Origin of the sequence: Fibrobacter sp. (genome assembly GCF_017551775.1) — a bacterium.
Taxonomy (GTDB): Bacteria; Fibrobacterota; Fibrobacteria; order Fibrobacterales; family Fibrobacteraceae; genus Fibrobacter.
Genome location: NZ_JAFZKX010000051.1, coordinates 1 through 50,498 on the forward strand (window position 1 = coordinate 1; position 50,498 = coordinate 50,498).

At 53.0% G+C, this 50,498-nt stretch carries 42 protein-coding genes, 1 other RNA gene and 2 pseudogenes; 20 read left to right on the plus strand and 25 right to left on the minus strand.

Annotation, left to right across the window (positions count from 1 at the left end):
* Nucleotides 1-241, minus strand: a pseudogene (locus tag IK012_RS05965) (N-acetyltransferase); the annotation flags it as partial.
* Nucleotides 242-369: 128 nt separating this feature from the next.
* Nucleotides 370-2,253 (minus strand): S8 family serine peptidase, encoded by a 1,884-nt coding sequence (locus IK012_RS05970; protein WP_290951866.1) that lies wholly within the window; start codon nt 2,251-2,253, stop codon nt 370-372.
* A gap of 323 nt (nt 2,254-2,576) precedes the next feature.
* On the opposite strand from IK012_RS05970, the gene IK012_RS05975 reads away from it, so the two are divergent.
* Entirely contained in the window at nt 2,577-2,774 is a 198-nt protein-coding gene (locus IK012_RS05975; RefSeq protein WP_290951868.1) for a type II toxin-antitoxin system RelB/DinJ family antitoxin, read from the plus strand.
* 82 nt (nt 2,775-2,856) lie between these two features.
* Here the strand turns inward: IK012_RS05975 and IK012_RS05980 are convergent, their stop codons facing one another.
* Nucleotides 2,857-3,378, minus strand: coding sequence for a nitroreductase family protein (locus IK012_RS05980; RefSeq protein WP_290951871.1), 522 nt, complete (start codon nt 3,376-3,378; stop codon nt 2,857-2,859).
* Nucleotides 3,379-3,428: 50 nt separating this feature from the next.
* On the opposite strand from IK012_RS05980, the gene metG reads away from it, so the two are divergent.
* The gene (gene metG / locus IK012_RS05985; protein WP_290951874.1) at nt 3,429-5,498 is read left to right on the plus strand and encodes a methionine--tRNA ligase; all 2,070 of its coding nucleotides are present in this window, start codon (nt 3,429-3,431) and stop codon (nt 5,496-5,498) included.
* Nucleotides 5,499-5,682: 184 nt separating this feature from the next.
* Nucleotides 5,683-6,438, plus strand: a complete 756-nt coding sequence (locus tag IK012_RS05990; protein WP_290951876.1) for a hypothetical protein — start codon at nt 5,683-5,685, stop codon at nt 6,436-6,438.
* A gap of 21 nt (nt 6,439-6,459) precedes the next feature.
* Here IK012_RS05990 and IK012_RS05995 read toward each other — a convergent pair whose 3' ends face one another.
* Nucleotides 6,460-7,197, minus strand: a complete 738-nt coding sequence (locus IK012_RS05995) for a glutaminyl-peptide cyclotransferase (RefSeq protein WP_290951879.1) — start codon at nt 7,195-7,197, stop codon at nt 6,460-6,462.
* Nucleotides 7,198-7,223: 26 nt separating this feature from the next.
* On the opposite strand from IK012_RS05995, the gene IK012_RS06000 reads away from it, so the two are divergent.
* The 3 genes from IK012_RS06000 (at nt 7,224) to IK012_RS06010 (ending at nt 9,186) form a co-directional block, all read left to right on the plus strand.
* The gene (locus IK012_RS06000; protein ID WP_290951882.1) at nt 7,224-7,793 is read left to right on the plus strand and encodes a DUF4416 family protein; all 570 of its coding nucleotides are present in this window, start codon (nt 7,224-7,226) and stop codon (nt 7,791-7,793) included.
* A 107-nt stretch (nt 7,794-7,900) separates the two neighbouring features.
* Nucleotides 7,901-8,272 (plus strand): DMT family protein, encoded by a 372-nt coding sequence (locus tag IK012_RS06005; RefSeq protein WP_173343803.1) that lies wholly within the window; start codon nt 7,901-7,903, stop codon nt 8,270-8,272.
* Nucleotides 8,269-9,186: a M23 family metallopeptidase gene (locus IK012_RS06010; protein WP_290951889.1), complete on the plus strand. Its 918-nt coding sequence runs from the start codon at nt 8,269-8,271 to the stop codon at nt 9,184-9,186. Before IK012_RS06005 ends, IK012_RS06010 begins: the two co-directional genes overlap by 4 nt.
* A 45-nt stretch (nt 9,187-9,231) precedes the next feature.
* Here IK012_RS06010 and thiE read toward each other — a convergent pair whose 3' ends face one another.
* Nucleotides 9,232-9,861: a thiamine phosphate synthase gene (gene thiE, locus IK012_RS06015; protein ID WP_290951892.1), complete on the minus strand. Its 630-nt coding sequence runs from the start codon at nt 9,859-9,861 to the stop codon at nt 9,232-9,234.
* Between the two features lie 133 nt (nt 9,862-9,994).
* On the opposite strand from thiE, the gene IK012_RS06020 reads away from it, so the two are divergent.
* Nucleotides 9,995-10,798, plus strand: a complete 804-nt coding sequence (locus tag IK012_RS06020; RefSeq protein WP_290951895.1) for a type II secretion system protein — start codon at nt 9,995-9,997, stop codon at nt 10,796-10,798.
* Nucleotides 10,799-10,801: 3 nt separating this feature from the next.
* Here IK012_RS06020 and thiH read toward each other — a convergent pair whose 3' ends face one another.
* The 4 genes from thiH to thiS all read right to left on the minus strand — a co-directional run bounded on the left by thiH (nt 10,802) and on the right by thiS (nt 13,817).
* Complete coding sequence (gene thiH / locus IK012_RS06025) at nt 10,802-12,067, minus strand: 2-iminoacetate synthase ThiH (RefSeq protein WP_290951898.1); 1,266 nt, start codon at nt 12,065-12,067, stop codon at nt 10,802-10,804.
* Nucleotides 12,068-12,117: 50 nt separating this feature from the next.
* On the minus strand, nt 12,118-12,885 hold the full coding sequence (locus IK012_RS06030; RefSeq protein ID WP_173343808.1) for a thiazole synthase: 768 nt from the start codon (nt 12,883-12,885) through the stop codon (nt 12,118-12,120).
* Nucleotides 12,886-12,984: 99 nt separating this feature from the next.
* Nucleotides 12,985-13,623, minus strand: coding sequence for a thiamine biosynthesis protein ThiF (gene thiF, locus IK012_RS06035; RefSeq protein WP_290951901.1), 639 nt, complete (start codon nt 13,621-13,623; stop codon nt 12,985-12,987).
* Entirely contained in the window at nt 13,623-13,817 is a 195-nt protein-coding gene (gene thiS / locus IK012_RS06040) for a sulfur carrier protein ThiS (RefSeq protein ID WP_290951904.1), read from the minus strand. Before thiS ends, thiF begins: the two co-directional genes overlap by 1 nt.
* A gap of 413 nt (nt 13,818-14,230) precedes the next feature.
* Between thiS and IK012_RS06045 the strand changes: the two genes are divergently transcribed.
* Complete coding sequence (locus IK012_RS06045) at nt 14,231-15,271, plus strand: FlgD immunoglobulin-like domain containing protein (RefSeq protein WP_290951907.1); 1,041 nt, start codon at nt 14,231-14,233, stop codon at nt 15,269-15,271.
* Nucleotides 15,272-15,348: 77 nt separating this feature from the next.
* On the opposite strand, the gene IK012_RS06050 is transcribed toward IK012_RS06045, so the two are convergent.
* From IK012_RS06050 to rpsF, 9 genes are all read right to left on the minus strand, one after another.
* Nucleotides 15,349-17,238, minus strand: a complete 1,890-nt coding sequence (locus IK012_RS06050; RefSeq protein WP_290951911.1) for a family 43 glycosylhydrolase — start codon at nt 17,236-17,238, stop codon at nt 15,349-15,351.
* Between the two features lie 110 nt (nt 17,239-17,348).
* Nucleotides 17,349-20,408, minus strand: a complete 3,060-nt coding sequence (locus IK012_RS06055; RefSeq protein WP_290951914.1) for an efflux RND transporter permease subunit — start codon at nt 20,406-20,408, stop codon at nt 17,349-17,351.
* 6 nt (nt 20,409-20,414) lie between these two features.
* Nucleotides 20,415-21,563: an efflux RND transporter periplasmic adaptor subunit gene (locus tag IK012_RS06060; RefSeq protein WP_290951917.1), complete on the minus strand. Its 1,149-nt coding sequence runs from the start codon at nt 21,561-21,563 to the stop codon at nt 20,415-20,417.
* Between the two features lie 43 nt (nt 21,564-21,606).
* Entirely contained in the window at nt 21,607-22,749 is a 1,143-nt protein-coding gene (locus IK012_RS06065) for an SGNH/GDSL hydrolase family protein (RefSeq protein WP_290951919.1), read from the minus strand.
* Between the two features lie 16 nt (nt 22,750-22,765).
* Entirely contained in the window at nt 22,766-23,476 is a 711-nt protein-coding gene (locus IK012_RS06070; protein WP_290951922.1) for a hypothetical protein, read from the minus strand.
* Nucleotides 23,476-24,864 (minus strand): hypothetical protein, encoded by a 1,389-nt coding sequence (locus IK012_RS06075; RefSeq protein WP_290951924.1) that lies wholly within the window; start codon nt 24,862-24,864, stop codon nt 23,476-23,478. Before IK012_RS06075 ends, IK012_RS06070 begins: the two co-directional genes overlap by 1 nt.
* Before the next feature lie 147 nt (nt 24,865-25,011).
* Nucleotides 25,012-25,458 carry a 50S ribosomal protein L9 gene (rplI, locus tag IK012_RS06080; protein WP_290951927.1) on the minus strand — a complete coding sequence of 149 codons (447 nt, stop codon included), beginning with the start codon at nt 25,456-25,458 and terminating at the stop codon, nt 25,012-25,014.
* A gap of 14 nt (nt 25,459-25,472) precedes the next feature.
* Complete coding sequence (gene rpsR, locus IK012_RS06085; protein ID WP_072810056.1) at nt 25,473-25,724, minus strand: 30S ribosomal protein S18; 252 nt, start codon at nt 25,722-25,724, stop codon at nt 25,473-25,475.
* Complete coding sequence (gene rpsF / locus IK012_RS06090; RefSeq protein WP_173379259.1) at nt 25,724-26,095, minus strand: 30S ribosomal protein S6; 372 nt, start codon at nt 26,093-26,095, stop codon at nt 25,724-25,726. Before rpsF ends, rpsR begins: the two co-directional genes overlap by 1 nt.
* Before the next feature lie 167 nt (nt 26,096-26,262).
* Here rpsF and IK012_RS06095 point away from each other — a divergent pair, with 167 nt between their 5' ends.
* Together IK012_RS06095 and IK012_RS06100 are read left to right on the plus strand one after the other, a co-directional pair.
* Entirely contained in the window at nt 26,263-27,336 is a 1,074-nt protein-coding gene (locus IK012_RS06095) for an MlaD family protein (protein WP_290951932.1), read from the plus strand.
* A gap of 36 nt (nt 27,337-27,372) precedes the next feature.
* Nucleotides 27,373-29,481, plus strand: coding sequence for an ATP-dependent DNA helicase RecG (locus IK012_RS06100; RefSeq protein ID WP_290951934.1), 2,109 nt, complete (start codon nt 27,373-27,375; stop codon nt 29,479-29,481).
* Nucleotides 29,482-29,541: 60 nt separating this feature from the next.
* Here IK012_RS06100 and IK012_RS06105 read toward each other — a convergent pair whose 3' ends face one another.
* Both IK012_RS06105 and IK012_RS06110 read right to left on the minus strand, forming a co-directional pair.
* On the minus strand, nt 29,542-29,874 hold the full coding sequence (locus IK012_RS06105; protein ID WP_290951937.1) for a hypothetical protein: 333 nt from the start codon (nt 29,872-29,874) through the stop codon (nt 29,542-29,544).
* Nucleotides 29,875-29,905: 31 nt separating this feature from the next.
* A complete protein-coding gene (locus tag IK012_RS06110) occupies nt 29,906-31,639 on the minus strand; it encodes a hypothetical protein (protein ID WP_173345173.1) in 1,734 nt (577 codons plus the stop codon).
* Between the two features lie 114 nt (nt 31,640-31,753).
* Here IK012_RS06110 and rnpB point away from each other — a divergent pair.
* An RNA gene (gene rnpB / locus IK012_RS06115) (RNase P RNA component class A) lies at nt 31,754-32,148 on the plus strand.
* Between the two features lie 60 nt (nt 32,149-32,208).
* Here the strand turns inward: rnpB and IK012_RS06120 are convergent.
* A complete protein-coding gene (locus tag IK012_RS06120; protein WP_290951944.1) occupies nt 32,209-32,586 on the minus strand; it encodes a hypothetical protein in 378 nt (125 codons plus the stop codon).
* A 114-nt stretch (nt 32,587-32,700) separates the two neighbouring features.
* Here IK012_RS06120 and dnaX point away from each other — a divergent pair, with 114 nt between their 5' ends.
* From dnaX to IK012_RS06150, 6 genes are all read left to right on the plus strand, one after another.
* Nucleotides 32,701-34,434 carry a DNA polymerase III subunit gamma/tau gene (gene dnaX, locus IK012_RS06125; protein ID WP_290951946.1) on the plus strand — a complete coding sequence of 578 codons (1,734 nt, stop codon included), beginning with the start codon at nt 32,701-32,703 and terminating at the stop codon, nt 34,432-34,434.
* 15 nt (nt 34,435-34,449) lie between these two features.
* A complete protein-coding gene (locus IK012_RS06130) occupies nt 34,450-34,758 on the plus strand; it encodes a YbaB/EbfC family nucleoid-associated protein (RefSeq protein ID WP_173345178.1) in 309 nt (102 codons plus the stop codon).
* Between the two features lie 181 nt (nt 34,759-34,939).
* Nucleotides 34,940-36,358, plus strand: coding sequence for a TolC family protein (locus tag IK012_RS06135; protein WP_290951949.1), 1,419 nt, complete (start codon nt 34,940-34,942; stop codon nt 36,356-36,358).
* 9 nt (nt 36,359-36,367) lie between these two features.
* Nucleotides 36,368-37,483, plus strand: coding sequence for an efflux RND transporter periplasmic adaptor subunit (locus tag IK012_RS06140; RefSeq protein ID WP_290951951.1), 1,116 nt, complete (start codon nt 36,368-36,370; stop codon nt 37,481-37,483).
* On the plus strand, nt 37,483-40,629 hold the full coding sequence (locus tag IK012_RS06145; protein WP_290951954.1) for an efflux RND transporter permease subunit: 3,147 nt from the start codon (nt 37,483-37,485) through the stop codon (nt 40,627-40,629). Before IK012_RS06140 ends, IK012_RS06145 begins: the two co-directional genes overlap by 1 nt.
* An 85-nt stretch (nt 40,630-40,714) precedes the next feature.
* Complete coding sequence (locus tag IK012_RS06150; protein WP_290951956.1) at nt 40,715-41,947, plus strand: GspE/PulE family protein; 1,233 nt, start codon at nt 40,715-40,717, stop codon at nt 41,945-41,947.
* Nucleotides 41,948-41,954: 7 nt separating this feature from the next.
* On the opposite strand, the gene mtgA is transcribed toward IK012_RS06150, so the two are convergent.
* Together mtgA and IK012_RS06160 are read right to left on the minus strand one after the other, a co-directional pair.
* Nucleotides 41,955-42,686: a monofunctional biosynthetic peptidoglycan transglycosylase gene (mtgA, locus tag IK012_RS06155; protein ID WP_173379834.1), complete on the minus strand. Its 732-nt coding sequence runs from the start codon at nt 42,684-42,686 to the stop codon at nt 41,955-41,957.
* Between the two features lie 19 nt (nt 42,687-42,705).
* On the minus strand, nt 42,706-43,845 hold the full coding sequence (locus IK012_RS06160; protein WP_290951959.1) for a CHC2 zinc finger domain-containing protein: 1,140 nt from the start codon (nt 43,843-43,845) through the stop codon (nt 42,706-42,708).
* A gap of 141 nt (nt 43,846-43,986) precedes the next feature.
* Here IK012_RS06160 and murB point away from each other — a divergent pair, with 141 nt between their 5' ends.
* The gene (gene murB, locus IK012_RS06165) at nt 43,987-44,925 is read left to right on the plus strand and encodes a UDP-N-acetylmuramate dehydrogenase (protein ID WP_290951961.1); all 939 of its coding nucleotides are present in this window, start codon (nt 43,987-43,989) and stop codon (nt 44,923-44,925) included.
* 56 nt (nt 44,926-44,981) lie between these two features.
* On the opposite strand, the gene IK012_RS06170 is transcribed toward murB, so the two are convergent.
* On the minus strand, nt 44,982-46,820 hold the full coding sequence (locus IK012_RS06170) for a hypothetical protein (protein ID WP_290951964.1): 1,839 nt from the start codon (nt 46,818-46,820) through the stop codon (nt 44,982-44,984).
* 286 nt (nt 46,821-47,106) lie between these two features.
* A complete protein-coding gene (locus tag IK012_RS06175) occupies nt 47,107-49,074 on the minus strand; it encodes a hypothetical protein (protein WP_290951967.1) in 1,968 nt (655 codons plus the stop codon).
* 304 nt (nt 49,075-49,378) lie between these two features.
* Here IK012_RS06175 and IK012_RS06180 point away from each other — a divergent pair, with 304 nt between their 5' ends.
* Both IK012_RS06180 and IK012_RS06185 read left to right on the plus strand, forming a co-directional pair.
* Entirely contained in the window at nt 49,379-50,047 is a 669-nt protein-coding gene (locus IK012_RS06180; RefSeq protein ID WP_290951970.1) for a hypothetical protein, read from the plus strand.
* Nucleotides 50,048-50,086: 39 nt separating this feature from the next.
* Nucleotides 50,087-50,498, plus strand: a pseudogene (locus IK012_RS06185) (glutamine-hydrolyzing GMP synthase); the annotation flags it as partial.

Genomic DNA, 50,498 nt, shown 5'->3' on the forward strand with positions numbered 1-50,498 from the left:
CCACCCGCCCGAGCGTCACATGCCCGGGAGCAGTCTCAAAGAACCTGCACGTCGCCACCGGGTACCCGGCATCGAGCAGCACGATGTACTTCGTGCCGTCGCCATCGTGCTCGTCAAATTCCTCCCGCAGCGAAATATGGTGCTGTCGGTTCATGCCCTGAATGCGGACAGAATACGTCCCTGCGCGCTGCCATTCCTCTTCCGCCCGCAGGACTTCGATGCTATCGGTATCAAAATGCATATGCGATTCACAAAAAAAAACAAGTCTAATATAATTTATTAAAGAGACTCTCGCACGGAGAACCAACAAAAAAAAGGCATGCGGCCCCTAAAGACCGCATACCTAACAAACAAGATTTTAAATCAAGATTAGTGCACTTCGGAGAGGTTGTAACCCAGGTGCACACGGCCACCGTTGTTATTGTATCTCCTAATCTCAATTTTCAGCCTACCCGTATTGCTCTTCGTCGTAAAATCGACCAGTTCGAACGCATTCGGAGTCGACATGGACGAAGCCACCTGAGTCCAGGAATTGCTGCCAGCAGGAGCTTCATAGACAATCAAGTCAAGATCAAACGGAAGCCTACCGTTTGCAAGAACAAAGGAACCACTAACCAGCCAAGAAATGGCAGAACGATACCTCTGATTCGGCTTGACGCCTTCTTCATAGAATTCAATCTTATTAGAATTGAAGAAGTCTCCGTTATTGCCGGCCCAGTAACGAGAACGGTTGTAGTTATGCATTGCTCTTGCATCAGGAACAGCATTAGCAACAGCAGCCCCAACATGGTCTACAGCATCAACCTTATTATCTGGATCATGCGTTGCAGCATCGGTAATCGGAGTAATACTAGAGGTCAGCAACAACGCCTTGACAACTTCCGGATGCCACTTGTAGAACGGGAATGTTTTCATAAGCAATGCTACAGAACCAGCAGTGTACGCCGCAGCAGAAGCCGTTTGCATAGCATATGGCTTAAGAACTTCTGTTCGGTTATCCTTTTGTATTGATTTGACAGCCGCATTCGGGAAAAGCAAATCAGAGTAATTCGCGATTTCCGGCTTTATCATTTTGAAGGATGTAACAGGCAGCTTGGGATTCGTTACACTAGACGAATAATGATACGTCAAGTTGTTATGCACAGCACCAACAGTAATTACGTTTGCCGCCATGCCAGCATAATTAATCGAAGATCCCGTACGATAATTAAGATCACCTGCGGAAGCAATTTCGACAGTTCTTGTATCATAGACGAAATCATCAATATACGCACTAGTTTGGTTGTAAGTGGTCTTGTAGTCATCACCCACAGCGAAACTCACCGTACCAACATAGATTTGAGGATTCTCAGTATATCCACTGACTGGGAGAGCCAAATTCACGTTAGACGTATTATCGCACCATCTATCATAGACATAGATTTTCGACTTCGAGGCCAGCGCATTAATAGTCCGAATCGTCTTCGAAGTATTAACAACCTGTGCCGCTGTCGGAGCATGACAGCTAGCCTTAATCACATACTGAGCCGCAGGAACGACATTCACCTTCGTGTTAAGACCAACGCCATTTTCCGTAACGGCAATACCAATATCCTTGCCCGGGTTACCCGGCCTGATAAAGTAATTATACAGGTTCGAATTGATGGCGACATTCGTATATTTCCAGTAATTAATCATCTCATACTTAGGATCAAGATAACCATGTGAATTACGATAATTCGCATCAACAACATCGTTCACTTGGCAGGTTTCCTGCCCAGAGCATGCATTAGAAGCATTAGCCACATTATATAGGTTTTCGTTCACGGTATTGTTATACGCCACATTGTGTGCATTTATGTACGCTCCTCTAGGGCCATACCAGAAATCTTCATTTTCAGCAGCATTTGCTAAAGCAATATACTGGCTTTCTGTATTTACAACTGCACCATCATAAGTATACTTTTTCTGCATCGTGACGCCGCCGTTGCTATTGGCGTAGCCCCAATATTCAAAAGAACCGGTATGAGGAGTAACTGTTGCCGGATTTCCGTCTGCTTGTCTCATCAAAGCATTAGGCCCATAGCTCTTTTCACTCTTCAGATCAGCCTTCTGGCTAACCTGCTTCTTAACGTCCTTCACATAAGCCTTCGGCGTATTGCGCACGGAGGAAATATGACGGCCGAGAACGTCTGCTTTTGCAGTTTCTTCAGCAGCCTGGGCGCCAACAGCAAATGCAGCGCAAAGGAGTAAGGTGGAATATTTCTTTTTCATTTTTTCTCCTATTTGGATACATACAATCTTTAGAATCAACACATTCGTGAACTAACTCAAGATTGCCACTCAAATTTATCCAAATTTTTTTAATTTATCAACAAAACATTAAATAAATTAATCTTACAAAATAATTAAAAAACGGGTGTGTATAAACAACATTCAAACATATGCCATACAAATTTCATACAAATTTGTGTGTATTACAAGGTAATTATCTTTTCACTATTTGTGATAAAAAAGTATCGCGAACCACTTGTTTTTTTCTTGTTTTTTATGCATATTTAAGACGTAAAACAATCATTTTTCACAGGAGAAAATTCATGGCCAATTTAACGATTTCTTTAGACGACGAAGACAAAAAAAGCATCACAAAATTCTGCGATAGAATCGGGATTACAGTATCAGGTCTTTACAACGTTTTTACCAAGCAAGTACTTCGCGAAGGGCGCATTCCATTCGAAATTGGAGTAGAAGTTCACAACCATATTGCCGTAAACGAGCTAAACGAAAGACCATAAAAAAACATCAAAAAGAGCATATAGCAAAACGCTCCAGCGACTAACCGCTGAAGCGTTTTTTCTTTTAAAAATTTGGATTTCTTTATACTTCGCAGGCGAATTCTTCCATGCTCTTGCGCACCGGGTGCCTCGGCGAGGGGCCGCCGTCCGTCGGGTCGGCATAGCCGATATCCAAGAGACATGCGAGTTTCAAGTTATCCGGAAAATCAAACGCACTCTCGATGTAGGAGGCGTTGAATCCGCGTGCCCAAAGAGTCGCAAGCCCGAGGTCAGTCGCCTGCATCATCATCGAAGTGGTGACGATGCTAGCATCCATCACGCCACTATTGAAGTTGTCATTGTACTTTTCGGCGGTATAGCAGTTGGGCTCGTCGTAGCAGACCATGAGCACCACCGGGGCGTTGTAAGCCATGCGGGTAATGCCGCGGATCTTTTCGAGCGCTTCGGGCGACTTGATGACCTTCACGGTCACGGGCTGCGCATTGATGGCGGTCGGCGAAATGCGGCCAGCCTCGAGTACCTGCGCGAGTTTTTCGGGTTCTACCGCCTTATCAGTGAAGGCTCGGCAGCTGTAGCGGTTTTTCGCAAGTTCTATAAACGACATGGATACTCCTTGATTTGCCTTCTTAATATAAATTTTCTAGATTTGCGCGCATGAAGAATTTTTACGTTACAACCCCTATTTACTACGTTAACGACGCCCCGCATATCGGGCACTCCTACACGACAGTCCTCGCGGACATCCTCACCCGCTTCCACAAAATTCTCGGTTACCAGACGTTCTTCTTGACCGGTACCGACGAACATGGCCAGAAGGTGCAGCGTGCCGCCGCCAAGCGCGGTGTCGACCCGCAGGAACACGTGGACGAGTACTACCACCGCTTCGAAGACCTGTGGAAGAAGATGGGCATTTGCAATGACTTCTTTATCCGCACCACGATGCCGGAACACAAGGCCTTTGTGCAGGAATGCCTCCAGAAACTCTGGGACAAGGGCGAAATCTACTCGAAGGAATACGAGGGCTGGTACTCCGTCGGCGAAGAACGCTTCTTCGGCGAAGACGAACTCGACGAGAACAAGTGCGACCCCATCAGCCACCGCCCGGTGGAATGGCTCAAGGAAAAGAACTACTTCTTCAAGATGGGTTCTTACCAGCAGAAGCTGATTGACTTCCTCGAAAGCCACAAGGACTGGATTGTTCCGGACTACCGCTGGAACGAAATCCGCGGGTTCCTCCGCCAGCCGCTGAACGACCTTTGCATCAGCCGCCCGAAGATCCGCCTCAGCTGGGGCATTCCGCTCCCGTTCGACCAGGATTACGTGACTTACGTGTGGTTCGACGCGCTGCTCAACTACGTGAGCGCTTCCACCGCCTTCCACAAAACTTATGCCGACGGCACGCCGATCTGGCCCGCCACCTACCACCTCATCGGTAAGGACATCCTCACCACGCACAGCGTGTACTGGCCGACCATGCTCATGGCGCTCGACATTCCGCTCCCGCAGCACATCCTCGCCCACGGCTGGTGGCTCGTGAACGGCGGCGAAAAGATGAGCAAGTCCGCAGGCAACGTCGTGAACCCGATGGACTACATGGAAAAGTACGGCATCGACGCGTTCCGTTACTTCCTCGCCCGCGAAATGGTCGTCGGTCAGGACGCGAACTTCACGCACGACGGCTTTGTCCGCCGCATCAACAGCGACCTCGCGAACGACCTCGGCAACGTGCTGAACCGCGTGCACCGCCTGGTGCTCAACAACTTTGAAGGCAAGCTTCCCGCCCCCACCGCCATCGGTGACGCCGAGAAGGAAGTCATCGACCTCGCGAACAAGGTCATCGAAGAAATCAAGGAAGGCCTGCCGCAGGCCCGCCTCTCCCAGTCTATCGAGACCATCATGCAATTGGTGCGTAGCATCAACCGCTACCTCGAAGTCAAGGCCCCGTGGAAGCTTGCGAAGGACCCCGCCCTCAAGGACGAACTCGCAACCGTGCTCTACGTTTCTGCCGAAGCCGTGCGCCTCTCGCTCTCCCTGCTGTGGCCGGTAATTCCGGGCAAGGCCGAAGAAGGCCTCGCCATGATCGGTTGCAAGTTCCAGAGTGCCGACGACCTCGCCTGGGGTATCCTCAAGGGTGGTGAAGCATTCGGCGAAGGCAAGCCGCTCTTCCCGCGCATTGAAGAAGAAGTCAAGAAGCAGGAAGCCCAGCCGAAGCCCAAGCAGAACAAGCCGCTGATGGCTGCCGACGTGCCCGCCGCCATGGACATGCGCGTGGCCCAGATCAAGGAAGTAGCCGACCATCCGGATGCCACGAGCCTCTACGTGCTCAAGGTGGACGCCGGCGAAGGCGAACTCCGCACCATCTGCAGCGGCCTCAAGAACAGCTACAAGGCCGAAGAACTCCAGAACCGCAAGATTTTGCTGTTCGCAAACCTCAAGCCGAGCGCTCTCCGCGGCATCATGAGCCAGGGCATGCTCTTTGCCGGCGACCTCGACAACGAAGCGCACACCTGCAGGCTCGTCTCCGTGCCCGAAGACGCCAAGCCGGGTGACCGCGCCCTGTTCAAGGGAGTCGCCCCGAGCGAACCGCGTGAACTCAAGGTGAAGGACTTCGAGAAGATTGCGCTTTCCGTGAAGGGCGGCGCGGTGTTCTGCGATGCGCTTGCGCTCGAAGTGAACGGCAAGGCCGTGACCTGCGACGTGCAGGATGGTAATGGGGTCCACTAGTTATATAGAGACCGCCAGTTCAACCAACAACCACTTGTTTTAAATGCGAGTATTCCTTCTTGGAATACCGCATTTTTTGTTAGCAGCGTCACAAACAAGTGCATTTTATCTCCATTCCATTCACTTTCGTCAAAAACTCAGCGGACAAATTTCCTTTTTTTATTTTTAGCGGTATATTAGGGTTATGAGATTCTTCTACCTGACACTTATCGCGGTTCTTATCACGCTCAGCGGATGCACCATGCACCCGCCTTCAGCATCTGGCTTCATGGAAGCGATGGAACGCACGATTGACGGACCGGACAAGTACGGCGTCATCTCCGCTACGGCAAAGAAGAACAACTTCAGCATGTCGGCCGACGAATGGGAAATTCCTGTCGGCATCGAATACGTAAGCTCGACAAACAACGGTTTCGTCTCGGGCTTCGGACTCCTCCCCTCCCCGTATTTCGTCGCAGGTTTCGGCAACAAATACCTAGCTTCGCGAATCTGGGCTTCCGCCATATGGGTCGGCGTCACGGTAGCCATCATCTGCGCACCGGGATACTGCACTGACGACGAGGACGGCGACGACGCCAGTTACTCCTACGATTACGACAGCGACGACGATATCGTACTAGACAGTTGGTTAGCCGCGTGGACGGAACTATTCAGCGGAGGGTTTTCGCTCATACAGCAAATCCCCATCGGGAATGCATTGCGCATCGGCGTAGAAGAATACATCTGCCGCAACCTCTGGCTCAACTTCAGCAACTTCGGTGAACAGGAAGACTTCGGAAACGTCGAACTCGGTGTCGGAGGCTATGTCAGCTTCAGGCTCGGGATTCACAGGCTCTCGCTCGAAGCGCGCTACGCCATGCTCGATTTCAACCCGTCCAAGCCGCGCCTGACAGTAAGCCTCACCTACAACAACGCAATCAAGCTTTCGAGAACGCCTTAGGCAAAATACAGAAAGAAGCCGTCACGGCACGGCAATCTTGTAAATCTGCGGCCAGAACTTGCCCGTAACCCACAGGTACTTGCCATCGTAGGCAATCCCGTTCAGAACATCAATATTGCGGAAGTTCTTGTAGATTTCTCGCCCCTTCGAAGAAAAATCCAGATATTTCACGACCTTCCCGCTCGGAAGATCTATTACCGCAATAAGCGAAGACTGCCATATATTTGCATACAAAGTATTCCCGACAATTTCAAGTTCGTTCAGGTTCGTCACCGGCTTGCCGTCGTCGGTCACACGGATTGAGCCCACCACGTTGAAGGCCCCGAGCGCAATCTGCAGAAGTTCATCGCTGCCGTTGCTCATCAAGAGAGCGCTTTTCCAGTAAGTAAGCCCCCACCCCTCGGTCGGAATGCGGAACTCGCCCTTCGCACGGAAAGGTTTGCGGTTGTAGATAAAGGCCTTTCTGGATTTCCAGGTGAGGTAGAAGATGTCGTCGCCCACAGCGATGGAACCTTCCCCGAAATAGCGTTCCGCAAGTCGTGCGGAATCGAGAATCTTGCCCTCGGGAGTACGGCGGTACAGGCCGGATTCACCATACTGCCCTGTAGTTTCAATCAAGTCCTTGCCGTCAAAGAAAAGTCCCTGCGTAAAATGGGAAATTTCGTGCGGAATAGAATCAAGAATTTCAGGAACGACGCGCGGAGCACCGGCATAGGCCATAGACGCGAGAACAATGAGGGCAAGCAGATAAGAACGCATAAGCAAAAATTACTAATTTATGATATATGGGCGAACTCAGGACACCGGCCAAAGTCAAGATTATCGTGGGAATCCTCGCGAAGGATGCCCAATCAGTCGAGGCTGTCCGAGCCACGCTCCGCGAAAAATTTGGCGAAGAAGACCTGAACCTGGAGCCGTTCCCCTTCACGTTCACCAACTACTACATCGACGAAATCGGATGCGCCCCAGTCCGTGCTTTTTTCAGCTACGAGACGCTCGTGGAACGCGAAACCATCGTCGACATCAAGCTGTGGACAAACGATATCGAACTTGAAATCGCGAAGCAAAACGGCACTCCGGGACTAAGGCCGGTAAACCTTGACCCGGGCTACATGACCCTCGGGCAGTTCTTCCTCGCGACCACTAAGGACCAGCGCCAGCGCGTGTACATGCAGCGCGGCATATTCGTAGAACCGACGCTGTACTTCCAGGATGGGCATTTCCATGCCTTCGACTGGACCTATCGCGATTACCAGAGCGAAAAATACATTCAGTACCTGGAACAAGTTCGCGCCCGCCTCGCCTACCAGATGAGCACGGGCAAACCCTATAGACTTAGACGAGAATCAAAATGAATAAAAGGTCAATAGTCATCAGTCTGTGGTCATTGGCTTTTTATAACCGCGGCTTCGTCGCACAACTTTAAACTAACGACAAACAACTAATGACCAAGAACTAGATTATGAAAGCAGGAATATTCACAGTCATCCTTCTCATCATCAGCAACGTGTTCATGACCGCAGCCTGGTACGGGAACCTCAAGCTCAAGGAAATGCACATTTCGACCGACTGGCCGCTTATACTCGTGATTTTGGCCTCGTGGGGTGTCGCCCTCATCGAATACTTCTTCATGATTCCCGCGAACAATATCGGGAGCAAAATCAACGGCGGGCCCTTCAACCTGATGCAGCTCAAGGTCATCCAGGAAGCCATCTCCATCACGGTATTCACAGTCATCGCGACAACGGTCTTCAACAACGAAGCCCTCCAGTGGAACCACATCGTCGCCTTCGTCCTCATCATCGGAGCCGTTTTCTTCGCCTTCCTGAAATGAGTCTTTTGCGCACAAAAATCCGCGGCACATTCATTGTCACGCTAGTCCTCGCGATGGCGTGTCTCTACTCGAACGCGGATGCGGCAAAGGCAAAGAAGAAGAGCAAGCCCAAGGCGAGCAAACCGAAGCCCGCCCTGGCAGACACAAACAAAGTAATCATCGAAGCGAACGACCCCAAGGCATTTACCAAGGCCATACTTCTCGACAAGAAGGGGGTTGATTTCAAGGTCGTCGGTGAGCAGAAGAACAGTTCCCCGAAGCTCGTCGTCAAGGACAACAAGAACAAAGACTACCTCGACTTTTCGCAGATGCTCATCCCGATTACGCACAAGGCGCCTCTCGGCTCCAGGTACGGCGTCCGCGACCACAGGCTACACCGCGGTGTCGATGTCAGCGTCATCAAGGACGAGCCCGTAGTGGCGGCATTTCCGGGAACGGTCACCATATCGAAATACAACGAAGGCGGTTACGGGCATTACGTGCTTGTCGAACACGCAAACGGATTGTCAACGCTATACGGCCACCTTTCGGAACGGCTCGTGAAGGTCGGCGAAAAAGTTTTACCGGGCGATATCGTCGGGCTGGCCGGCAATACGGGAAGGTCTTCCGGAGCGCACCTGCATTTCGAAATCCGCTATGGCGATATCAATATCGATCCCGAAACAATCGTAGACTTCCCGAATTGGGAGCTCAAGCCCGGCGTCAATCGGGTTTCGAAAAAGAAAATCACGAGCGCGCACAACAACATGCAGCGCAAGCTCAACAAAGAGAACCGCTACACCGTCAAGAAGGGCGACACGCAGTGGAAAGTCGCCAAATGGTTCAACATCTCGGTCGAGGCGCTGTGCCGCCTCAACAACCTGAAGCCGGGAGCCCCGCTAAAAGTCGGTCAAAAACTGGTCGGAAGCAAGTGACGCGAAACGTGATGCCGAAGCCCGTTAGGGCAAGGGCATTACAGATTAACGAAGACCAAAAAACGCTTGCTTGAGTTCGCTTGTCGCAGTCTCCGGATCGGCCGCCTTCATAATTGCAGAAACGACGCAAATACCAGCGATTCCAGAATCTTTCAGAACGAAAATATTGTCCTTGTTGAGCCCGCCAATCGCATTCACGGGTATAGGGACAGCCTTCACGACGTCCTTGAGCGTTGCCACAGGAGTAATGACTGTATTCACATGAGTTGTCGTAGGGTAAATCGCACCGCAGCCCAAGTAATCTGCGCCCTGTTCATAGGCTTCGAGCGCCTGCGGCACGGTCTTGGTCGTTGCGCCGACAATTTTATCTGCACCCATCAGCTTGCGCGCCAGGTGCACCGGCATGTCGGACTGGCCCACATGAACTCCCTCGGCACCGATAGCGAGCGCCACGTCCACGCGGTCGTCGATAATCAACGGGATTCCGTAGCGTGCCGTAATCTCGTGAGTCGCTGCGGCAAGTTTCAGATACTCGCGGGTCGACTTGTCTTTTTCGCGCAACTGGATGATGGTCGCCCCGCCCTTGCAGGCCGCCTCCACCACTGGCAAAAAGCGTTCCTCGGGAACGCACGTGCTGTCAGTAATAAAATAAAGTGTCGTATCGAGGGATTTCATGCGCCAAAAAATAGCAAAAAGGGCCTAAAAAGTGCGATTTTCGAAAAAAAGCACAATATTTTTGAAAATAAAAGGCGCTTTAGCCACAAAAAAAAATTATTTTCTTAACATAAAGGACAGTTTTTGCAAAAGGATGCGAACAAAGCTTATGCAAAAGCAAAAAATGAGTAAAAGAGGCTTCACGCTAATTGAAGTCATGGTTGTTACTATCGTCATGGGTATTCTTGCCGGCGTGGCCGTACCCAGTATTTTCGGATTAGTCGAAAAATCCCGAGAAAAAGTCGACTTGACGAAGTTGTTCTACCTGCGCGACGCACTGAACAGGGCTTTGCTCGAAAGTGAGGACATCTTGTACAACAATGCTTCTGTAGCTGACGCAACTCTAGAGAAAGCACTAAAGAGTGAAACAGGCGTTGACTTGTTCATTCTAGAAATGCGTCCGGATCTTCCTGGCAATGTACAAAATAGGCACAGCAATATCAACCCTGGCTCCGAGATGAGCAAATTGGTCGGGAGCAGCGGAGTTTGGTATAACGCATTGAAAGAAGCCGGATTTACTGGGGTCGCAGACATCCTTATCGCAAGAGAGAGTGGAAATGCCTGGAAAAAAGACGGCGAGACATTTTATTCTCAGCCGTATACAGACTCTCGAGGAAAAACAGATTATCGAACCTATCCTAAAGAACAGTTGTTCATCAGCAGACTGTTAAACCGCGGAAAAGAAGCAGGCCCGAAACAAGGACAAACAAACTACCGAGTAAGGGTTAGTTTCCAGTGGAGCAGAATGGACGAGCATAGCCGATCCATAGAGGTGGCTTTGCTCCCTGCTGGGAAAAAAATGTGGCAAAAGAGTGGAAGAGGCAGTGCACTCGTCTCGGACCACGGTGTCTGCTTTTCGACCTATGGCCCGGCCGGTTGCGCCGATTACAAGTACTAATTTTTAAACGTACAAGTAGTCATTCAAGACGGGCTGCAAACCTTCGCCCGAAATATCGCTGTACATGGCGTTGAAGCTGCGGCCGTCGTTGATTTCGAACTGCTCGTCGCCGCCTTCCCCATCGTCCTTGCCGCTGTACTTGCTTTCGTGGTCACCAATGCCAGTTGAAACGCCGGCGGAGACCTTCGTCGCACAGATTTTCACAATGCCGTTGCGGAATTCCTTGCTTTCGCGGCTCGAGACCGTGATGCCCACGAACGGGAGGAAAATGCGGTAGGCACAGAGCACCTGGCAGAGTTCCTTCTCGTGCACGTCGAGCGGGTCAATCTTGTCGTTGTTGATGATGGGGCGCAGTCTCGGGCAGCTGAGGCTCATCTCGGCATGCGGATACTTCTTCTGCAGGTAATACACGTGAAGAGCGCTAGCGAGAGCGTCGCGGCGGAAGTCCGAAAGGCCGAGGAGAGCGGAGAACGCGACGCCGCGCATGCCCGCCATCAGGGCTCGTTCCTGCGAGTCGAAGCGGTACGGGAATACGCGCTTGTGGCCTAGCAGGTGGAGCTTTTCGAAGCGCACCTTGTCGTAGGTTTCCTGGAAGACGGTCACGTAGTCCACGCCGCATTCGTGCAGGTAGCGGTATTCATCCACGTTGACCGGGTAGACTTCCACGCCGACCATGCGGAAATACTTGCGGGCCAGCTTGCAGGCCTCGCCGATGTATTCCACGCTGCTCTTCGCGCGGCTTTCGCCGGTGAGGATCAGGATTTCTTCCATGCCGCTGTCGGCGATGACCTTCATCTCGTGTTCGATCTGCTCCATCGTGAGCTGCATGCGCTTGATATGGTTGTAGCAGTTGAACCCGCAGTAGACGCAGTAGTTCTCGCAATAGTTCGCGATGTAGAGCGGCGTGAAGAAATAGACGTTGTTGCCGAAGTGCTTGCTCGTCTCGATTTTCGCCTTCGCGGCCATCTGTTCCAGGTACGGGGCGGCGGCCGGAGAAAGAAGCGCCTTGAAATCTTCGAGCGTGCAGCGTTCATGTTCCAATGCGCGCTTCACGTCCTTGCCGGTGTACTTGGAGTAATCGTAGTTCTCGGACTGCGAGAGGACTTTTTCGGCGATGTCCGACTGGATGACTTCCATGCCGGGCAGGTAATCCATGATGTTGGTGCGAGCGCTCGGATCGGTTTCGATGCGGTGTTTCTTGGCGAGCGCACCTTCCGAAAGGTTCCCGGAATCGAACAGGTAGTTGTTGTCTTTCTTCTCTGAATTCATGGTATCAAGTGCCGGTCACTGGTTGTTGGTCACTGGTTACCGGTCGTTAGTTAGTCTCTTAAAAAACCGGTGAGCGGGTCGGAGGCGGAAGCCCCGCGCGTGAGAACGCGCCCAAGGCCTGCGAGGTAGGCCTTGCGACCCGCCTCGATAGCAAGCTTGAAACTCTGGGCCATCATCGGCAAGTCGCCCGCGGTAGCGAGGGCGGTATTCGCCATGATAGCGGCAGCACCCATTTCCATCGCAGCACAGGCTTCGGACGGTTTGCCGATACCCGCATCCACAATGATGGGCAAATCGATTTCGTCGATGAGGATCTGGATGAACTCGCGCGTGGAAAGGCCCTTGTTGGAACCAATCGGGGCAGCAAGCGGCATCACGGCTGCGGCACCCGCGTTAGCGAGGTCGCGCGCCACGTTCAAATCCGGGTACATATACGGCATCACCACGAAACCCTCCTTGGCGAGGGTTTCGGTCGCCTTGATAGTCTCGTAGTTATCAGGCAAAAGGTACTTCGTGTCGCGCATGATTTCAATCTTGACGAAATCACCGCAGCCGAGTTCGCGGGAAAGGCGCGCGATGCGGACCGCCTCGTCGGCGTTGCGGGCGCCGGACGTATTCGGCAACAGCGTCACGCCCTTCGGAATGTAGTCGAGGATATTCTCGTGATCCTTCGTGTTCGCACGGCGCACCGCCAGGGTCACAATCTGTGCCCCCGCATCGCGCACCGCGGCTTCAATCAACTTGAGGGAATACTTGCCGGAACCTAAAATAAAGCGGGAACTAAATTCATGACCGCCGATAACAAGTTTGTCGTTCATATGGCCTTCATTCTAATTTTTTTCGGGGAGAAATATAGAATTTTTCAGGAAAGAACCACTGATCCTGACCTGCGTCAGGATGACTTCGGGAATGCGGCTCTATTCCTGTCCAAGGATCAGGCGGATGGCGGTCAAGGCCTGGTGGGCGGCGCAGAGCATCACGCGCGGGGCTATCAACCCGATTCCGTCGGCAACATCGCTCCTGCCATCGCCGCAGACATAAAAGCGTTTCGTCACCTTGCGGGTCGAAATTTCATTCCCGCTGCCATAACCTGCCATGCCGGAGGCCGCAACCAAGAACTTTTCGGGCATCGTCTCGAGCACCGTATTCACAAGCGTCGCCTTCGATTCGGCGACATCGAACGCCTCGCAGATTACATCGGCTTTCGCAAGCAGCCTTGCCGCATTTTCGGCAGTCAACTTTTCAAAATACGTCTCGTACTCCGTGTAAGGCGCAATCTCTTTCAGGTTCGCAAGCAAAGCGTCCGGCTTAGGAAGCCCCACCTGATTCGCCCTGTACTGCTGGCGATGAAGGTTCGTCACGTCGACGCAATCAAAATCCACCAGAATCAACTTCCCTACACCGGCACGCGCCAATGAAATCGCGATGTTCGAGCCGAGACCGCCCAGCCCGCAAACGGCAACCGTCGCCGCCTGCAACTTGCGAACGGCATCAGCACCTTGCCGCATCTCGAGTGCGGCAAACATCTCTTCGCGGGAAGGCATGCGGGAATCCATCACCCGCCACCTACAAAGTTCACGACTTCGACGACATCTCCATCGGCCAAAAGCGTTTCGGCATATTTGGCCTTCGGGACAATTTCCTCATTGCGTTCCACAGCAATCCGCGCAGTATTGTAGCCGGCTTCAGCGAGATACTGGGCGACTGATTTGCCAGCGGCATCGACCGATTGTCCGTTAATCGTTAGCATCTGCGTTCCTACTTTATTTTAGCGCCTTTCGAGCAACCCTAGTTTAAAGATTTTTAGGCAAATATAACAAAGCATTCCTCTCGTTTCGCAGGGGAAAAGCGTTCATAGAGTCTGTAAATCGATTCAATCCCCCAAACGGCCCCTACAACGTCGCTTCATTAAAAAAGGTATTAAAAGATTCACCCATCATGCCCAGAGTGTAAATTTCGTCTTTACATAAATAAATCACGTGTCGTCATTCACATTCACAAGCATTACAACATTGTACAAAGCGCTTTAAACCAGCATACACAAACCACACATCATGAGTTTGTTAAAAATCTTGTTAATTTATTCCCATAAAAATTACTTTACACAAACACAAAATAACTTATATTTGCGGTCCATCACAACCATAAAAAAAAGGATTACAAATGAATAAAAAGATCATTCTATCAGCACTACTAGTGTTAGGAATCTCCTCAAGTTTTGCAGTACCCCATCCAAGAATAGGCGTCATCTCAGAAAAGTGTTCAGGATCTGGCGACAATCAAAAAAACGGAGTTTTCATCGCACTTGACACAGAAAACAGCAATGACAAATCAGAAGTTATAACCAACTTAACTACAATTAGTCACATTTATTATACTAGTGGACATATGATTTTCCGTTATTGCGCAATCAATCTTTTAGAAGACGCAATGCCTAAAACAAAATACGACTACATTGTTCTTCAACTAGACCAAAAATGTCCAAGCGGGACATATCCGTTTACACGTCATCATGACACTCAAGACGGCGGAAAAAATTATAATATCGGAGCTTTATTATGGCCCAGCGTCATTAACGAAAGTACTGCAGATTTGAAATACTGTTTCGTACCCAAAGACAGCAAGTCGAAACTTTCTCATCCGTTTGAAAATTACCCCTCCTCAGAAGTTCCTTCCCAATACGGAGTTTTCGCAAACCCTTTTCACATCACTCATGCCATAAACACCCTTTATTACTATGTCATTCACCTCGATGAAGAAGACTCCAATAACGGCACCAAATTTATTTGGGGAAAAGACATAGAAAAGAACACTGCCATCCAAAATCGCATTCAGAAAATAATTTATGGAGAGGACAATACATATTACCTAGCAACATTGTGGCCAGCTCCAACGCAGAATGCGGCTAAATCGGCAAACGCAAAAAATGTCGATACGCCCAAAGTTGAACTCAAGCCGGCTTCCGCAGAAATCAAGAGCATCGATTACACCGCTATCGTCTTCGAACTCAAATCTGCCGGCAGCGCAAAGATTTCCATCAAGAATCTCAATGGTACCGAAGTCGCCAAGTTCAACGAACAGAACCTTGATGCCGGCATCCATACCCTCAATTGGGATTCTGGAATCATGATGCCTCGCGGCCGCTACATCGTGACCATTCAGCACAATGGTTCTGTTAAAGCAAAGAGCATCATACTGAAGTAACCTTGAATTAAATCAATTTCTCTATCATAAAAAGGTTTTCTCCCATATGGAGGAAACCCTTTTTTTATGGTATATAATCAGAACAGCACCCTGTAGCGAATCTGCTTAGAATAGCGGCGGCCCTTCAGGTCGCGGTACCCTCCGGCTTTTTGCGAACGCAAATCATCGCGATACACAGCGGGTCGCGTCACATTCCGGATAGCTATGGAGCTCGTATCCTTCACTCCTTCATCGAACTTGATGTTACCCAAGAGAGTTTCGCCGCCGAGACCTTCCGCCGTCAGGTAGAAGTCCTGCACGCCCTTCAATTCGGGCATGTTGCTGCAGCGCACGTCCACCCACTTGGAGGCATCGCCCGCCGAGGGCAATTCGCATTTCGAAATCACTTCGCCCTTCTTGCTTTCCTTGCGGATATTCAATATGCCGCCGGCTCCATTTTTCACCTGCACGAGCACACCCGGGCCAACGATGGAATCCGTAATCACGTTCTCGAAAATCGCATAACCGCCATCCTTGATGGCGAACTCGTCGTTCTCGGTTAACCGCACGCGGATTCCGTTGTCAAAACCGTTCGCAGGAATCGTGTCGCGGATGATGCGTAAAAAGTCGAGCCTGTCGAGTTCCGCATAATGCTTGCCCTTCGTAATCTCGATGAAATTCGAGCCGCGCTTGAGTTTCGTCGGGATATACACGACGGACTTCTCGGGGAATTCGCTCCATGCGCCCGTCAACGGCAGCTCAATTTCCTGCTTCTTGCCGTTGATGCTCACAAAATGCGAGCTACCGTTAGCGCCGTCTTCGGTCCAGTTGTTATCGTAACGGTAACGGATCAGGTAATCGCCCGCCTGCGGAATAATCATCGGCAAACGAATCTTGCTGTCTTCATAGTTGATATAGGCGCAGAACTCGCCATTCGAGGCCTTGGAACTGCTGGAAATATCCACATGCGTCAAGGCACCGTGTTCCGCTTCGGCACTCAGATAACGCCCCAGGAAGGGCTGTCCGAGTTCAGGCCAATTGTCATCGGTATAGACGATGTCGCGGACCTGTATGTAGGAATTTCCGCCGTCGTTCTTGTCGTAGTAATGGTTCACAAAGCGCTGACGGTTCACGTCTTCAAACGCCTCGCCACCCGCCGGCCCGTAGTAACGCCCGTAGCGGCTCAACAGAATCGTTCCGCCACCATCCAGCAACCTTTTGCCGGACTTGTCGACATAGCCGCTGGTAATCGATTTGGAACGCCCGACCGTCGTCTTGTAAGAATTATTCTCGAGGTCAGCGCCCTTCTTGCAACAGTTATCCCATGCGGTGAACAAGTAGTAGTAGCCGTTGTGCTCAATGAGGCTTGCGCCTTCGATGCCCGAGCCACCGCGGTTCGCGATATTAATCATCTTCGCGCCGTTCTTCACCTTGCCCGTCGTCTCGTCGAGTTCGAGGATATGGATACCCGTGCCCCACGAACCGAAAGCCATCCAGACCTTTCCATCCAAGTCTTTGAGGACAGCCGCGTCAATCGCGTTGTACGAATCGCTCTTGACCGTGTGAATGACTTCCCCCTGGTCTGTCCAGCCGTAATCGGGCTTGGTCGGGTCGATTTCCTTGCTCGACATGAAGCCCATTCCCGACGAGCGAATGCCCATTTCGGAACCGCAATAGTACATGCGGTATTCACCACCGACGTAGTGAATGTCGGGAGCCCAGATGTCGATCATGTTCGGGGCATACTTGTAAAGCCACTGCGAGAACTTCGGCATTGCCTGGTCACCGTTTTTCCAGTTCAGCGCATCTTCGGAAAACTGCATGAGCATGTGGTTGTCCGTCGTCGCAAGCGCATAGCCGTCTTCGTAACGGATGATATCCGGATCGTGCCCGGCCCAGCGAGTCTCCTTCGCATACCAATCGGCAGCAAGAGTCACCTGCGCGCACAAAGCAACGGAAAGCACAAATACAGAGCCCAATCCCTTCATAAAGACCTCGTTTTCAAAATCCCAATCACATTTAAATATAATATCAAAAAGTACATCTATCCGATGTACTTTGCAGTCAAGGGAGATTCCGCCCTGATTCACCGCATACTTTACGCCATCTTGCTCGCGTCAATCGCCTTGCCGGATTCTACCTTGCCCGCAAAGAAGCTGTAGGCCGCAGGAACCACAAACAAAGACATGAACGTCGCGAACGTCAAACCGCCTGCGATGGCGATACCCATCGCTATGCGGCTCGGGGTGCCGGTGAGGATCAGCGGCACCGCGCCCAATACGGTTGAAAGGCTCGTCATGAGGATTGGGCGGAAGCGGCGTTCCGCCGCTTGCCGAGCCGCCTCGAGCTTGCTACACCCGGTATTGGCCGCAATCTGGTTCGCAAATTCCACAATCAAGATACCGTTCTTGGTCACGAGCGCAATCAAAAGGATAAGCGCAATCTCGCTGAAGATGTTGAGCGTCTGTCCGGTAATGTACAGGCAGGCGAGCGCACCCGCAAGCGCGAGAGGCACCGTAAAGAAGATGACGAACGGAGCGCGGAAACTTTCGAACTGCCCCGCAAGCACGAGGAACACGAGCGCAAGAGCGAGCAGGAACACGATGTAGAGGCCGCTGGAGCTTTCTTCGAATTCCTTCGAGGAGCCGCTCAACGTGGTACTCACGCTCGGGTAATCCTTCAGCAGGCGCTTCGCAATCCGGCGCATCTCTTCCACGCCGTCGCCAATCGTCTTGCCGGGCACAAGGCCAGCCTGGATTGTGGCGGCAGAGAAGCGGTTGTATCGCGGCAGCGACGGCGATGCGGACTGTTCGCTGAACGTGATGAAGTTATCGAGACTCACGAGTTCGCCCTTCCTGTTCTTGACAGTGAGCATCGAGATGTTCTCGGGCATGCTGCGGTACTGGTAACCGACCGCGCCGATGATATCGTACTGGCGTCCATCCTTGTAGAACTCACCATAGGTCTGGTCGCTAATCGCAAGCTGCACCGCCTGGGCGATGTCGTTCACCGAGACGCCTTCCTCATTCGCCTTGTCGCGCAAGATTTCGATATGGAGTTCCGGCTTGGTGAAGCGCAGGTTCGTGTTCACCACGCTGAACACCGGGCTCTTGCTCGCCTCTTCTTCAAAAAGCGGCACGAGAGTGCGGAGGATTTCGATATTCGGGGCCTGCAGCACGAACTGCACCGGGAGGCCACCGCGCTGCGTACTGATGCTCTGCGGTTCGAACACCATCACGCGCAAGTCGGGGTATTCGTTACCGAGCAGTTGGATGGAACGCGCAATTTCGCTCTGCGGGCGACGCGCCTTCTTGTCGTCGTTCAAGAAGAGGAGCATTCTCGAGTTGCCCGCGTTCCAAGCACCCGCCTGGAATTCGGTATATTCATTGCTGTCGAGAATCGAAAGCACCTCTTCGGCAAAGGCATCGGCCATGCGCTTGGTGCGCGAGAGCGTCACGCCTTCGGGCATGTTCAGGTTCACCATGACCGCGTTCGAGTCTTCGGTCGGCGCCATTTCGCTACTCATGTTGTTGAAGCAGAAATACGCCGCGAGCAACAAGGCGGCCACCAACGGGAAAAGCAACAGGCGGAACTTGAGGAAAAGCCCAAGCAATACGGCATAACCCCTGTTGAGCGCATCGAAGAACGGCTCCGTAACGCGGAAGAACCAGCCCTGCTTCTGGCGGCGCAGGAACTTGGAACAAAGCATCGGCGAAAGCGTAAGCGCGCAAAGCGTCGAAAGGAACACCGTACCGATCATCACCGCCACGAACTCACGGAACAAGAGGCCCGTGGTACCGCCGAGCGCAAGCACCGGCACGAACACGGCCATCAACACCACCGAGGTCGCAATCACCGCGAAGAAGATTTCGTTCGTCCCCGCGACGGCGGCCTGCTTGGGCGTCATGCCGTTTTCAATCTTGTGATAAATGTTTTCCACAATCACGATGGCGTCGTCCACCACAAGGCCAATCGCAAGCACCATCGCAAGCAAGGTCAGCACGTTGATACTGAACCCGCAAAGGTAAAGCACGAAGAAACTTCCGATAACAGCAACCGGCACCACCACCATCGGGATAAGCGTCGTGCGGCCCTGACGGAGAAATGCGAAGATAATCGCAATCACCAGCAGGAAGGCGATAAACATGGTTTCCACCACTTCCTTGATGGAAGCGCGGATGTTGATGGAGGTATCGCGACCATACTGGAGTTGCACCCCATCGGGAATCTCGCGGCGAATGTCCTCGACGCGCCTGTAGAACTCGTTGGCGATTTCCACGTGGTTCGAACCCGGCTGCGCCATGAGCGCAATCGTCACGGACTGCTTGCCGTTGCGCTTGAAGCCCGTACGCGTATCCTTCGGTTCGTAATGGATGTCCGCCACATCGGAAATGCGGATGACCGTGCCGTCGGCAGCCGTCTTGACTGCGATATTCTCGAAAGCCTTCGGGTCGAGGATTCGGCCCAGCGTACGGATAGAAAGCGTCGTCTCGCTACCTTCGATAGAGCCGGAAGGGAGTTCGAGGTTGCCCTTGCTGAGGGCGGCCGACATCTCGGCACCGGAAACACCCAAAGCCTGGAGGCGCACAGGGTCGATCCAGAGGCGCACCGTCGGGCGCTTTTCACCCCAGATGGATACTTCGGAGACACCCGGGATGGTCTGCAAGCGTTCCTTCACGTGGTTGTTCGCGAGTTCCGAAACTTCCATCGGGTCGAGTTTGTCGCTCATGAGGCTCACCATCAAAATCGGGTCGTTGTCGCTGTCGGATTTGTAGACCGTCGGCTCGTCGACATCGTCCGGAAGCCTGCGGCGCACGCGGCTCACGCGGTCGCGGATTTCGTTCGCGGCCGCTTCCAGGTCCATGCCTGTTTCGAATTCAATGCTGATATAGGAGAAGCCGTCACGGCTCGTAGACGTAAGCGCCTTGATACCCGATGCGCTGTTGATGGAGGCTTCCAAAATTTCGGTGACTTCCGCTTCCACCACGGCGGCGTTAGCGCCGGGGTAAGATGTACGCACCTGGATAAGCGGGTAGTCTACGTTCGGGTATTCGCGCACGCCCAGGTTCGTGGCACCGAATGCCCCGAGCAAGATGATGACGAGCGCCATCACGGTCATGAGGACCGGGCGACGTACGGATAGGTTCGCTACACTCATCCGCTTCTACTCCACTTCGTAATCGGTGTTGTGGCGGATTTCCCTGATGCGGACAGAAGCACCTTCGCGCAAACTGATCAGGCCCGAAGTAATCACGGTATCGCCTTCGTCAAGGCCCGCAGTCACGTCAACCGAAATAGGCGTACGGAGGCCCGTTTCCACATGCTTGATTTTCGCCTTTCCGCCCTGCGCCACGAACAAGTAGGCGCCATCTTTATCCAGCGTAAAAGCTTCTGCCGGAATCGGGATGCTCTTGGCCTTCCCGGCCTGCATCGTCACGTTCACCTTCGCATAGGAACCGGCCAGGAGTTCGCCACCCGCATTATTGACTTCCACCAGCACCTGGCGCGTACGGCTCGATTCCGAAAGACTGGCCTCGAGCGCCTTCACCTTGCCGCTGGCAGAAATATTGCGTTCCTCGTCCTTGAGTTCCACAGCGTCACCCACCTTGAGGGCGGAAGCATAACGCTGCGGGAGCGCGAACTTCGCTTTCAACTTATTCACTTCCCTGAGCGTCGCAATCGGAGTGCCCGTCGTGAGCCACGCCCCTACGGAAACGTTCACGAACCCGAGCTTGCCCGCAAACGGGGCCCTAACTTCGGTCTTCGCAATCTGAGCCTTGATGAGTTCCACGGACGCTTCCGACGACTTGAGCGACGCCTCCGCCGCTTCCATGTCAGCCTTGGTGACGCCGTCTTTTTCGTAAAGGCCCTTCACGCGGTCGAACTTCTGCTGGGCGAGCTGCTGGTTCGACTGAGCCTGCTTAAGCTGCGCCCTCAGTTCGGAATCATCTATTTTAGCAAGGAGCGTTCCCTTCTGCACCGAGGCGCCATCCTTAGCATAAAGATTCATGAGCCTGCCGGAAGCCGCAGCAGCAAGTTCCACGCTGTTCAGGGGTTCGAGCGTCGCCATCGCAGAAAATGTCTTGCCGCCCTCATGAGCCTCGGCAATATAGCCTTCCACGGCGATTTCGCGAGCGGGTCTGCCACCCGGGCCACCCTTCCCACCCGGAGCGCCTTTACCGCCCGGAGCACCCTTCGCTCCAGGAGCAGATGAATCGCCGCCACCGCAGGCTGCCAGGAATACGGAAACAAAAATGGAAATAAAGATCTTTTTCACGCCTGTTAGATGCATATCGCGTTCAAATGGTTGCATTTTATATAAAATTTTTCGAAAATTTAGAAAAAACGCCGATTTTCTAGTTCCAGCCGAATTCCGAACGTATCCAAGCGCTCAATTTTTCGGCATCCTCAAAAGCCTCGTCCTTTATCGGGTGAGGATTGACTCCGTACAAGGCATCTCCCCTCGGCTCGAACGAGAACCTGTACAAATCCTTTATACCCTCGTCCTCGAGAGTAGCCTTCACCACCTCAAGATACTGGCGGCACTTGACCATATATTCCCCCGACAGCATCGGGCCATCCAGCAGAACGATTTTCGCTTCCGGATGGTACGAACGTACATTCCGGACAAAATCAACAGCCGCTGTCACGAACTGGGTTGAATCGTTCTTCCCGCTCGCAAAATCGTTCGTCCCCAGGTTTATCACGACAATATCGGGATGCCACTTGTCGTGGTCCCAAGGCTTCGCGGAAAGAGACCAAGTCGCCGTCCTGTTGTACACGACGGGAAGCGTTAGCACCGTCGTTCTATCATAATTGATAAAGAACCCATGCCCGCCGCTACAGATGTTGTGCGCTTCCGCATTGAGCCTCTTCGCCGTCTGTCCCGCATAACCATAATACGAACTTTCGTTGGACGCATCAAAATCCGTCCCAACCTCTGCCTCAGTAAGCAAGACATCATACCCGCACGTGATGGAATTCCCGACGAATTCGATTTTCCGTTTAGGCCGCTTGGGCAAGAGAGCATTTTCCACGTTACCCAAGACCCGCATGCCATACAGATACCAGTCGCCTACGTTGCTTTCGCTTCTTTTATACAAAGTAACAACATGCGGACCATAGAACAGACCCGAGACCACAGGAGCGAAAGACAGGGAATCTTCGGAATAGGCTATTTGCACCAACGAAGACGGATCTTCGTCCCCATCCACAAAGACATCCAGATAAACAACACCGTTCGTCCAACTCATCGCCTCCAGCGCCGTACCGATAAAGGCTATCGTTACGGACGACGCGGACCACGACAAAACCAGGACGTCGCCCATCTCGTAATTGGCACGGCCCGAAACAAGCAGAGAATCCGAGTCATAAGGGACAAAGGCCCATTTTAGCACCGGCCCCTCATCGAAATTTTCAGAATTGTCAATACTGTTGCTGCAAGCATCCAACAGCAAGGAACAGACCAGCGCAATAAGTAAACCGAGATTCCTTGCCATATTCAATATTTTCAAGCTAGAACTTCACGTTCAGTAGCAATCCGCCGCCATCGTCAAAGAATTCTGGCACAACGTTCATGCGCTGCGAGAACGCCTTCGAAGACGTAGCCCTGTAGATGCGCATGGCATCGAGCATCGAGACCACGCGGTTAATCACGAGCGCGCCCACCGACACCTGGAACACGATGCGGCTCACGCGGAAATGCCTCATGCGGCTCTTGAATTCCTCGATATTTTCCGTCGATTCGGGATTGTCGCTGCTGCCCCAGTCCCACTGGACGCTTTCGTCCAAGTCCGCGTTCACGTCCTTGCCCGCACGGATCATAGCCTGGTTGTAATCCTCGTCCATGTCGGGCGAAGAATTCTGCCCCGCGACGCCGCTACGGCTGCGGTAACTTCCAACCGTGTTGAGCAAGGAGATATCGCGGCTGCCGTTCGTGAGGCCAGCCTTGCTCACCGCATAGTTGTGCGCCGAGGTGATATAGCGATCCCCGATAAAATACGAACTGAAGGCCGCAAGCCACAGGGCGGCATCCGTCCACACGAACGGACGCACGAGCGACTTTTCGCCCAGATAGAGTTCACCCATGCCCGGCAAGACAGCGCTGGCACCGAGAGCAAGCCACAGGCTCTTGTCCCGATTCTTGCCCACGTTCTCGTCCACCGAGATAACCACCTGCGAAAAGGCGGTGGAGGCAGCCAACATCAAGGCCAACAGGATACGCATTAGAATCCCCAGCTGGCCTGTACACCCACGCCGAACCCGTTAAAGAAGTTGACATAACTGTCGAAACGGAGGTGGTCGTACCAAGAAAGTTCTTCGGCATACAGAGTCTTGTTATGCGCATTCGCCGTGAACGCGGCATCGATTGCCGAAATGACATGGTTCAAGATGAGCCCGCCAAAGAACCAGGCCTGCATGTCGGCGTAGTCGTTCGCCTTGCCGCGCATGGAACGGTATTCGTCCATGTGTTCGGACTTCGCCAGCGGGACAAGCCCATCAGAAAGTTCATCGTCCTCGAGGTTCAGGTTCATGGCAACCGCGGGGTCAGCCACGTCGTCCCAACCGAGCACATAGGTCTTGTCGGAAATCTGCTGGTACACGGACGAGGCGTCGTAGAACGAGCCGATGTTGTCAATCTCGTCTTCGAGACTGGACGGGTTCGACACGGAGAACCTGTCGTAGTGGTTCTTGTCGTTGTAGAACAGTCGACCTGCCGTATAGCAGCCCGAACCGGTAGCGCTAGCCTCGCCGTAAATGCCCTCGCAGAAGTTCTCGCGCGAGTTCATGTAGCGGTTTTCGAAACGAGCTTCTTCGGTTTCGTCCGAAAGCTGCCCGTAAAGTTCGCGCATGCCCGCTTCGTAGCGACCGATAGAGTAATGTTCCTTCGCGTAGTTCTTGTACTTCTTCACCTGGTCGTTGTACTTGTACACCGAGAAGTAGTACCAGCTGCCCCAGAGGGCGGCTTCGAGAGCGAGGTACACGCCACCGCGAACGTTGGTGAACGTGGAACCGCCCACGTAGAGCTGGCCGCTGCCCGGGACGACAAGCGACATGAACAAAGCCTTGCGCGGGCTCTTGTACTTGCCCTTCATCTCATCGATGCCGTGCACCCTGGAAACCTTCACCGGGCCAAGCAGGTCACGACGGCTCATGCTGCTCGAAGAAATGTCCGGAGCTGGCTGTTCAGAACTGCTGGAATTGAGGGCGGCAATCGAATCGCGCGCCTTTGCCGCTTCGACATGCGCGTTCATGGCGGCCTCGTAGGCCCTAGCTTCGGGAGGCAGGGAATCATTTTCTGCAACCGCCGTATCGGAAACCGCGGTATCGGCGACGGCAGAATCCGCGACTGCGGGAACTGCAGAATCCGCCGGAGCGACAGATTCACTGCTGGAAGATGCTACCACAGAACTGGATTGAGGGGCCACAGAACTCGAAGACACGACCGAGCTGGAAGAAGCAATCACGGAACTCGACGAGACAACAGCCTCGCTCGACTGGGTCGCTTCGGCCTCCGCCTCGAACTCTGCGAAAAGGTCACGGGGCTGAGCAAAGGACTGAACCGCACACACAGTGGCAAAAAAAGCCGAGAAAGATAAAACAAACTTGCGCATATGCCTTTAAAATAGAAAAAACACGGGATTTTTGCCCACTTTTAAGCACGTTAGTTATCTAAAATACGCTCCGTATATGACGACCCGCACAAAAAAATCGCCCCCGAGCGGGAGCGACTTTTTCAAACTTTAAGCAGTCCGAGAGAATTACTTCTCTGCGACCACCCAAACCTTGACCTGTGCTTCGACGTCGCTGAACACCTTGATGGTGACAGTGAACACGCCAACCTGCTTGATGGGTTCGGCGAGATCGACCTGAGCACGGGTAACCTTGACACCGGCCTTCGTGATGGCATCGGCGATGTCGCCGGCAGTCACGGAACCGTACAGACGGTCGCCTTCGACGACGCGGCGTTCGAGGTTCACAGAAATCTGGGACAGCTTGGCAGCCACATCGCCAGCGGCAGCGAGTTCCTTCTGGAACTGAGCTTCGAGAGCGGCGCGGTTGTTTTCGATCTGTTCCTTGGCTTCCTTGGTAGCACGGACAGCGAGCTTGCGCGGGAAGAGGTAGTTACGGGCGTAGCCGTCCTTAACCTTCACGACGTCGAGCATCTTGCCCAAGTGGGGAACGTTGGCCTTAAGAATAATTTCCATAGTCTAGTTCCTCCTTAGCGCAGACTGTCCGAAACGAACGGGAGAATAGCCATCTGGCGAGCACGCTTGATAGCCTCGTTCAGCATACGCTGGTACTTGGCGGAGGTGCCGGAGATGCGGCGCGGGATAATCTTGCCACGTTCAGAGATGAAGCGACGGAGAGTCTTCTCGTCCTTGTAGTCAATGAACTTGACGTTGTTTTCCGTGAACCAGCAAGTCTTCTTGCGGCGGACACGGGTAGCCTGCTTCTTATCTTCAAAAGCCATTATTCAGCCTCCCCTTCTTCTGCGTCAACCGGGATGATTTCCTCGGTAGACTGAGCCATGTCCTTGTTGTAGACGATTTCGCTCATCGGGTAATCGGCGAGCGTCATCCAGCGGAGGACGTTTTCGTTGAGCTTGAGAGCGGCTTCCATGTTGGCAACCACAGAGGCTTCGGCCTTGTAGTAGAAAATCACATAGTAGCCATGCTGACGCTTGTTGATAGAATAAGCGAGCTTGCGCTTGCCCCAGTCGTCACGGCGGAGAATTTCGCCGTTGCCGTCGGTGATGCTCTTGCCAATGTTCTCGACTTCGGCATTGATAGCGTCGTCAGAGATCATAGCGTCGATGATCACCATCGTTTCGTATTGTCTCATAATGAATCCCTTTGGTCTATCGCCCGGTTACCGACATTGGCTCCGGGAGGGTTCCGATTATAGAAATCGGTGTGCCAAATATAGAAAACGGGCACCCTTTGTCAACTTTTCGGGACTCGGACCGGCCCCTGAGGTCGAGTTTCCTATTTTTTGTTAAATTTCCGCACATGAACAAGTCCGACAGGATTATAGGCTACATTTCGCTAGTTGCGCTCATCGCCCTATTCGCAGGCATTGCATACGGCATGTACGAGGCGCACCAGCACGTGACCTACAAGGCCTATGTCGATTTTGACGAACTCGGCTCGCTGCAGCCCGAAGACCCGGTTGTCATCCGCGGATACACCGTAGGCACCATCGGCAAGGTCACCTGGCTGGGCGATCGCGCCCGCGTGGAAGTCAAGTTCGACGAACCCCGCCCCATCCGCGAGGGGACTATATTCAAGAACGTGAACTACGCCATCATGGGCCAGCGCAGGCTCGAGATTATCCCGAACAAGAACGGGAAGGTGCTGCCCGACGACCACATCCACCAGGGCACCTTCGAACCGGGAATCGCCGAGGCGCTCCGCTACATAGAAGACTTGAACGGCCTGCTCGCCAACGTGCGCGACGTCGTAATACTGCTCACCGAGGGCGACTCAACGCACCAGTCCGCACCGGAAATCTACGAGAACGTGCTGGGGACCGTCGAAGGGCTCCTCGAGAACGCCAACAAGACGGTAGACAAGCTGAACCCCGCCGTAAGAAAGCTCATTTCGCAGATGAACGAGGCCGGCAACAGCGTATCCGAAGTCGTAACCCAGGTCGACACGACGGTCAAGGCGACAACAGACGCCGTCAACGAGAAAATCAAGCAGGCCGAAGACGCCATCGCCGCCATCGCCGAAGGGACCCGCAAAGCAGAGAAGATTATCGCCGAAATCGAGAATTCCGACACCATGGACAAGCTCGTCAATTCGCGCGAGTTCGTAGACCAGGTCACGGACCTCATCAAGAAAACGAGCCTGGTTCTCGCCGCCATCGACACGAAGGGAATCAAGGTTTACGACGAGAACGGCAAGCAGGTCAAGCTGTTCACCTGGAAAAACGCGAACCTTATCGGGAAGACCGCAAGAGAAAAGGCCAGGATAAGGGCCGAGAAGGGCGAAAGCCTCCCCAATTCGGAACCGGAGCCTGTTTCCGAGCCAGCAACGGAGCCCGCTACCGAAACAGTTTCGGAACAAGCCGAAGCCGAATAACGTCCCCGGGCACGATAAACGGAAGCGCACTGTCAGATGGAAATTTCGCAACTTCCAGGGCTCGGGCCCAAACGCGTAGAAGCGCTCCGCAAGGCGGGATTGAATTCCATCGCCGACCTGCTCTACAACATTCCCCGCACCTACCTGGACCAGACGAAGGTGACGCCCATCGGGAACTGCCGCGTAGGCGAAAAGGTGGTACTCATCGGGAGAATTTCTCGCTCGGGAATCGTCCGCGGGCGCAAATCCAGGTTCGTGGCGACGCTTTCCGACGGCACGGGCGAAATCCAGTTGCTGTTCTTCCACGCGGCGAGTTTCTGGGCACGCAGAATCAAGAACGACACGCGCTGGCTCGTCACGGGGCAGGTCGGCGAATTCCGCGGCCTGCAGATGACGCATCCCGAGATGCAGCAGCTCGACGACGACGAGGAATTCAGCGGCTGCATCCAGCCCGTATATTCCATAAGCGAGGCATGCCGCGATGCGCGGATGGAACAGAAGTTCTTCCGCAACCTCTACAAGACGGTTTTCAAGTTCCCGGGGCTCACGCTGTCAGGACTCTGCCCGAGGGAACTGACGGACTACCTGCACTTCGCCCCCGTGATGCAGAACCTGCGCACGCTCCACCAGCCACAGGATTTTCCATCCATCTACAAGGCGAAGCGCGAACTCAAGGTGCTCGAGCTTTTGCCGTTCTGCCTGCGCATGGTGAAGCGGCGCGAGAACCAGAAACTGCGCGGGCACGAAAGGCAGATTGACCTCGGAACGGTTATGGCGACGAAGGCGAAGCTCCCGTTTTCGCTCACCCGCGGGCAGGACGACGCGCTCGACACGATCGTCGCAGGACTCAACGGCAAGAAGCAATTCCACGCGCTGCTGCAGGGCGACGTCGGCTGCGGAAAAACCGTGGTCGCCATGCTCGCGATGATGGCCGTATGCGGCGCGGGCGGTGATGCCGTCGCCGAGACGGGGATGCGCGAGCAGTGCGCACTGATGGTACCGACGGACATTCTCGCACGACAGCACTACAAGAGCCTCAAGCCTTTCTTCGATGCGGCAGGCCTGAACGTACGGCTGCTCGTAGGCGCCACCCCCGCCGCGGAACGCAAGGTGATTCTCGGGGAACTCCAGATGGGGCTCGCCGACGTCGTCATCGGCACGCACGCGCTGTTCAGCAAGGACGTAATTTTCTCGCGCCTCGGGTTTGTCGTCATCGACGAGCAGCACCGATTCGGCGTAGGCCAGCGCGAGGCCTTGCTCGCGAAGGGCGACTACCCCGACATGCTCGTGATGAGCGCGACCCCGATTCCGCGCAGTTTGGCGATGACACTCTACGGCGACCTGAAGGTGGTAAGCATCAAGGAAAAGCCCGCAGGCCGCAAGCCTATCAAGACCCGCCTCGTAAACGCGTCGAAGCGCGAGGACATGAAGAAGTTCATTTGCAAGGAAGCCGCCAGCGGGAACCTGTGCTACTGGATAGCGAGCCGCGTCGGGAGCGACGATGAAGGCGGTGCCCGGAGCGTCGACGAAATCGTAGATGAACTGCGCGCATACATAGCGGGACCAGGCCGTGCCGTTTTGAACGGCTCTACCCTGAAGGTCGCGGGCGTGCACGGCCAGATGGACGAAGCGGAGCGCGATGGAATCATCGCGCAGTTCGCGGCGGGCAAAATCCAGATACTCGTGGCGACGACCGTCATCGAGGTGGGCGTGAACGTGCCCGCCGCGAACCTGATGGTCATCGACCAGCCAGACCGCTTCGGCCTCGCGCAACTCCACCAGCTACGCGGCCGCGTAGGGCGCGGCGATGCTCAGGCCTGGTGCTTCTTGATGATTCCCGAAGGCGATGCCGCGGAATCCAGCATGGAACGCCTTTCGCAGTTCTCGCAGACCGAAGACGGCTTCGAAATTGCGGAACTCGACCTCATGAACCGCGGCGCCGGCAACCTCGAAGGCAACGAACAGAGCGGTGCATGGGTATTCCGCTGGTTCGACTGGATTGCCGACCAGGAACTCATCAGCCAGACGCTCGAAACCGCGGAACACATCCTCAAGGACCGCGACGCCTTCGACGACGCCGCGCGCGAAAAGATACAGGCTTGGTACGGAGAAAAAGAATTCGCGAACGAAGACGGCGTGCACTGACGCCGGAGCAAAAAAAGGCGATGCCGGAACGAGTCCGGCATGGCAATCGCAGAAATCAAACTATATAAGGTTCATGAACGTGCCGAGCACGAGCGCAAGCAGCGCTATGTTCAAGAAGAACATGGCACGTCGCACGATCATGAAGAATACTGCCTGCCAATGCAGGATTCCGTCGGTCGGCGCCACCAGTTCCTTGACCGCAAGGAACATGTTGATAGCACCGGTAAGCACCATCATCAGCGCGCCGGCAAAATAGCCTTCGCTCCAGACCATTACGGTAACGACGGCACCCGCAATTATCGCAAAAAAGCCGATGATGACTTCTACCCGCAAAAACATGAACTTCAGCTTGCGGGCCAGCTTGCGCACTTTCTTTTCCGTCTGTTCTTCCATATCAGGCAATATAGCAATAATGAATCAAAAACTATAGCGAGTAGCTCGTCGTAATGGAATAGTGCGGCTCGCCCTTTCGCGCTCCGTTCAAGGGAATGCTCACATCGAGCTTGTTAATCAGCCTGCTAATCGACTTTGTCATCACAAAACGGGCACCAACACCGAGGACATAAATCAAGTTGTCACGGCGGATATCAGAGAATTTCCAAGCAGTCTCCCCCACGCTTCCAAAAACGACAAAGACGGGAACCATCGTGAGGATTTCGAACTGCGGGAACCAGCGCTGTTCGAGGTTTCCGTACACACGCGCCTGCCCCGTGTAGAACCCAGTCGGGAAGCCGGCAAAGCCGTCGGAACCGCCCAGCGAAAGCTGGTAGCCGAAACGGGCATCCTCATAGAAATCCAGGAGTCCGGTCAAAGCCGTCGAGAACCTGTCGCTCGGGTGGAAGATATATTCACCCTTCAGGCGACCGTAGAAATCGTGCTTTTCGCCATGATCCAGGAAGAATCTCGCGTTGGACGAAAGGGTAAGGTGGTTCATGCCGAAACCCAGATACAAGTTCAGCCAGAAATCCAGGCGTATATCGTTGTCGGCGGCGCCGAGCTGCTCGTAGTTCTTGGAAAGCTGGACCTTCGCCGTCCAGCCGCGGTCCACGTCCTCCGTCCACTTCACGTTGTGGAAGTTGCGGATTTTTTCGTATCGCAAGTTCGAATACATGATGTAGGCACCCAAGCGCGAATCCTTGCGTTCCGGCAGCCACTCGTTGACCGCCGATGCGGAATCCACCGCATACACGTTCTCGCCGTCCGTGAACATGTAGCGCAAAAGTTCGCCCTTGCTGGCCGTAAGGCGCTTGTAGTCGTAGGTCGCCGCCAAGTAAATCTTGCGCTGCGTCCCGCCGAAGGAGCGGCTTATCCTGAAGCTCAGGGAGTCGCTTATAAAGCCCTTCACCTTCATGAGTTCAACGGCCTCGTCGCCGTTGTAGCGCTGGATAGAATCGAGCGATTTATCCGTATGCACGAGGGCGGAACCCGCGGGCATGTCGCCACTGCCATATACATAATAGTAACTCTCGTTCTTGAGGCCCGTGAGCGTGTAGGCCCACTGGTTCACACTCCGGGAAAGGAACGGCACATACATCTGCCAGCTTGCGAGGTAGCCATCGGTATTGTAGCTGTAAAGGAAGTCGAGATGGTTGTAGCGGAAAATGAAGTGCGGGTCACCGTATTCCACCTGCCACATGTCGCGGAACTCGTTGTGCGCGAAGGTGAAACCCAGAAGTTGTCCAAGCCCCAAGAAGTTGTTTTCTTGCACGCCGACACTCCAGATCAGGTTCTTGTACTGCCATTCCCTGCCTCCGAAGCTCAGGCCAATCGGCAGCGTGAGCGTCCAGTTGTCGCTCGTATGGACAGTCACGACATTCTTCCCGCTATCCTGCGCGACAGCGATGCTCGCATCACTCAGGAACTTCTGTTCACGCAAAAAGCGCTCCGTTTCGAGCATGAGGTCGAGATTTGCCATTTCCCCCTGGTTGAACAGGAGCAACTTGCGCACCGTAAGTTCGCGGGTCTCTATATGAAGCCAATTCAGCAGGTCGTAGGCCCACTTGTCATACTTGGTATGCACCTTCGAATCATCAAACGCATCGCCGATTTCGTAAGCAATGCTGTCAACGCGAAAAAAGGTTGTCGAATCAGCGCGACCATCGGCAAAAGCGAAGGAGGCAAAAGCAGAAAGCAACAAGGTATAAACGATTCTACGCACTATGGAATTCCCCAAAAAAATCAAGAACAATACGAAAAATATAGAAAAAAGGCATCGTCAAAATCAGGGACGGAGCAGGCCTTGCACACGACTCCGAGATTTTCTAGATTTGCTTGCGGGTAGCGGATGGCCGCCGGCAACGCCCTAGTTTCAGGGCCTGCTGGAGGAAAGTCCGGGCACCGAAGGGCAGGATGCTGGATAACGTCCAGGCGCGGAAACGCGACAGACAGTGCAACAGAAAGCAAACCGCCAGGTTCGGGCGCAAGCTCGAGCAAGGTAAGGGTGAAATGGCGAGGTAAGAGCTCACCGCGTTCCTGGCGACAGGGACGGCACGGTAAACCTCATCCGGTGCAAGACCAAGCAGAATTCCGCTCGCGCAAGCGAGCCTGGAGCGGCCCGCGACAGCTGGAATTCGGGTAGGTCGCTTGAGGCGGTCGGTAACGATTCGTCCAGAGAGATGGTCATCGCCCCGCAAGGGGTACAGAACCCGGCTTATAACTACTCAATATGAAGGCCCGCGCTAATAGCGTGGGCCTTCTCCAGTAATCTATCTAAAAATCGAAAAAAGGTTATTCCAGCGCAGACCGCACCTGTTGGATGAAATCCATTTCCTCGGGAGAGACGTTGTTTTCGTTGTCGTCTTCGCGAGATGCGGCGGCCACGCGGAGCATGGACTCGAGCACCTTGCTCTGAAACTCGGCCGTCGACTTCTTGAGCACATTGACGCAGGCCGCGGTCCGGTCCTTCGCCGAACTGAAGCTCGCATAGGAGGCGTTGAAGTCGTCCCACGACACATCCGGGGTCAGCTCATCATGAATCAGGTCAAGCGTATCGCTTTCAGCCTCGGTCGCCGACGTCGAACCCGGCAGGAGTTTATCGGTTTCCGTCTCGTGGAACAGGCATGCCACCTGCCAGGAGAGAATCAAAAGAGCCATATTTTCACTCATGGAACAACCTCATCGTTATTCGGAAAAGATAATAAAACTTGGTACGGGTCATCGGCGGTTGTTGGTCGCTAGTTACTACCAATGTCCAACAATTCTTTTACTACATTTAATCGCATGGCATACGTAGCAATGGCCCGCAAGTGGCGCCCGCAGTCCTTCGACGACATGGTCGGGCAGGAACATATCGCAAAGACCCTCCAGAACGCAATCGAAGGGGGCCGACTCCATCATGCATTCCTTTTTACCGGGACCCGCGGTGTAGGCAAGACGACCAGTGCCCGAATCCTCGCCCGCACGCTGAACTGCACAGGCGGCGACCCGCTGCACCCCTGCGGAAAGTGCGACAGCTGCAAGGATATCGCCGGCGGCAACCCGATGGACGTCTATGAAATAGACGCCGCCTCCAACACGAGCGTAGACAACATCCGCGAAGCCATCGTCGAACGCGTGCAGTACCCGCCCGTCATCGGCAAGTACAAGATTTTCATCATCGACGAAGTCCACATGCTCTCGAACAGCGCCTTCAACGCGCTCCTCAAGACGCTCGAAGAACCGCCCGCGCATGTCATCTTCATTTTCGCGACCACCGAAGTCAACAAGGTGCCGCAGACCATCCTCTCCCGCGTGCAGCGCTTCGACTTCAAGCGCCTCACCATCAACCAGATTATCACGCGCCTGCGCTACATCTGCGAGCAGGAAGGCATCAACGCCAGCGATGAAGCCCTGAACATATTCGCCGAGAAGGCGGACGGCTCCATGCGCGACGGCCTCACCTACTTCGACCAGGCATTCGCATTTACGGGCAGCGAGATGGACGCCGATTCCGTGCGCTCCGTCCTCGGCATTCCGCCCACCGAGCTCTTCTTCGAACTCATCCAGGCCATCGAGAGCCACAACCTCAAGGGCTGCTTCCTCATGGTCGACAAGTCCGTGAACCGCGGTGTCGAATTTGCGCCGCTGCTCGACGGGTTCGGCAAGTTCCTCAGGAACCTCCTGTACAGCCGCATCGACGCAGTCACGCCCGACGCACTGAACATTTCCGCGGAACTTTACGCGAAGCTCAAGGAAACCACTCTGGGGCTTTCCAACGGCGACCTGCTGCGCATCTCCAAGATGCTTATCGACCTTCAGTCGCAAATCCGCTTCAGCACCAACCCGAGGCTCCTGGTAGAAACGACTTTCGCCCGCATGGCATGGCTCGACCGCCTCACCGATTTGAGACGCGCGCTTGCCGCCATAAACGACCCGAAATCAGCCGCCGACGAGGCGCTAAAAAAAAAAGTAACTGATATCCAGGCGATGCTCTCCGAGCAGGCTCCCCCGAGTGGCGATGCCGGTTCGGCGTTCGGCTCCTATTCCGAAAAGGAAAGCGCGTATTCCCGCTACGAGATTACGGCCGCCTGGCCTTCCATCGTGGCATCCCTTGCCGACTGCGGCGATTTGCAGTTCTCTGCGGCGATAAACGGCTCCGTACTCGAAGCGGGCGACCTCAAGGCAGACCCGTTCCCGCTTTCGCTCACCTACACGGGCGAATCCGACCAGAACATCCCCTGGGGCTACCAGCAGATGCTCGACCACCCCGAGTTCGTGAAGCGCGCCCGCGACATCCTCGAAGACAAGCTCCAGACCCACGTGCTGCTCTCGCTCAAGGCCCGCGCCTACACCGAAGAGGAACGCGCCAGGAGGCGAAATGCACAAATGAGCCCCTTCGAGAAAGACTTGGAAAAAGAAGCCTGCCTGCAGGAACTCATCAAACTTTTCGGCGGAGAATTGGTATATTCTAAGCCGCTAGGAAAACAACCGGAGGCGATGGCCATCGATTCCGGTGACGACATGAACGAAAACTAAGAGGAAAAATACGCTATGGATATGAGTAAAATGCTCAAGGACCTTCAGAAAATGCAGAGCAAGATGATGAAGGCCCAGAATGACCTCAAGGCTCAGAGTTTCGACGCCGAAGCCGGCGGCGGAATGGTCAAGGTCGCCATCAACGGACAGGGGGTCCTCACCATGATCAAGATCAATCCCGACGCGGTCGACAAGGACGACGTGGAAGCCCTCGAGGACCTGGTCATGGCAGCGGTGAATTCCGCCATCAAGAAGAAAGACGAGGCAGCCCAGTCTAGCCTTTCCAACATCACCGGCGGGATGAAAATTCCCGGCCTGATGTAATTTTTTCCAAAAAAAATTATCGCCCTTCCGCTCCCGCGGAGGGGCTTTTTTGACTTTTTTTGACGCCTTTTTCGCCACTTATCGTCTTAAATATGCATTTCGTCACTTTTTTAAACCGCATACCTTTAACATTATATAATATATTTTTACATTTGGCGCGTAAAAACATCTTGGAGAATAGATGCTCAGGCACTTTGCAATTCCCACATTTCTCGCGCTCACTGTTGCACTGCCCACTTGGGCAGGCAAGACCTATACCCGCGAAGAAGCGCTCAGCATAGCCCTCGAAAAGTCCTCGGATGTAAAATCCGCCGAGGAAGACTTGAAAAGCGCAAATTCCCAGGTGACCGCCGGCTACGGCAACGCCTACCCCTCAATCGACCTGAACGCCACCGTGACCCGCATTTTCGGTCTGGATGACGTCAAGCAGTCCACCGATTTGACCGACGCGGCAGTGAACATGGCCCAGGGAAAGGACGCCGATGGAAACCCCATGGCGAACGCCTACGACCAGCAGTTCATCGGACCGGCCGTGGACGGGCTCCTCTATGGCATGAAATCGCAGGGTTACCGCTGGCAGTCCAGCGTGGGCCTCACCGCCACCCAGGTCCTTTACGCCGAAGGCAAGGTGGGCGTGGGTATCGAAATCGCCAAGGCCTACAAGCGCATCAACGAGGTCAACCTCGAAAACAAGAAGGCCCAGGTCCGCTACGACGTGAACAACGCCTTCGACCAGCTCATTTACCTGGATTCCGCCATCAAGATTCTTTACGCTTCTAAGGACCTCCTGCAGGAAAACCTGAACTTCGTGGAGCAGTCGCTCAAGAGCGGCCTCGCCACCGAACTCGACCTGATTCGCGTGCAGCTTTCGATGGACCAGCTCAATTCCAACATCGCGAGCACCGAAAAGAAGCGCGTCCTCGCCCGCAACGCCCTGCTCAACACTATGGGCCTCGAATGGGAAACCGACGTCCAGTTTCAGGGTGACCTGCGCGACCCCGTCGAAGGATACTCCTTCCCCGACACCGCCATGGCGAACGTGAAGAAGCGCCGCAAGGAACTCGTGATGCTCGAAGAAACGGAACACATGAAGAACCTGAACGTTGAAATCGAGCAGGGCGGCTACAAGCCGACCGTCGTCCTCCTGGGCGGACTCAAGTACGCGAACAACAAGAACAAGATTACCGAATGGGACGCCCCGAAGTGGGACAAGCTCAACAAGTACGTCGCACTGAACGTCTCGATGAACCTGTTCAACGGCATGAAGACCCGCGAAGGCGTGGCGCAGGCGAAATCTAGCCTCCGCAGCACGCAGATCCAGAAGGAAACCGCCGAACGCGGATTCCGCATGCAGATTGAATCTTGCGTGAATACGCTCGAAGACGCCAACGCCCAGATTGAAATTGCAAAACGCCAGATTGACCTCGCGCAGAAGAACTACGACCTCACGAACGACGCTTACAAGCTCGGTCGCGAAACGCAATTGAACCTGCTTAGCGCAGAAAACAGCCTCCGCACGGCAAAACTCGACTACATGTCGGCGATTGTCGAATGGAACAAAGCATATAACGCCCTCCTGCAGGCCACCGGAGAATATTAAGGTTAAGGGATGAAAAACATGACAACGTTCACCAAAGCAATCATTACCGTTTCCGCAGCCTCGCTTCTGCTTGTCGGTTGCGACCTCAAGAAAAAAGATGAAGCCGCCGAACAGAAGGCGACCACCATCGAACAGATCCAGGCCGAAAAGGGCAAGCCCGCCATTACCACGACGGCCACCACCGATGAAATTACCGACGTGCGCAAGTTCAGCGGAGCCATCGAAGGCATGCAACAGACCTACGCCATCTCGAAGATGAGCGACCCGCTCGCGAAAATCAACGTGCAGGTCGGTTCCAGCGTGAAAAAAGACCAGGTTCTCGCCGAATACATCTTTACCGGCGACAACACGCAGTACCAGCAGGCACAGGAACAGATCGCCATCCTCCAGAAGGCAACGGAACGTATGCGCGAGCTCCATGCCAAGGGCGGCATTAGCCAGCAGGACATGGATACGCAGGAAATGCAGCTCAAGGTTGCGAAGATGAACCTCGAGACCGCCCGCCGCGCGACAAAGATTCTCGCCCCGGCCGCCGGCATCGTCACCGAAATGAACTACAAGGTTGGCCAGGTTCCCGGCCTCGGCGGCGTGTTCTGCACCATCGCCAAGCTCGACCAGGTCATCCTCAAGCTGAACGTCACAAGCAAGGATATCGGCTACTTCAAGAAGGGCGCTACTGCCACCGTCGAAGTCGCCGGCGAAAAGCTCAAGGGCAAGGTGACACTCATCCCGCTCGCCGCCAACCCGCAGACACGTTTCTTCCCCGTCGAAATCACGTTCAATAACAAAGACAAGAAACTGCTCCCCGGCATGTACGTGACTGCCGAACTTGAAGCCCGCAAGGTTAAGGGCATCGTCGTCCCGCTCGAGGCAATCGTCTACCGCAACGGCGTGAACACTGTCTGGACCGTAACCAAGGACGGCAAGGCAAAGCGCAAGGTCGTGCAGACCGGCGTGCAGACCAAGCATTTCGTGCAGATTCTCGACGGCCTCGAAGAAGGCGAAGAAGTCATGGTCACAGGCCAGTTCCGCATGAACGATGGTGACAAGGTGCTTGTCAACGAAATTGACGGAAGACCCGCAGAAGACAGCATGGAAAAGCCCGGTTTTGAGGACGCTAAATAATGATTAAGGCAAGTATCTACAAACCGATTACCATGCTCATGGTCATCTTGACCGTGGTGGTTTTCGGTATCTACACCTACCGCATGATGGTGGTGGACCTGTTGCCGAAATTCGAAGTTCCGGTCGTCACCGGTGTTATCGTCTATTCGGGCGCCACCCCTGAAGAAATTGAGACCACGGTCATCAAGCCCGTCGAAGAAGCCGTCGAACTCGTGGACGGTATCGACTACGTGCAGTCCATCTGTATGGAAAACTACGGCATCATCGTCGCCCTGTTCAACATGGGCGTCGACGTGGACGTGGCGGCAAACGACGTGCGTGCAAAAATCGAGCAGACGGCCTCCACCTTCCCCGATGCCGTCGAAGCCCCGATTATTTCCAAGCTTGACATCAACGCCCAGGCCATCATGAGTTTCTCGCTCACCGGCCCGGTCAGTTCCACCGAACTGCGTAAGAAGGCCGAAGACGATATCGAACCGCTGCTCACCTCCGTTTCGGGCGTGGCCAGCGTGGATATCTTCGGCGGTACGACACGCGAGATTTCCATCGAACTCGACAAGGAAATGCTCATGGCCCGCGGGGTCGACATTTCGACCATCATGGGCACGTTCAAGGCTTCGAACATCAACTACCCTGTAGGCCAGGTACGCGGCACCCGCAAGAACACCGTGGTACGTACAGCGGGCAAGTTCGAAAACCTCGACCAGATGCGCAATATGGACATTCCGACAGCAACCGGCGTCATCAAGCTCGGAGAAATTGCGCAGGTCAAGGATACCGTCAAGACGATTACTTCCGCATCGCGTTACAACGGCATCAACTCCGTCTCCCTCGACATCAAGAAGCGTTCCGACGCGAACGTGGTCGACGTGGCCAAGGGAACCATCGCCCGCGTCAAGCAGATCAACGAGACCCTCCCCGAAGGTTTTGAAATCCACCTGATTTACGACAAGTCCGAAGCCATCCAGGAATCTGTCGAAAACGTCATCCAGAACATCCTCCTCGCGATTGGCCTTACTTCCATACTTTTGCTCCTCTTCTTGGGCAAGCTTTCTACCACGCTTATCGCATCCGTCACGATGCCCATTTCGGTCATCGGCGCATTCACGTTCATGTACTTCGCCGATTTCGGCATCAACATGATGTCGCTCATGGCGCTGTCTTCGGCGGTGGGCCTGCTGGTCACGAACTCCATCGTGGTGCTAGAGAACATCAACTCGAAATTGCAGGACGGGCTCGAGCCCAAGGAAGCCGCCTATAAGGGCACGACCGAAATCATGGTCGCCATCATGGCGTCTACCCTCACCAACGTGTGCGTGTTCGTGCCTATCGCGTTCATGAAGTCCATCGTCGGTATCTTCTTTAGAACCTTCGGTATGACCATGGTGTTCGCGACCGTCGTGTCGTTGCTCGTCACCTTTACCCTTACCCCGCTCATGGCGGCCTACCTGTTCAAAGGCAAGAAGAGAGACGAAAACGGCAACATCATCGAAACGAAGCCCGGCATCGTGGAACGCCTTACCAGCTTCTTCCCGATGATCCTGAACGGCATCCGCTTCATTTACCTGAAGACCCTCAGCTTCTGCCTTTCCGTGCCTGGCTTCATCGTCCAGACCCTCGCCATGATTGCCTTGATTGGCGGTGTCATCATCCTCGGCATAAACTTCCTGAGTTTCGAAATCATGCCGAAGCAGGACCAGGGCCAGATCCTCATCTCTATCGAAATGCCCGTGGGCACGAACATAGAGACTACCGACAGCGTCACGAAGATTATCGAAAACCGCATCAAGAATGTCCCCGAACTGGAACGCTACAACGCGACAGTCGGTGGCGAAGACGGATTTACCGGCACGAACAAGGCCAAAGTCCGTATGAAGCTCATAACGCGCGATGAAGGCCGTACCCGCAGTTCCGAAGATGTGGTCGACTCGCTGCGTCCGTACCTCGCCGACATTCCCGACGCCTACATCTCTATCAAGATGGCGTCCGTGACCGAAATGAGCAACAACAGTTCGGGTGACGTGGTGCTCGAAGTGAACCACCTCAACATCGATACCGCAGCCAAGGCGGCCGACATCGTACTCGACAAGATACGCGATATTCCGGGCGTTGTCGAAGTGAAGCGCAGCTACGAAGCCGGAAAGCCGGAAATCAAGATGGTTCCCAACCGCCAGGCGCTCGCCGACTACGGTGTCGCGCTGCAGTCCGTCGCCGTGATGAACTACATCGCCGTGAACGGCCTCGAAACGGGAACCTACACCGAAGGTGGTGAAGAATACAAGATTTACTTCCGCATGCAGGAAAAGGACCGTCAGGAACACGCCGATATCGAAAACCTGCCGATGCTTACGCCCAAGGGTATTGTCCCGGCCAACGTCCTCTTCGATATCTATGACGGTGCTGCCCCCACGCAGCTCGACCGCAAGCGCAAGCGCAACCACGTTGACGTTTCTATGAACCTGCTCCCGGGCCACACGACCGGTGAAATCATGGGCAAGATTACGGAAATCACCAATTCCGTGAAGGACGATGTTCCTGAAGGAATCACGTTCACCTTCGGTGGTAACGCCGACATGCAGAACGACATGGTGGAGGAATTTATCGCGGCCATCCTCATGGCCATCCTCCTCACCTACATCTTGCTCGTGGCCCTGCTCGAAAGCTTCATGCAGCCGTTCATCATCATGTTCACCATCCCGATGGGCGCCATCGGCGTGGTGCTCGCCCTGGTGCTTACAGGCCAGTCGCTCTCCATGATTTCCCTCATGGCCATCGTGATGCTTATCGGTGTGGTGGTGAACAACGCAATCTTGCTACTCGACGAAGCGAACCGACTGCTCCGAAGCGGAGCCATGGGAAGGCGCAGCGCCATCCTGACTGCAGCGAAGGAAAAGTTCCAGGCCATCGTGCTCGCGACATTCGCCTCCATCGTGGCCCAGATGCCGCTTGCGCTTGCCATCGGTGGCGACGTGGCCAAGATGAACCAGCCCATGGGTATCGCGTGTGTGGGCGGCCTCGCCGTCTCCGCGTTCCTCACGATGTACCTCATCCCGACCGCATTCTGGCTCCCGAACGCCTTGTTCCACAAGGTCAGGAGTGGCGTGAAGAAGGTCGGCAAAAAGATGCAACGTCACCACAGCGCTTAATATTCTAATCTCCTTGTTAAGGCCTCCGCAATAGCGGAGGCTTTTTTGTGGTCTCGCGAGAAGCGATTTTTGTAGTTTCCGTTGTATGGAGAACTTTATCTACAGCACCATCGCGCATGAGGGCAATACGCTCCGCGTGGCCGTGACGGACATTTACGACGAACTGTCGTTGGAACGCATTCGGCTGGAAAGCGGATGCAAGGTCGTTCCCGAGAAGCGCTCCGAAAAAGAAATCCGGCAGATGATCCGCGAACGCACGCAAAAAAACGCAGGCAACGACATCGCCGCCCTCGAAGCAGCGAGAAGCGCAGAAAGCAAGGCGAATTCCTGGGAATCGGAACCCGTGATAAACCTCGTCGACGCACTCATCGACGAAGCTCTAGAAAAGGGCGCGACGGACATCCACCTGGAACCGGCGGGTAGCACGTTCACGGTGCGCTTCCGTATCGACGGAATGCTCGAGACCTACCGCGAACTTCCCGGATGGCTTTCCGAACCCGTCATCGTACGCCTGAAACTCCTCGCGAAAGCCGACATCACGGAACGTCGCCTCCCCCACGACGGGAGCTTTATATTCCAGGGACTGCGCGAAAACGCGAACATCCGCCTGAGCACGCTCCCCATTCAGGGCGGCGAAAAATGCGTGCTGCGCCTGCTCCCCGCAGAAGACCGCGAGCAGACGCTCGACTCTCTCGAATTTACGCCGGCGATACTGCGGGAATTCCGCCGCATCTTCAACAAGCCGCAGGGACTCTTCCTCATCACCGGGCCCACGGGAAGCGGGAAGACCACCACGCTCTACGCGGGATTGCGCGAAGTCTTGCAGAAGAAAATCAACGTGACGACCATCGAAGACCCGGTAGAATACCCCCTGAAGGGCGCAAACCAGGTGCAGGTCAACGAGAAATGCGGGCTCACGTTCGCAAGCGCGATGCGATCCATATTGCGGCAAGACCCGGACGTAATTCTCGTCGGGGAAATACGCGACGAGGAGACCGCCCGCATCGCGATACAGGCGGCCCAGACAGGCCACCTGGTACTTTCGACATTGCATACGAACAGCGCGAAGGCCGCGACCGGAAGGCTACAAGACCTCGGGATTTCGCCCGCGGTCCTCCGGGATTGCCTGCTCGGGGTGGCGGCACAGAGGCTCCTGCGCAAGGTTACCGGCACGGGCACGTATTCCGGCCGGATTGCAGCAGTGGAAATCTATACGCCCGATGGCGGTTATGTTCAGGGAAGTCTCCGGGAATACGCCCGCGGGCTCGTAGATGCGGGCATCACCGACATGCGCGAAGTAGAACGCGTTCTCGGGTAAAGGCACGCTATGGCAGGAGCGCGCCGTCCTTCAAATTCTGCTGGATGACTTTACGGCGGCGCTGCATGAGTTCGGAATTGTCTTCGGGCTCGCTGTTGCCGGGGCTAGCTAACATTGCGGCGAGGTTCGTGGCCTGCTGGAGCGAAAGTTCCGAGCAGTGTACCTTGTAGTAGATTTGACTCGCGGCCTCGCACCCGAAAACGTTCCTGCCCCACTGCGCATAATTCAAGTACAGTTCCAGAATGCGGTCCTTCCCGAGGTTACGTTCCATCACGACCGCGTAGACAAGTTCCTTCAGCTTGCGCTCCCATGTGCGCTCGCCCGTCAAGAACAGGTTCTTCGCTAACTGCTGCGTGATGGTAGAACCGCCATAGCGAAGTTCGCCCTTGGTCATGTTCGCATCCATCGCCTTCGCCATGCTGCGCACGTCAAAACCGGGATGCATGTAGAACGCGGGGTCCTCGACAGCGATTACCGCCTTGCGCAAGTTGATGCTGATGGAATCCAGCGGAACAAAACGGTGCTGTATATTGACCTTCGGGTTGGAATCCACGAGGTCTTCCATAAAGCGGCTCATTGCGGGAGGCGTGTCGCGCATCGCCTGAATTTCATCCAGTTGCCCGAACACGAACGAGTGCGCCTTGACGAGGAATATCGTTCCTACCAAAGTAAAAAGCACTGAATAGATAAACAGGACAATAACAAGAATACGGCCGACAATCTGAATCTTCTGCAACATAGCTATGGAAAGATACAAATTATTTGCGGCCGCCGAACCATTCGTTCACGTCTTGACCGTCCTTCATGCCCGCAGGCAAGTTTTCGAGGCCGTCCCCCAAGATAATCGTGCGGATTCCCGCATTGCCGAAGACGCTCTGAAGGTATTCCATGCCCTTGCGGCCCGCCTCGTCGTGGTCCAGACAAAGTACGACATTCTTGTTCTTGAAAAGCGGAACCCAGTCCGCCTTGAAACTGCGTACGCCGGGAATGCCCACAGCAGCTATGTCCTGCTGCAGCATGGTGAGCGTATCCACGACACCTTCGCAAAGGTAAATCCAGCCCATCTTCTGGTCCAGGGCCGATACGTTGTACGGGAACGGAACCGTACCGCGCAGGTGAAGTTCCTTCGGCTCGGTCGAACGTTCAAGCGCCCTGGCCTGAAAATGCGAAGCGCGGTTCTGCGAATCCAAATACGGAAAAATCAGCGGATGCTTGTAGTAGCGCAGATTGCCCTTGTCGTTGAAGAGGCCCACATACTGCAGGACCTCCATGCTGTAAGTATCCTTCAGTCGCCGGTTCAAACCGTCATAATCGGTAATGGTGCGCAGGAGCATCTTGTCCCATACGGACTTGAATATGCGGCGGCGCGCAAGATACGCGGCGGCAGGCGTACCGTCCACGGGCGAAAGCATCTTGAGGAATGCGAGGATGATCTTTTTGCGTTCGTCTTCGGTAACGACTTCCTTTACCGGTTTCTGTTCGGGAATATTATCGACAAACCGTCCAGCGAAAGCCGCATCCTTCGATTCGGGGCGGGGGCGGATCACTATGGGCATGAGCGTCGTCGAAGGCGCCTTCGGAGGAGCCTCACGGCGGTTCCCCTTCCCAGGTACAAGAAACGGGTATGTTTCCTTGAGCCAGTCGAGCGCTTCCAAAAAACTGCACCCGCGGTATTGCTGCACCAGGCTGATTACATCGCCACGAACATCATCGCAGACCCAGCAGCGGAACATGCCGCGCTCTTCGGAAATCGAGACAGACGGAGTGCGGTCGCCATGCACATGGCGCTGCGGACAGAAGCACCTGAACTTTCCACGCACGACATCGATACCGAGAGCCTGGGCCACGGCGGTAATCGAAAGCGACGCCTTGAATTGTTTGAGTTCTTCGTCTGTCATTTTGAAGAATAATAGCAAATAGGTGCGCCTTCGGCGTTGTTTCAGGTTCTAATGTACCAGTTACTAGGTTCAAACAATAATTAACGGCCAACTAAAATATCTAGCAACTATTAACTAGTAACTATTAACTACATTTCGCACATGCAGATTCTAGAAAACGAGCCGATGAACAAGCACACCTCTTTCAAGGTAGGCGGACCGGCACGTTTTTTTGTGAAGGCGGAAAGCGTTGACGACCTGAAAGAAGCCCTCGCAATGGCCCGCGAAAACAGGCTCCCCCATTTTATCCTCGGGAACGGCACGAACCTGCTCGTCTCGGACAAGGGCTACGAAGGCGTCGTCATCACGCTCGCCGGAGAGTTTTCTGAAATTGCAGACATGGGCAAAGGTGCGTTCAAAGCCGGAGCCGCAGTCCCGCTCGGGAGATTCGCCCGCGCAGCGCTCAAGCAGGGCTATGCGGGAATCCACAAACTCGCGGGAATCCCGGGAACCCTCGGGGGCGCCATCTACATGAACGCTGGCGCCTACGGGCAAGAAATCGGGACGCACTGCACGCAGGTTGTCACCCTGGACGAGGCCGGCAACATTCGCGAACGATCCGCCAGTGAATGCGCCTTCGGGTACAGACAAAGTATTTTTCAGAAGTCCGGCGCAGGTGGAGCACAGGCCGAAACCATTCTCTCCGCGACGTTCCAGCTAGAAAGCGCGAATACCGCATGTGAATCGCCGGAGCAAACCGTCGCCCGCCTCGAAGCCGAACTGCAGGAATGCATGGCCAAACGCAAGGCGACGCAGCCGCTGAACATGCCGAATGCGGGTTCCACCTTCAAACGCATGGAACGCGGTTCCGCCGACATGCCGCAACAAGTCGCCCCCGGCTACTACATCGAGCAGGCGGGCCTCAAGGGTTACCGCATCGGTGGCGCCGAAGTCAGCACGCTCCATGCGAACTTCATCGTAAACGCGGGCGGCGCGACGGCAAAGGACATCCTCGACCTGAGCGATTACGTCAAGGCGGCTGTCGCAAAAAAATTCGGCGTCGAGCTCCAGCGCGAAATCATAATGCTCGGAGAATTTTAGAGTAAAAAAAAACGGCCGGGAAAAACTTTCCGGCCGTTTTACATTTACAAGTAAAACTAATTTCCGTACCGGCCAGAAATATTCAAGCCCAAAACAACTTGACCATAATTTTCACTCGTAGGATCATCAGACTTCAACACGATTTTAAACACAAGATATGAATATGGCGAAGAAATCGCGACTTGTTCATACGCATTAACTAAAGAGGTGCTCGATGCTACCAGTGTACCCGGATTAGAGAAATTAAAATTCACACCACAGGGATTATTTGTCAACATAATACTAGGATCGGCAAGGCACGAATAACTACTATTATCGCTACCATAGACATACAAGTCAAAATTCTGAGGAATTTTTCCGGCTCTTGCAATATCGTTACCACTGCTAAGCCATGAAATTGCAGCACGAACCGACCGGCCACTCGACCAACCCAAATTGTGTACAACAAACCAAATTTCATGCTGATTGTTCACGGTACGCGTTTTCAACTTGGTTATATCGCCATTCCAATAACGAGAATCATAATAATGCCTATTTTGATCACTGGTATTGTCAAAAACCAAGTAATCATACGTAGGATACCATGTTACCGTGGACAGAAGCATCGCTTTCACGACTTCAGGGTGCCAGCGGTAGAACGGGTTGGTAGCCAACAGATTCGAGACCATACCCGCCGTATATGCGGCTGACACTTCCGTTCCATCATAAAATGGCTGATACGAATAAGTATTATTACCATAATTATAAGTTCTCGCATACTCCACATAGTTATCATCTTTACTATAAAGATGCGTAAAATTCTTTACTTCCGGTTTCGCAAAACCTTGATTTTCAGCACGGTAGGACGAATAAGCGGGGGTCGACATATACGACGGATCAATTCCGCCTACGGCAATGGCATTCGCCGCATGCGCCATAGAATTCAACTGGCCGCCATTCGATCCATAATTGCCAACAGGGACAAATTCGAGTGTACGATATTGATAGATATAGTTGTCCAGCGACTTTGCAAGCGAACTATAACTAGATGCTCGAGCGATTCTGTCATTTCGAACGCCCATATAGACTTGGGGCTGTTGACCAGCCGGATTATTCGGGTGGTCTTTTCCCACGTAAGGAATAGAATATCTAGAGGTTCCACTCACTAAGCGAAATGTTCTAGAAGCTTTCATTTCATAACCAGGAGCTGGATTAAATGATTCACTGGTATTCGTTCTAACATATCTGACGGGGATTCCGTTTCGAAGTCGTACGGGAAGCGCTTCATTACCCATAAACACGCCAACATACGAGGCTCTACTCGAGAACCAATTTGAAACCAAATCCGCCTGCGAATAACCAACGTCCCCAAGTACAGTATAAAAATCTTTATATTGAATTGTTTGCCCTGACACATAGGGAGAATTCTGCATATAATTGCCATAATTGGGATAGTAGAATGTAACCCCACTCGCATTAGTCCATCCTGCGGTCTCATAAGAGGGCGTAAAATAACGATCCTCATTTATAGGAATAAAATACTGATTCGAGAGATTTTTATAATCGTTCCAACTATACGTACAAAAATTTGCATTATAGGCGAAACAATTATCCGAACTGCTCGCTGTATGCTTTCTAAAATAATACCGTTTAGACTCATGGTCTCGTACCGTGCTAAAAGCACCTTCAATAGCCTTGATACTATTAGGCATGCCCAACTTTTGCAAAGAATGCGCTTCCAAAGAAGGACTAACTTTCTGTTGCTCATCCTTTTGGGCCTTTGTGTAGTCAACATTCTTGTAAACCATCGGAGAGTTCATCGCGCTCCCCTTACGGCCCAAGAGGTCAAAGTTATTTGTAGCCGCACCGGCACCGATGCAACCGAGAGATAATGCAATAGGAATTATTTTCTTCATTTCCCCAATCCTTTTTTTGTAAGTGAGTAGCTTTAATATAATCATTTTTATTTTATATGCAACAAATAAAATAAACTTTTTTAGATAAATTCACCATAACACACATTCATCAATACATTGTATTACAATTCAACCTATTTGCAACACACAAAATCAACTAAACTCACTTTTTTAAACAAATTAACTTACAATAAAACCTTCGCCACGTTTTCGGTTACTTCGCAGGAACCATATAAAAAAAAACGGCCGGGAAAAAATTCCCGGCAGCTTTTTAAGATTAAGACTGTTAGTAGTATCTACGAGCGGAAAGGTTGAAACCCAAAACAACTTGGCCACGATTTTCGCTCTGAGCATCTTCACTATATAATTTAATTTTGAATACCAGATAACGATATGGCGTACTAAAGCTCTTTCTCTCATAGGCATTATTGCTACTTGTAGACGAACCAATAAACTCTCCTGGATTAGAAAAATTAAAATTCACTGCATGACCATTGCATGACGGCGGATTCTTCAAATCAATATTAGGATCATTCAAGCAAGCGTAATCGCTATTGTCGCTACCATAGATTGTCAAGTCAAAATCCTGAGGAATTGCACCAGTTCTCCCAATATCATTTCCACTGCTAAGCCAAGATATAGCAGCAGTCGTCAAATGACCAGGCAGGCCTGCTCTACTATAGCCCAAATTACTCGTAACAAACCAAATCTCATGTTTGCCATTCTCGGTACGTGTCTTCAACTTAGTAATATCTCCATTCCAATAACGGGAATAATAATTAAAGTTATTAAAACCATTATCCGGATTCAAGTTATTAAAGACCAAGAAATCATACGCCGGTGCAGACGTTGCCCCATAACGATTCGGATACGAATTCAAGTTTGCCCCCTGCGATGAAAGAAGCAACGCTTTCACGACTTCAGGATGCCAACGATAAAACGGGTTGGTCGCCAACAGGTTCGAGACCATGCCCGCCGTATATGCGGCAGCCATTTCCGTTCCATCATAAAACGGCGGGTAATCATAAGGATGCCCCCCATAAGTATAATGTCGCGTATATTCCACATGGTCACTTTCCATATTGTAGGTATTAGTAAAATTGTATATTTCAGGTTTTTGCGAACCACCAGTATGAGTAACCGAGGACGTATAATTAGCCACATTCATAGAATACGGATCAATCGCGCCCACAGTAACGGCATTCGCAGAATGGCCTGAAAAAGACAACAGACCACCCTCTGCTCCGTAATTACCCGCAGGAACAAATTCCAGCGTGCGGTTGTCATAAATATAGTTGTCCAAAGTTTTTGCAGTCCATTCATAGTTAGCTGTTACAAGGTTTTTATCATTTCGCACACCCATATAGATTTGAGGAACGTGCGAAGCAGGATTAGACGGACTATTTCTACCCACATAAACAACAGAACGTCTAGAAGCATCCTTTACAAGGCCATAAGACCTTGCAGCCATAATTTCATATTCAGGTACTGTAGGCGAAAACGAATCACGATTATTCGTTCTAACATATTGAACAGTCTTCCCTTCCGCAAGCTTTACAGGGACTGCACTTGCTTGCAAGAAAACGCCAACATACGAAGCACTTCCATCATACCAATCAGAGCCAATACTCCAAGGACCAACATTATTAGCGCCCGAATATTGACCACCCCTTTTTACTACATCAAAATCTGTATACTGGATATTTTCGCCCGGCACATAGGGGGAACTTCGCCAAAGATAGAGATAGCTAGGATTCTCTTTTGAAAAACTAGACGCATTGCTCCAACCAGCAGTCACATAATTGGGTGAAACCGATTGTCTTTCGTCGATATCAATAAAGGCATCATTTGATGCCGTTCTATATTCAGGCCAGTTATAAACGCAAAAATGCGTACTACTGCTATTGCTATAGCAATTTTCCGAGTTACTTGCGTAATGACGTCGGAAAAAGTAATGCGCATTAGATATATCCTGACCTCTTGCATTCCTATAGCTCCAACTCTGATTTGAAGTATAAGCACCTTCAATAGCCTTGATATCATCAGGCATTCCCATCTTTTGCAAAGAATGCGCTTCCAAAGAAGGACCAACTTTCTGTTGTTCATCCTTTTTGACCTTGGAGTAGTCCACATTCCTGTAGACCATCGGAGAGTTCATCTGGCTTCCCTTACGGCCCAAGAGGTCATAGTTACTTGTAGCTGCACCGGCACCAATGCAACCGAGAGTTAATGCGATAGGAATTATTTTATTCATTTCCCCAATCCTTTTTGTATGTGAAAGAATAGGTTTAATATAATCTATTTTATTTTATATATAACAAACAAAATAAACTTTTTTTCAGATAAATTCATTTACATAAACATTCATAAAAACATTGCAATACAATTGCATTTCATTAACAACACAACAAATTGCATCAAGTTTTTTCTGAACAACTAAAAACATTATAAAAAGGGCTTCCATTAAGGCTCATTTTTCGATTTTTAGGCCAAAATCGCTACTTTTGGGGGCCAAAGATTCTCAAAGCATTGGCAAAAATTCTATTTTCGAGCCCACTATGATTTGTAAAAAATGCGGAAGGGAGTACGAAGACGACATGCTGAAGTGCCTGTGGTGCGACGCGCCTAACGACCACCATGTTGCGCCAGAACCCCCTTCAAGGCAGGATTTATCGGAAGTATTGGATGTCCAGGCCCGAATCGATTCCGTCATCACCCGCCAGATGGAAAGGGCTTCCATTGAAACGGATACCTCAGAAGAAACAGAAAAGAAGATCGCCAAGCACCCCGCCGGAGACTTCATGTGGTGTGCCGCCATTTTAGGAGCCGGGGGACTGATTTCTGCAATAGTCGGGGCATCCCTTATAGCCTTCTTCCACAGAAAGGAAATCCGCAAGAACCTCGCCCTGACAAAATTCACCTCGGCCTACATTTCCTCCGTTACCGCACAATTCTTTATACTCAACGGCCTCGCCAAAATCACAATGGATGCAATATCGATGCATCTGCATGGCGAAGTAGCCACAACACTCACAAAGGCCGTAACCTACGGACAGGGGGTCATCTTCCTTTTCCTATGCGGGTATACGGGAGCCTTTATCATCAAGAAGATTGCACCGGATTACAACCCCATCGAGTACAGAAAGGCTTCGGTCTGTGCAACGGTATCATCCATACCCGCTGTAATTCTATTATCCATTCTTACCTATTACCTTTTTTATACGTAAGCTAGGCAAAACCCGCCAAAATTTCTATCTTTGGGGCGTATGAAGAATGTTGATACCATTGCCGTTTTGGACTTTGGCGGGCAGTACGCCCACCTGATAGCCAACCGCGTGCGCCGCTTGGGCGTGTTTACCGAAATCCACTCCCCTGCCGCCCCGGTTTCTGAACTCGAAGGCGTGAAGGGCATCATTTACAGTGGCGGTCCGTCTAGCGTGTATGCCGCGGACGCTCCAGAATACAATCCCGAAATTTTGGACCTCCCCGTGCCGAAGCTCGGCATCTGCTACGGTCACCAGCTCATCGCCCAGCAGTTGGGCGGTCACGTGGAACCGGGCAAGGTCAAGGAATACGGCATCGCCGACCTCATCGTGGGTGACGAAAAGTGCCCGATTTTGAAGGACCTCCCGAAGGCCTCCCCGATGTGGATGAGCCACGGCGACCAGGTCACCAAGC

Coding starts and splice junctions, on each gene's coding strand:
- IK012_RS05980 (WP_290951871.1), bottom strand. CDS start 3,378: ATGTCGTTTATAGAACTTGCGAAAAACCGCTACAGCTGCCGAGCCTTC.
- IK012_RS05975 (WP_290951868.1), top strand. CDS start 2,577: ATGGCCAATTTAACGATTTCTTTAGACGACGAAGACAAAAAAAGCATC.
- IK012_RS06050 (WP_290951911.1), bottom strand. CDS start 17,238: ATGAAGGGATTGGGCTCTGTATTTGTGCTTTCCGTTGCTTTGTGCGCG.
- IK012_RS06105 (WP_290951937.1), bottom strand. CDS start 29,874: ATGGAAGAACAGACGGAAAAGAAAGTGCGCAAGCTGGCCCGCAAGCTG.
- metG (WP_290951874.1), top strand. CDS start 3,429: ATGAAGAATTTTTACGTTACAACCCCTATTTACTACGTTAACGACGCC.
- IK012_RS05995 (WP_290951879.1), bottom strand. CDS start 7,197: ATGCGTTCTTATCTGCTTGCCCTCATTGTTCTCGCGTCTATGGCCTAT.
- IK012_RS06010 (WP_290951889.1), top strand. CDS start 8,269: ATGAGTCTTTTGCGCACAAAAATCCGCGGCACATTCATTGTCACGCTA.
- IK012_RS06175 (WP_290951967.1), bottom strand. CDS start 49,074: ATGAATAAAATAATTCCTATCGCATTAACTCTCGGTTGCATTGGTGCC.
- mtgA (WP_173379834.1), bottom strand. CDS start 42,686: ATGTTGCAGAAGATTCAGATTGTCGGCCGTATTCTTGTTATTGTCCTG.
- rplI (WP_290951927.1), bottom strand. CDS start 25,458: ATGGAAATTATTCTTAAGGCCAACGTTCCCCACTTGGGCAAGATGCTC.
- IK012_RS06005 (WP_173343803.1), top strand. CDS start 7,901: ATGAAAGCAGGAATATTCACAGTCATCCTTCTCATCATCAGCAACGTG.
- IK012_RS06170 (WP_290951964.1), bottom strand. CDS start 46,820: ATGAAGAAAATAATTCCTATTGCATTATCTCTCGGTTGCATCGGTGCC.
- IK012_RS05970 (WP_290951866.1), bottom strand. CDS start 2,253: ATGAAAAAGAAATATTCCACCTTACTCCTTTGCGCTGCATTTGCTGTT.
- rpsR (WP_072810056.1), bottom strand. CDS start 25,724: ATGGCTTTTGAAGATAAGAAGCAGGCTACCCGTGTCCGCCGCAAGAAG.
- IK012_RS06145 (WP_290951954.1), top strand. CDS start 37,483: ATGATTAAGGCAAGTATCTACAAACCGATTACCATGCTCATGGTCATC.
- IK012_RS05990 (WP_290951876.1), top strand. CDS start 5,683: ATGAGATTCTTCTACCTGACACTTATCGCGGTTCTTATCACGCTCAGC.
- IK012_RS06055 (WP_290951914.1), bottom strand. CDS start 20,408: ATGAGTGTAGCGAACCTATCCGTACGTCGCCCGGTCCTCATGACCGTG.
- IK012_RS06100 (WP_290951934.1), top strand. CDS start 27,373: ATGGAAATTTCGCAACTTCCAGGGCTCGGGCCCAAACGCGTAGAAGCG.
- IK012_RS06070 (WP_290951922.1), bottom strand. CDS start 23,476: ATGCGTATCCTGTTGGCCTTGATGTTGGCTGCCTCCACCGCCTTTTCG.
- IK012_RS06045 (WP_290951907.1), top strand. CDS start 14,231: ATGAATAAAAAGATCATTCTATCAGCACTACTAGTGTTAGGAATCTCC.
- IK012_RS06130 (WP_173345178.1), top strand. CDS start 34,450: ATGGATATGAGTAAAATGCTCAAGGACCTTCAGAAAATGCAGAGCAAG.
- IK012_RS06160 (WP_290951959.1), bottom strand. CDS start 43,845: ATGACAGACGAAGAACTCAAACAATTCAAGGCGTCGCTTTCGATTACC.
- IK012_RS06075 (WP_290951924.1), bottom strand. CDS start 24,864: ATGCGCAAGTTTGTTTTATCTTTCTCGGCTTTTTTTGCCACTGTGTGT.
- thiF (WP_290951901.1), bottom strand. CDS start 13,623: ATGGATTCCCGCATGCCTTCCCGCGAAGAGATGTTTGCCGCACTCGAG.
- thiE (WP_290951892.1), bottom strand. CDS start 9,861: ATGAAATCCCTCGATACGACACTTTATTTTATTACTGACAGCACGTGC.
- IK012_RS06140 (WP_290951951.1), top strand. CDS start 36,368: ATGAAAAACATGACAACGTTCACCAAAGCAATCATTACCGTTTCCGCA.
- IK012_RS06120 (WP_290951944.1), bottom strand. CDS start 32,586: ATGAGTGAAAATATGGCTCTTTTGATTCTCTCCTGGCAGGTGGCATGC.
- IK012_RS06065 (WP_290951919.1), bottom strand. CDS start 22,749: ATGGCAAGGAATCTCGGTTTACTTATTGCGCTGGTCTGTTCCTTGCTG.
- murB (WP_290951961.1), top strand. CDS start 43,987: ATGCAGATTCTAGAAAACGAGCCGATGAACAAGCACACCTCTTTCAAG.
- IK012_RS06020 (WP_290951895.1), top strand. CDS start 9,995: ATGCGAACAAAGCTTATGCAAAAGCAAAAAATGAGTAAAAGAGGCTTC.
- dnaX (WP_290951946.1), top strand. CDS start 32,701: ATGGCATACGTAGCAATGGCCCGCAAGTGGCGCCCGCAGTCCTTCGAC.
- thiS (WP_290951904.1), bottom strand. CDS start 13,817: ATGCTAACGATTAACGGACAATCGGTCGATGCCGCTGGCAAATCAGTC.
- IK012_RS06095 (WP_290951932.1), top strand. CDS start 26,263: ATGAACAAGTCCGACAGGATTATAGGCTACATTTCGCTAGTTGCGCTC.
- IK012_RS06135 (WP_290951949.1), top strand. CDS start 34,940: ATGCTCAGGCACTTTGCAATTCCCACATTTCTCGCGCTCACTGTTGCA.
- IK012_RS06180 (WP_290951970.1), top strand. CDS start 49,379: ATGATTTGTAAAAAATGCGGAAGGGAGTACGAAGACGACATGCTGAAG.
- IK012_RS06150 (WP_290951956.1), top strand. CDS start 40,715: ATGGAGAACTTTATCTACAGCACCATCGCGCATGAGGGCAATACGCTC.
- thiH (WP_290951898.1), bottom strand. CDS start 12,067: ATGAATTCAGAGAAGAAAGACAACAACTACCTGTTCGATTCCGGGAAC.
- IK012_RS06030 (WP_173343808.1), bottom strand. CDS start 12,885: ATGAACGACAAACTTGTTATCGGCGGTCATGAATTTAGTTCCCGCTTT.
- IK012_RS06060 (WP_290951917.1), bottom strand. CDS start 21,563: ATGCAACCATTTGAACGCGATATGCATCTAACAGGCGTGAAAAAGATC.
- rpsF (WP_173379259.1), bottom strand. CDS start 26,095: ATGAGACAATACGAAACGATGGTGATCATCGACGCTATGATCTCTGAC.
- IK012_RS06000 (WP_290951882.1), top strand. CDS start 7,224: ATGGGCGAACTCAGGACACCGGCCAAAGTCAAGATTATCGTGGGAATC.